A 57,671-nucleotide genomic window follows, 5' to 3' on the forward strand; every position below is an offset into this window, starting at 1 on the left:
GCTGGTGGACGAGGCGGGCGGCTGGGTCGCCGCCGTGGTGCGGGTCAGCGTCGGCGTGCTCGATGCGGTCGAGTCGTTGCCACCGCAGGCGGCGAGCAGGCCGGTCGCCGCGATCGCCACGACAACGCCGAATACCTTGCCACGGGTCCTCTGCATGAATTCTGTCCTCGATCTGTTCGCAAACGGGGGAGGTCGCCACCCAACATAGCGGCAAGACTTAAGAGATCGGAGCCGGACAACAAACAGACCGGTCAGATTTAAAGCCCGTGAACCTCCGGTTTGCCATCGCGCAGCACGATGAAACCGGTTTGGAAGTTCTGCTGCACACCGCCGGGGACGGGGAACTCGTCGCTGATCGGATAGCCGAGCTTGCCGTTCTCATACCCGAGCACCTGCCAGGCCTCCATGAGCGGACCGTTCTTCACCGCCCACGCACCCGAGAGCGGGCTCCAGTAGATATTGCCGCCCTCGAAACGGCTGTACCGGCCGAGGTCCTTCAGCGGCTGCTCCTCGGCGGCGGGGAAGCCGAGCCAGCTGTTCTCGTAACCCATTTGGGCATATTTGCCCAGGATCATGCCCTGCACCCGGTGCACACCGGTCTTGGCGCTGTAGTAGAACGGGCCGTTCTCGAACGACTGCACGGCGCCGTCCCGGCTCGGGGTCGCCACCTCGGGTCCGATCGGGTAGCCCGCCGGGCCGCTCTCGTAACCCTGCTTGCCCCATTCGTCGAGGATTGCGCCGCGCACGGCCTGGGCACCGGTCTGCGGGGTCCAGTAGAGCGAGCCGTGCTGGAAGGTCTGCATGCGGCCCTTGCCGTCCGGCAGTCCGCGTTCGTCACCGGTCGGCAGGCCGAGCGGACCGGCGGCGCCCTGCGTGGCCTGATAACCGCCGCCGATCATGCCGCCGACCGGGTGCGCGCCGCTGCCCGGCGTGAAGTAGACCCGGCCGGATCGGAAGTCTTGGGCCACACCGCCACCCGCCACCGGATACTCGGCGGACAGGCAGTCGCCCAGCCAGTTGTTCGCGGCGGCCACGGTGGCGATCTGGCCGCCGACCGTGCAGCCGGTCTGCCCGGGATCGACGCCGAGCGCGGCCGCGGCCTGCGTCCAGGACTGCCGCATCTCGAAGTCCCAGTAGGGCCACGAGTGCGTGCCGGACGGGCGGTAGTTCACCTGCGCCGGGATCGCCAGCTTGCCGAGCTTGGTGACGAAGTTCTGCGAGGTGAGCCGCGACAGGATCTCCAGCCCCATGCCCGCGTAGTTGGTACTGACGCCGGGAATGCCGGACGCCTGGTCGAACGGGCCGGAGGCGCCGCTGCCGCTGGACACGTACAGCGTGACGCCCTTGAGCTTCTCGGCCAGCGTGTACGGGTCGTGTGCGGCCCATTCCGGGCTGGTCGGCGGGCCCCACATGGCGCCGACGTCGTAGCCGCCCGCGTCGCGCATAGCGAACTGGATGGCCTGCGGCATGCCGATCGTGGTGGTGGTGAGGAAGCCAGAGTACGACGCGGCGTACTTGGCGAAACCGGGGTTGCGCGCGGCCAGGAACATGGCCGCCGTGCCGCCCATCGAAAGCCCCTCCATGCCACGGACATCGGTCGCGCGCCAATCGGCTTCCAGCAGCGGCGGCAGCTCCTTGGTCAGGAAGGTTTCCCACTTGTAGTTCTTGCCGTTGTCCGGCTGGATCCAGTCGGAGTAGAAGCTGGACTGGCCGCCGATCGGCAGCACCACGGTGACGTTCTTGTCGGCGAAGAAATCGACGGCGCCCGCGTCCTTGGTCCAGCCGCTCTCCTCGTCGGTGGCGCGCAGGCCGTCGAGCAGGTAGAGCACCGGGAAGCGCACGTCGGGGCGGGTGTTCCAGTCCTTGGCGAGCAGCAACTGCACCTGGATCGGGGTGGCCATGGACGGCGAGTTGATCCACAGGGCGACCCGGCGGTCGGTCAGCCAGATCACCTTCTGCACGGTCGCAGGCACGCCTGCCTCCGCGGCCGCCGGGCCGGGTGCCGGGGCGGGAGCGGGTTGCGCGGCGGCCGGTGCGACGCCCGCGGCCAACGGGATGACCATGGCGGTGGCGAGCAGCACTAACCGCCCGCGAGCCGGACGCGCGCCACGACGCTCGCGTCTCCCCCATCTGCCGCGCCGAATCCCTGCCACAAGAGCTTTCTACTCCCGTACGCGCCGTCTTCCGGGGAGGACACGCACTATAAGAAAACCACCGTGTTCGTTTTGCGGGCTCGCACAACGCATCCGGCGCCGCCTCTTCCGTGCGAGAAGGTGCGGCGCCGAAGCGGTCTTACCGGGACAAATGATGTGTGAGCACAGAGATACCGCAGCGAACGGCCCGGCAAACCATCTGTGCCGAAACGCAACTCGGGCCGTACCCCCTTGAGGGGGTACGGCCCGAGTGGTTGATCAGGCGATCACCAGGCGCCGGTGGCGTCCAGGATCTGGTTGCGCGAGTTGAAGAGCTGACCCTCCCAGTACTTCCAGGAGTGGGTGCCCTGGGCCGGGAAGTCGAACCGGGCCGGGATACCCAGCGAGGCCAGGCGAGCCTGGAACGCGCGGGTGTTGACCAGCGAGAGGGCCTCGAGCGCCATCGCGTTGCTGGTGTTGAACACACCGACCGCCGAGTTCGGCGCGTCGAACTGACCCGGCAGGCCGCTGGCCGCCGAGATGTACATCGGCAGGCCCTTGAGCTGCGGTGCGAACACGAAGGGGTCCATCCGCAGCCACGCCGGGCTCCACGGCGCCGCCATCGAGTCGACGTTGAAGCGGCCCGCGTCCAGCATCGCGACGCGGATCGCCTCGCGCATGCCCGGCGCGGAGATGTTCAGGTAGCCCGAGTACGAGGCGGCGAACTTGAACTGGTCCCGGTGGTAGGCGGCGAGCGCGAGCGCGCCACTGCCACCCATGGAGAGACCGGCCACCGCGTTGTTGGTGCGGGAGACGCCGTAGCCCTCGAGGAAGGCCGGGAGCTCCTTGGTCAGGAAGGTCTCCCACTTGTAGGTGGTCTTCTGGCCGTTGGTGTTGCTCGGCGCGTACCAGTCCGTGTAGAAGCTGGACTGACCGCCGACCGGCATCACCAGGGTGATGTTGTCGTTCGCGAACTGCTGCAGCGCGTTCGTCTCGAACGACCACGCGTTGCGGTCGTCCCGCGCGCGGAGTCCGTCGAGCAGGTAGAGCGCCGCGTTGCCGCCGCGTGCTGCCCACTGCACCTGAACCTTGATCGGGCCCATGCTGGACGGGACCATCAGATCTTCGAATCCGCCTGCGGGAGCACGCAAGACCGGTGCGTGCACCGGTGCCGCGGTGGCGATCGGGGCCGCCACGCCCGCGGCGATCGGTAGCGCCAATGCAGCGGCACCGACAGCCAGAATTCGATTACGCCAACCACGAGGTGCGCCTCGCCGTCCCGACTCACTTCTCATCGGCGCGGCCGCCCTGCCGAAACGCATGAATCCTGCTCTCTTTCTGCTTTTCTGCCTGTTGTGGTGCCGTCGGCGACCCCGAGAGGGGCGCAACCGCACCAGTGCTGCCAACGAGACGCACGCCGCAGCACACCGGACCCCGACATTCCGGCGCATGCGACTGCGAAACTACGATCTGGTCACACTTGCGCTCGCTGGACGATATTCGACACCGGTGGCCTTAGCAAGGCCGAGGCAACCAGGTGGCCGAAATCCGCCCGTACGCAATCTGTGATGGTGCGGTGACCCTATCGCGTTCGGCCGGTGATTGTCGTGCCGGAGCACCAAATTTTCACCTGATGGCCGGAAGTGTCAGCGCGGGCGTGGGCGCCGAACCCGGCGTGGACAGCGGAGAGTGCCTGGGAATGCGGCGAATTGAGTTCACCCCAAATTCGCGCTGAGATCTGGCAGCATCTGGAAAACCTGGTCCTGCCAGTAGTTCCAGCTGTGCACACCCACCGGGGTGTACACGAACACGGCATTGCTCGGACCGAGACTGTTCATCCGCGCTTCGAACGCACGGGTGTTGGCCAGCGCGATCGTCTCCAACGCCATCGCATTGCCGAGGTGGTAGACGTCGATCGGGGCGTTGATCACATCGCGTGGTCCGTTCACGCCGTTGCCGGTGGCGATCCACAGGCGAGTTCCGTTGTCGCGCAACAGTGGCGCGAACATGAACGGATCGTTGCGCAACCAGCGCGGATCCCATGGCGGACCCCACATGGCGTCGATGTTGTAGCCGCCCGCGTCGAGCATGGCCAGCCGCAGGCCTTCCTTCATGGCCGGCGCGGAGATGTTCAGGTAGCCCGAATATGAACCGGCATAACGGAACTGGTCGGCATGGTATGCGGCCAGCGCGAGCGCGGCGCTGCCACCCATGGACAGGCCGAACACGCCGTTGCCACGCGGGTTGAACCCGAGACGGTCGTGCAGCGCCCAGCGCAGATTGTCGGTGAGAAAGGTCTCCCACGCATAGGCCTGCTGTTGGCCGTTGGTATTACTCGGCGCAATCCAATCCGAATAGAAGCTGGACTGGCCGCCGACCGGCATCACCACATTGATGTTCCACTGCGGCAGCACGCGGGAGATGCCGGTGTCGATCTCCCAGCCGCTCAGGTCGTTGCGAGCGCGCAGTCCGTCCAGCGCGTAGACCACACGGTCGGTGTTGCCGTCCGCGGCGGGGAAGATCCTGGACTTGATCGGGCCCATGCTGGAGTCGACCCAGAAGTCGAAGCCGCCGGGGTCGAACGCGGCCTGCGCGGGAGTGCCGAGGCCGCCGCCGAATGGCAGGGTAATGGCAATGGCGAGACCGGCGACCGAGCGCCGGAACCAGCGGCGACCGATCGATTCGCGCCCACTGGCAACCGTTCCGCGTACTTCATCCGACCGCATCGACTTCACCTTTCGCCCGTGCGGTCGTCGTTGGCCGCAACCGTGGTGCATGGAGATCGACACTCGGCGTCGATGGCTTCCAACGGCGAAGTCCTCGGGCCTATAGCTCTTCTATAGGCAGTTATTCGGGTTTTCCCGTCCGGGAAACGCATGGCGATGCCGGATCGTGACGGAAACCAGCGATTTGCCGTTATCAGCGAGCAGCCCGCATGTCCTGACAATGACAAGATCGAAATTCGGCCGCCAGCGATCAACCAGCCAATGAATGCGTTCCGGTAGAAAGCAGCAGACCGCCCGGCGCTGGACAGCGCCGGGCGGTCTGGTTACGACGAATTCGTCAGCCGATATTGGCGGACATGTCCGGAATCATCCGGTAGGCCTCGTCGGTCCAGTTGTTCCACGCGTGAATACCGAAGGCGGGATAGGAGTAGACGGTGTTGCCGCCGCCCAGCGTCGCCATCCGCACCTGGAACGCACGGGTATTCGCCAAGGCGAGTGCCTCCAGCCCCATGCCGTTCAGGGTGTTGAAGCTCGGTCCGTCGGTCGCCGTCGGTAAACCGCTCGCCGCGGCGATCCACAGGCGGGTGCCGTTGCGCACCAGGTTGGGCGCGAAGACGAACGGATCCATCCGCAGCCACTGCGGGCCCCACGGCGGCGCCATCGAGTCGACGTTGTACCCGCCGGCGTCCAGCATCGCGATCCGGATGGCCTCCCGCATGCCCGGCGCGGAGATGTTCAGGTAGCCGGAGTACGAACCGGCGAAGCTGAACTGGTCCGGGTGGTAGGCGGCCAGGGTGAGCGCCGCGCTGCCGCCCATGGACAGGCCGAACACACCGTTGCGGGTGTCGCTGAAGCCGAGCCGGTCGCGCAGCGCGTTGCGCAGGTCGCGGGTCAGGAAGGTCTCCCACTGGTACCGGTAGCTCTTGCCCGGCCCCGCGGCCAGGATGTTGAGCGCGCCGGAGCCGGAGGACGAGCCGGAGCCCGCCGGGATGCCGAGCAGCTCGCTCGGCGCGTTCCAGTCGGCGTAGAAGCTGGACATGCCGCCGACCGGCATGACGACGTTGATGTTCCAGTCCGCCAGCACCTGGGGAACGTTGGTCTCGATTTCCCAGCCGTTGAGGTTCTCCGGCGCCCGCATGCCGTCGAGCACGTAGGCGACGCGGTTGGTGTTGCCGTCCCTGGCGCGCAGCACGCGCGACTTGATCGGGCCCATGCCGGAGTCGACCCAGAAGTCGAACGCGGCGGGGTCGAAGCCCGCCGATGCGGTGGCTCCGCTGCCTGCTGCCGCGATACCGAAGGGCAGCAGAAGTGCCACGGCGATCCCCAGAGCGGATCGCTTGACCCACGAACCAGTGGCTCCCGAGGTACCGGGTCTACCTTTCCAGCGGGCAATTCGCATCAAACTCGACCTTTCGTTCGGGCGGCCGGGGGGCAAACAGCTGGCGATCTTTACCGGCCCCCTCTTCGGACACCGAGTGCCGCTGTCCACCGAAACGGGACGAATCGACCTCTGTGCATGTTCTTCGTGTATCAATCGGCAGCGGAAGCTTATATGTTGCTGGAAAGTGACTCATGCCACAACTCACCGTCCACTACCTCTCCACATTCGTTACCGAACAGCACTTGGACGACTGGCACACGAAAAGACCGCCCGGTGCACTCGGCACCGGGCGGTCCTGTCGAACAGACTTACCCGAGAATCACCCGATATTGGCGGACATATCCGGGATCATCCGATAGACCTCATCGGCCCAGTAGGTCCAGTTGTGCACACCGACGGCCGGGAAGTCGTAGGTGGCGTTGCTGGCGCCCAGCGTCATCATCCGAACCTGGAACGCGCGGGTGTTGGCCAGGGCCAGCGCCTCGAGCCCCATCGCATTGACGGTGTTGAAGCTCAGCCCGTCGGCAGCGCTCGGCAGGCCGCTGCCCGCCGAGATCCACAGCCGGGTGTTGTTGGCCTTGAGCCGCGGCGCGAAGACGAACGGATCCATCCGCAGCCACTGCGGGCCCCACGGCGGCGCCATCGCGTCGATATTGAAGCCGCCCGCGTCCAGCATGGCCACCCGCAGCGCCTCGCGCATACCCGGCGCCGAGATGTTCAGGTAGCCGGAGTACGAACCGGCGTAACGGAACTGGTCCGGGTGGTAGGCGGCGAGGGTGAGCGCGGCGCTGCCGCCCATGGACAGTCCGAACACGGCGTTGCCGGTCGGGCTGAAGCCGAGGCGGTCACGCAGCGCGTAGCGCAGGTGCTTGGTGAGGAAGGTCTCCCACTTGTAGGTGTTCGACTTGCCCATGCCGGCCGAACCCGACAGCAGGCCCGAGCCGGAGTTGGCCGAACCGGTGGACGAGGATCCGGCGCTGCCGAGACCGAAGAAATCGCTCGGCCCGTTCCAGTCGGCGTAGAAGCTCGACGGTCCGCCCACCGGCATCACGACGTTCATGTTCCATTTGGTCAGCTCGCGGACGACCTCGGTGTCGACTTCCCAGCCGCTCAGATCCGGCCGGGCGCGCATGCCGTCCAGCGCGTAGACCACGCGACTGGTGTTGCCGTCGGCGGCCCGGAACACCCGATTCTTGATCGGGCCCATCTCCGAGTCGACCCAGAAATCGAAGCCATCCGGGTTGAACGCCGCGGACGCCGGACCGGCCGGGCCTGCCACCGACACCCCGAGCGGTAGCAGAATCGCCATCGACAGCAGCGCCGAACGCTTCAGCCACGATCCGGCTCTTCGAGTATTCAGACGCCCGAACACGCCTCGCATCAGTTTCGACCTCTCGTTCGTGCAACAGCATCGGCCGTTGTCTAACGATGACCCGCCGATGCCAACACCTAGTTGACGCCATGACGGGCGTACTTTCGCAGCCTAGCGTGTCATCGTGACTCTGGCGTTATCGAACCGAGACAGAGGGGTGTACACCAGATTTGTGGACTCGACCAATGCGACGCGCCGGACCCTGTGAAAGCACCAACCCACCGGAACCCGGAAAGTCCAGGCCCGGTGGGTCGGTCGCGCACGTTGCTAGCGCGGCGGCTGGGGGGCCCTGGGGAACGGATCGACCAGGCCGCAGCGTTCGATCTCGTACTTGGGCACCCGATCGATCCGGTACTTGGCGAAGGTCAGCGCATTGCGCAGGTTGTGCCGGAACCGCTCGAAGGTGAGCGGGTCGCGGTAGGAGACCAGCAGCGCCTCGGTGGTCGGGCACGCCATCGCGGTGCGCGCCTGGGTCACCCACTTCTCGTCCATGTACCAGGGCATCCACGGCTTCTTGTCCACCATGCCGGTGTCCACCACGACCCAGTCCGGGTACAGGGCCTTGTCGTGCCCGATCCGGCCGTCGGTGAGCCGCTCGGTGTGCGCGGCGAGCGGATAGGCCAGGCCCATCTGGTCGATGACGCGCACGTCCAGCGGGACGTTCATGCTGGTCATGCCGAGGTTGAGGAAGTAGACCGTGTGCCCGGCGCCGCCCGGCGGGATGGGCTGCGGCGGCGGTGCCATGTACCAGAACATGAACGACGGCGAGTTCAGCAGCAGGCCGCCGTTCGGGGTCGCGGCGATGGTGTCGACCATCGGCCGGATGCGCGGGTAGTCCAGGTAGTCCTCGGCCAGGATCGGATGATCGTGGCCGGTGTTGAGGACGTAGTAGACCCGCTCGTCGACGATGCCGGACGCGGAGATCTTGGTGCCGGTCTTGATCGCGGTCGTATTGGCGGCGAACAGCGCCCAGCCCGCGGTGCCGAGCAACGCGAACAACACCACCGCGAACGACCAGTCGGCGGCGGTGGCCGAGCGTAATCCGCCCGCGGGCAACCGGATCGGCACCACGGCGACCGGCAACAGCAGCAAGAACAACTGCGCCAACAGCATTCGGCCGTGCATGAAGTCGCCGCCGACGCGCAGCGCGTAGATCGTGAGCAGGAAACCGCTCACCAGCACCAGAGTGACGACCGCGCCCGGCGAGCGCAGCCACACCCGGATCCGGTGCGCGTTCCACCCGGACTGCTCCTCGGGTGCGGCATGGCGCCCGATCGCCGCCGCGGGTACCGGCGCCGTGCCGCGCGCCGCGACCACACCCGCGACGAGCAGCACCAGCAACGGCACCCACAGGTAGTACGGGCCGACCAGATCCCACAGGTAGGTGAAGCCCTGGCCCCACTTCGCGCCGCCCGCGTCCTTGGCCACCGCGGTGTTCGGGTAAGGCAGGCCGTAGTAGCCCATCCGCCAGATCTGATAGCCCATCGGCACCAGACCCGCGACGACAACGATCAAGCCGCGCAACACGATCGGGCGCAGCCGCGCCTGCGGCATCGGCGCGATGACGATCATCAGCAGCGCGAGCCCGCCGACCAGCGTCATCTCCGGGCGGATCAGCGGGGCCAAGCCCGCGAGGAACACCAGCCCGAACAGGCCGGGCAGTCGCACCCGTTCCGCCTGACTCCAGCGGATCAGCTGCCACCACAGCAGGCCGAGCCAGCAGATCACCAGGCTGCTCTCCAGCCCTGAGGTGACGTAGTCCCGGGCCGGCGGGATGGCGATGTAGACCAGCATCCCGGCGGGCAGCAGCAGCGCCGACTTCGGTCCGCCCCACAGCCTGCTCGCGCCGAGCATCGCGAACACCACCGCGGCCAGCGACAACGTGAACGCGATGCCGAGCACCACGTACTCGAGTCGCGCCTGGGTCAGCCAGCTGAAGAACCAGACGATGTACGTCCACGCGGTACTGGTGTTGGTCTCGACGCGCTCACCCGCGTTGAAGACGGGCCCGTTGCCTGCCAGCAGGTTACGCACGGTGCGCAGCACGATCAGGCCGTCGTCGGCGATCCAGCGGCGCTGCCAGCCGCCGACGGCGAAAAGGACGACGGTGAACGCGATCCCACCGACGAACGTGGCGCGGGATAGGAGGGTGTACCGCGACGCCGAGCGGGCCGGCTGCACAGCCGGCCCCTCGTTCGCGTATTCCGTTTGCTCCACTCCCGCTACCAACATCTCGTCAGGTGAGATAGACAGCGACACCTACCGCTCCGATCCAGGCGATTGCGAGGAACTGGAGGACGCGATCCCCCAGTGCGATCTCTTCGGGTTCACCGGCCTCGCCGCCATCGACGTCGACCGCGTAACGCAGGATTGCGATGGTAAACGGAATCATAGAAATAGAGAACCAGTTGGTGTCTTTCAGACTGTCCTGCTGGAACGCCCACAGACCGTAGAACACCACGACGGCCGTGGCCGCGAGGGTCCAGATGAACCGCAGATAGGTCGGCGTGTAGTACTCCAGCGACTTGCGGATCTTGGCGCCGGTGCCCAGCGCGATCTGCAACTCGGCGTAGCGCTTACCCGCCGCCATGAACAGCGAGCCGAACGCCATGATCAGCAGGAACCACTGCGACAGCACGATATCCGCGGCCGCGCCACCGGCCACGGCACGCAGCAGGAAGCCCGAGGACACAATGCAGATGTCCAGCACCGCCTGGTGCTTGAGGCCGAGGCAGTACGCCAGCTGGATGCCGATGTAAACCGCCATCACCACGGCCAGATGCCAGGAGGCGAGGAACGATCCGGCGATCGAAGCGGCCAGCAGCAGCACCGCGAGCACATACGCCAGCTTGATCGGGACGACGCCCGCGGCGATCGGCCGGTACCGCTTGGTCGGGTGCGCCCGGTCGGCGTCCACGTCGAGCGCGTCGTTGATCAGGTAGATGCCCGAGGCGGCCATGCAGAACACCACGAAGGCGATGGCGATCGGCTGGAGCACGTCGAGTTCGTTGGCCGTGCCCGCGGCCAGCGGGGCCGCGAGCACCAGGACGTTCTTGACCCACTGCCGCGGCCGGACAGCCTTGAACAGCCCACCGGCCAATGTCTTCGGCGGACCCTTGACGACCGCTTCGGCTAGGTCGGTTCCGGTTGGCTCTTCACTCATATCAACTACCAAAGCTCTTTCTGTGGCGGTCATCGAGTCTCTTTTCGGCGGCAAGCACAACGGCGGCGGACGCGGCACCGAGCGCCGAACCAGCGAGCACATCGGAGGGATAGTGCACCCCGAGCACGACCCGGGAGAGCAGCATCGGTGGGACGAGCACCGCAGGCAAGGGTAGCCCGGTCAATCTGCCGAGCAACACCGCCGCCGCGGTGGTCGAGGTGGCGTGCGAGGACGGGAAGCTCAGCTTGCTCGGCGTCGACACGTTGACCTGCACCGAGGGATCGTTCGGGCGCGGCCGCCGGACGACCCGCTTGATGACGATCGAGGCGGCGTGCGCGCCGACCGCACCCACCGCGACGCCGGCCCACTGCCTGCGCCGCGGCTTGTCGACCAGCCATCCCGCCGCGGCGATGCCGACCCAGCCGAGCGCGTGCTCACCGAAGTGCGACATACCGCGAGCGACCTTGACCACGTCGGGCGTACCGATCTTGGCCTGCACCGCGTTGAGGATCCACACCTCGGTTGCTGCCTGCTCGGTGGACGGCAACGCGGATACCGGGCCGCCATGGCCGTTCGTGCTCTGCAGCGGCTTATCCACTGCGGTGTTGTCCGCGAGACTCACGACTCCCCCTTCGTCTCAGCACCGATGCCGAAGGCATTTTCCCAGGCCGCGGTGCTGGTCAGCTGCGGGTGGGCGGCGCGGTAGCGCTGCTGCATCTCCGGGAAGCGCGCGGCCAGTTCCTTGCGCAGGCGCATGGCTTCTTTGAAGAGGCCGAGGGCTTGGCGCGGGTCGCGCTTGCGGTAGACCACGCCGCGGCCGTCGGCGGTGGTGACGGTAACGCCGTCGACCTGCGACAGCAAGAACCACCGGGCGTCCAGCGTGGGGACATTCAGCTGCGGGATCTCGTGATGCTGGGTGTGCGCCGGGCGCAGGTTGTGCACGAGGCCCTTGGCCAGGCGGACCACCTTGGCGATCGGGTTGGCCGGCTCGCCGACCGCGCCGACCTCGATGTGGCTGGCCAGCGGCAGTTCGGTGGACGAGGGCAGGATGACCGCGTCCGGGTACTGCTTGCGCAGCGCGTGCACCGCGCCGAGCGCGCTCGGCAGCAGCTGGAACAGCCGCTCCGGGCCGGCCAGGAAGTCGCGGATGGCCAGGTTCTGGATGGCGACCGTCGAATACTCCAGGCAGAGCAGGTGTTTCAGGGTCGCCTTGACCGTGTTCACCACCATGCCGCGGCCGTTGCCCGGCATGTGCAGCGAGGCCACGACCAGCCGGTTGCGCAGGTGGAAGTACGCCTGCCAGTCGATGGCGTCGTCCTTGTCGCTCCACGCCATGTGCCAGACCGCGGCACCGGGCAGGGTGACGGTGGAGTAGCCGTGCACCCGGGCGCGCAGGCCGTACTCGACGTCGTCCCACTTCAGGAACAGCGGCAGCGGCTGACCGATCTCCTCGGCGACCCGGCGCGGGATCACGCAGGTCCACCAGCCGTTGAAGTCGACGTCGATGCGCCGGTGCAGCAGCTTGGAGTTGTCGCGGTCCTTGAGCGGGTACTTGGCGAAGTCGTGGTCGTACTCGACGTTCGGCGCCGAGGTCCACATGAAGATGCCGCGGTCGACGACCTCACCCATGCTGTGCAGGTGTGAGCGCTCCTGCAGGTTGAGCATCTGCCCGCCGACCAGCATGGGCGACTTGGCGAACCGGGCGAAGGCCAGCGCGCGCAGGATCGAGTCGGGCTCGATCTCGATGTCGTCGTCCATGTAGACGATGTACTGGGCGTCGGTGGTCTTGAGCGCCTCGTACATCACCCGGCTGTAACCGCCGGAGCCGCCGAGGTTGGGCTGGTTGTGAATGGACAGCCGATCGCCGAGGGGCGCGGCGGCCTCGGCGAAACCGGGCTCGTCGACCACCTTGCGGTTGCCCTGGTCGGCCACGATCACCGCGGTGATCTTCGCCAGCACCAGCGGGTCCGAGCCAAGGGCAGCAAGGGTTTTCACCAGATCGGTGGGCCGGTTGAACGTCGGCATGCCGACCGCGATGGTGCCCTCGTCGGGCGCGTCCACCGGCGCGTACCACCCGCCGGACAGCAGCGTGACCGCCGTGTCGGTGGTGATGTCGAACCAGATCCAGCCGCCGTCCTCGAACGGGCCGAGGTCGGTCTCGAACTCGACGTGCACCGACTCGGTACCCGGCGCGACCGCGAACTCCTTGCCCTGCACGTGGATTCGCGAACCGTCCGCCTTCGACCGGTAGACGTCCACCCGGCCGTGACCGGCCAGTTCCAGGCGCAGCACCACCGAGTCGAGGATGCTCCAGCGGCGCCAGTAGCTCGCGGGCAGCGCGTTGAAGTAGGTGCAGAACGACACCTCGGACTCCGCGCCCACCGACAGCGAGGTGCGGGTGGCGGCGTGTGCGCGCTTGGCGTTGGTCTTGGATTCCTCGACGTAGAGGGTGCGTACGTCGAGCGGCTCACCCGGCCGGGGCAGGATGATCCGCTGGAGCAGCGATTTCGCGCGAGTCTGGGTGGTCATGTCTTCCGCAAGGGCTTGGGAGGTCATTCTGCACTTTCGTCAGCGAGCGGCGCACCGGTCTCCAAGTGCGGTCGCAGCACATTGTCGAACATACTGAGCGCACTGCCGATGGCCATATGCATATCGAGGTACTGGTAGGTGCCGAGGCGGCCGCCGAAAAGAACCTTCTCCGTCGCGGTTTCCTTCTTGGCGAGCGCGCGGTACGCGGCCAGCTTGGCCCGGTCCTCCGGCGTGTTGATCGGGTAGTACGGCTCGTCCCCGGTCTGCGCGAAGCGAGAGAACTCGCGCATGATCACCGTCTTGTCCTTCGGGTAGTCGCGCTCCGGGTGGAAGTGACGCGGCTCGATGATGCGGGTGAAGGGCACGTCCGCGTCGTTGTAGTTCATCACCGAGGTGCCCTGGTAGTCGCCGGTCTCGAGCACTTCGGTCTCGAAATCGATGGTGCGCCAGCCGAGTTCGCCCTCTTGGTAGTCGAAGTAGCGGTCCAGCGGGCCGGTGTAGACGACCGGGGCGTCCGGGTTCGCCGCGCGCAGTTCGTCACGCACCTCGAACCAGTCGGTGTTCACCCTGACCTCGATGAGCTCGGAGGCGGCCATGTTCTCCAGCCACTTCGTGTAGCCCTCTTTGGGCAGGCCCTCGTAGGTGTCGTTGAAGTAGCGGTTGTCGAAGGTGTAGCGCACCGGCAGGCGGGTGATATTGCCTGCGGGCAGTTCCTTCGGGTCGGTCTGCCACTGCTTGGCGGTGTAGTCGCGGACGAACGCCTCGTACAGCGGGCGGCCGATCAGCGAGATCGCCTTCTCCTCGAGGTTCTGCGCGTCCTTGGTCTGGACCTCCGCGGCCTGCTCGGCGATGAGCGTGCGCGCCTCTTCCGGCGTGAAGTAGCGGCCGAAGAACTGGGAGATCAGGCCGAGACCCATCGGGAACTGGTAGGCCTGCCCCTTGTGCATCGCGAAGACCCGGTGCTGGTACCCGGTGAACTCGGTGAACTTGGTGACGTAATCCCAGACGCGCTTGTTCGAGGTGTGGAACAGGTGCGCGCCGTACTTGTGGATCTCGATCCCGGTATCCGGATCCGGCTCCGAGTAGGCGTTGCCGCCGAGGTGGTAGCGACGATCGATCACCAGCACGCGTTTGCCGAGCTCGGTAGCGGCGCGTTCGGCGACGGTCAGCCCGAAGAATCCGGAGCCGACGACGATCAGATCGAACTGTGAGGTGGAGTTGGCGGAGTTACCCGGGGACGATGCGACGGTCACGGGAGCCCAGAGTATCGGAAGTCCGCGCGGGGTCTGGGTGGAGTCGTGTGGCGCACAGAACGGCAGGTTGTTCGCGGCGGGTTTCGTGTCCGAGCCATCCGAATTTCGCCGGAAGTTTGCCAAGGGGTGGGGCTAGTGGAAAGGGGGTGCTGTCCACTGGACGGTTCGCCCGGCCGAAGTGCGGATGGACAGCCGGTCAGGGGTGTGGGGGTTGGTAGGGCATCGGCGCGGGCGCGTGTTGGACATAGTGGGCCGGTGCTTGCGAGGTGGCGGATCCGATCGGCGCGGTGGTCACTGTCAGCACCAAGGAGATCAACGCCAAGGCGGCCCCGATGATGATCATGGCGGCCAGGATGAAGGAATCGGACAAGCCGTAGTCCCCGCCGTACGTCACGCTGATCAAGCCGCCGACGACCAGCCAAGCGGCACCGATGATCTCCATCGGCCGGCCGGCCGGCCTGCCGAGCATGGACAGTAGGTTGCCGAGGGCAAGGAGGCCCGCCATCAGCACCGAGACGATCAGCAGAACTTGCAGCACGGAATGAAATTGCGACGCGAGTTTCCAGGCCTCGTATTTGTCGTCGGTGATCTTCGGCTCGGTAATCCGGTCCACCACCTGAAAATGCTGAAAGCCGGCGAGCGAGGCCATACCGACCGCCGCCGCGCCGAGCCAGGCCGACAGGATGGTGATCACTCCGGTCAGCCCTTGGTGCGTAGACGTCGAATTGCCTGGTCGGCCATATGGATCAGCCATCGAACCCCCCTCTAGGTACGGTCGAACCTTACCGCGTGACGAGCGGTCGATCGAGCCGATGAGGGGTATCGGATGACATCGAGTCCGGCGAACTAAATATCGGATGGCTCCAAAGGCGCTTGGCTGTAAGGAGATTCGGCGCGGAAACGTGGTGGGGTGTAGGCGATCCAGCGAGTGGTGTAGCCCGAGGAGGCAGTGAGGAACACTGCGAAGGGCAGCACGGCGGCGGTCAGGGTGGCCGGCCATTCGCGGTGGACCAAGGCGGTGACCGAGCCGACCAGGCCGTTGAAGAGGCCGTTGACGGCTTCGAGCGAATGGCTTTCTGCCGGCAGCCAATCGATGCCGTAGTCGGGCTGGTAGTCGACCAGTGCGCAGGCCAGGGCGACAAGGGCGACTGCGGTCAGCAGGCCCGAGGTGAGGATCAAGAGGTAGCGGCCAGTTTCGTCACGGCGCAGCAGCAGGACGGCGCCGTAGCCGAGGGCGATGGAGGCGAGCAGGGCACCCAGGATCGAGAAGACGGCCAGGGAGGTATCGATGTGGGATTCGCCGCGCAAGGCGTTGAGCACGGTTCCGGCGCCCCACAGGTTGAGCAGCCCGGCGCACAGCGCCAGCACGACTGCGGTGGTCGCGACGGCTCCACTCGGCGCCGCAGGACGCTCACTGGCGTATGTCATCGATGCCCTTTCTCCGCCGACGGCCGGCACGCATCCAGTATGCGTACCGGCCGTCTGTTGGGCGCGATCTACAGGTGTGTCTCGGCGTAGACCCGCATGGCGTCGCGGATCAGCTCCGCGGTGCCTGCGCCGTGTACGTCGTAGTTCGCGGTGAAACGCGGGTCAGCGACGTACATCTCGCCGAGCCCGATGAAGGCCTCCTTGGCTACCGGGCGACCCTGCCAGCCGATGCCGACCCAGCGGAAATGGCGGGCCGTGATGGCCTGCACCTCCGCGCTGTCCGGGGCAAGCCCGGCGGCGTGGGCCCGGCCGAAATCGGCGGCGATGTCGGCCTGGGTCTGCTGGAACTGCTTCTGCTCGGCTTCGCTCATCGAGCGCCACCAGCGATCACCGCTCTCGTAGGCGTCCTTACCCCAGCGTTCGATCACCTCGTCCTTGTACTGAGTGTGGTCGAAGCCGTCGAAAACCTCTGCGGCCATGAGTGGTTCACCTCTCTCCGTCTTGTGCAGCGTGGTTTGCACCGACTCGATCTGGCGCCGGATCCGTTCCTGTTCCTGCCGAAGCAGTTCCAGGTGTGTGCGCAGTGCGGTACCGGAGTCCTGTTCACCGGCGAGGACTTCGGCGATGACCGGCAGGCCGAGGCCGAGTTCCCGCAGCAGCAGGATGCGTTGCAACCGCACCAGGGAGCCCTGGTCGTAGTAGCGATATCCGTTGGTGCCGATCCGGCTCGGCGGCAACAGCCCCAGCTGGCCGTAGTGGCGCAGCGTGCGGCTGGTGGTACCGGCCGCCTTGGCCAGATCCTGGATGGACCATTCGGTGCGCACGACCTCGTTCTCCCTTCTCATCTCGTCGGTGTAACCAGCATGCAAGTTGACGTTACGTCAAGGTCAACCCCTTTATCCGCAGCTCAGCGGACGGTCGTTAGCACCGGCTGGGCAGGCGCCGAAGTGGCGATCGGAGCGGTCGGGACGGCAATGGTGACCGGTGCGGTCGGGACGGCATAGGTGACCGGTGCGGTCGGGGCCGCAGTGTTGGCCAGTCCGGTCGGCGCGGCAAGGGTGACCGGCGCGGTCGGCGCGACAACGTTGACCGGCACCACCTTCGGCCTGCCTGCCATCTGGCCGAGCACGGTGCCACCCAGCGCGATGACCAGACCTGCCATCTGCAGCGGGCTCAGCGCTTGCCCGAGCGCGATCCAGCCGATTACGGCGGCGGACACCGGGCTGAGCAAGCCGAGGAAGGCCACCGAGGTCGCGGGGACCTTGGAGATGCCGCGCAGCCAGAGCCAGTAGGCCGCCGCGGTTCCGATGATGCCGATGTACAGGTAGCCACCGATGGCGCGGCTGTCGAGCGCCGGCGGTGCGCCCTCGATGAGGAAGGCGAGCGGCAGGATGAACAGTCCACCGGCGGTGAGCTGCCAGCCGGTCATCGCGAGCGGGCCGACGCCTTCGGGGCGTCCCCAACGCTGCGTGAGCACGGTGCCCGCCGCCATGGACGCGGCACCGGCCAGTCCGGCGACGACGCCGACGGTATCGAGTTGTGCATTGGCTCGCAGCACCACGAGCGCGACTCCGAAGACGCCGATGAGACCGGCAATCACCTTGCGCCCGTTGGGCTTTTCGGCGAGCACGACGGTGGCCAGGCCGAGCGCGAACATCGGGGCGACCGCACCGAGCACCCCCGCCACGCCGCCCGGCAGCCGGTACGCGGCGAGGAACAGCAGCGGAAAGAACGCGCCGATATTGAGCAGGCCGAGCACGGCGGCGCGCCCGATCCAGTTGCCACGCGGCAGCACCCTGGTGATGGCGAGCAGCGCGAGACCGGCGGGCAGTGCCCGCATCAGCGCCGTGAACAGCGGGCGGTCCGGCGGCAGGAATTCGGTGGTGATGGCGTAGGTGGAGCCCCAGACGATAGGGGTGAGGGCGGTGACCGCCAGGGTGCCCGCGTACGAGTTTCCGGTGCGCGGGGTGATGCTTGTGGTCATGTCGTTCGCTCCTCATTGATATTCTCAACGTTGAAATATTTACCCCGTTGGGTGCCTCAACGTCAAGTAGATCAATGTTAAGATTCTTAAAGTAGAGAGGAGCGGGTATGGACGCGGTGGATCTGTTCACCCAGCACTGGAATCGGGAGCGGCCGGATGTCGACGTCTCGCCGATGGCGGTGATCGGCCGCATCCAACGGTTGTCCCGTCTGTTCGAGCAGGACCTCAAGCGGTTCTTCAGCGACTTCGGCATGGAGTTCTGGGAGTTCGACGTGCTCGCCACGCTGCGCCGCTCCGGCAGCGAAACCGGCCTCACCGCGGGTGCGCTGATCAAGGTGGCCATGGTGACCTCGGGTGCGATCACCAACCGGATCGACCGCCTGGTGGCCAAGGGCTGGATCGAGCGTCAGCCCTGCCCGGAAGACCGCAGGGTGATCCGAGTCAGGCTCACCCCGGAAGGTCGCAAGGTGATCGACGATGTGCTGCCGAAACATATGGAGAACGAGCAGCGGCTACTCGCGTCGCTGGACCTGGACTCGCGCGAGCAGCTCGCCGGGTTGTTGCGAACGCTCGCCGAATCACTCGGTGATGGTGCGCCGGACTGACATCGCTATACCGAAAGCCCGGCCTGGGTGGACACTTTCGACCCCTGCCGGGCTTCTAGCGTTGCGACGCAACGAGAAGTGTCCGCCTAGACCGACACCACCGTGCAGTCGTCATTGCCCACAACCCATCACCGCTCCGTCACAACGGCTTCCGTGGATGCGGCGGCAAGCCGACCGCTGAGCGCACTACCTGTCGGGATACGGATCCCGGGCGTCGGACGTGGCGTCGGAGTAGCCGCAGTGGTCGGCGCGAGCGTGCGCCCCGGTGACGCTGATGCCGCGGGTGGCAAGGTGCCAGCGGACGGCGCCGACACGGGCGGCACACTGGAACTCGAAGGCGCGGACTCGAACGCGGGCGGGACGCTCGCGTTCGACGGCGCCGACTCGTACAAAGGTGCCACGACGACATCGGACGGTGCGGGCTCGTATGCCGATGGCGCACTCACTCCTGACGGCTCAGAATCCTGCACGGGAGCGATATGCGCACCGGACGGCGCGGATTCACGCATCCACAGCGCGCTCGCGTTCGACGGCTCCGATTCGTACCGCCGTGACCCGCCGGTACCGGACGGCGCGGATTCTCGCTGCCGCGGCGTGTTCGCGTTCGACGCCACCGATTCGTACCGCGACGGCACGCTGGTACCGGACAGCACGGGCCCGTTCCCGAGAGGCGCGCTCGCCCCAGATAGCGCAGCTGGCGAATTCGTCCAGGACGGCGCGAATTCCTTTGCAGCCGTTGAACTTATGCCGGATACCCCGGATTTCCCTGCGGGCGGCGCACTTCCGTTGGGCACAACGGGCGCACGCCCCGACGGCGCACTCACATCGGTGGGCACGGATTCATCCACAGGCGGCACACCTGTGGATCCGGGTTCGCGCACGGGGGGTGCGTTCAGATCGACCGGTGCGGACTCACCCACACCGACAGGTGCGGATTCATGCACAGGCGGCACGCTCGATCCCACGGGTGCAGATTCATCCACAGGCGCCACACCCGCAGGCACGGGCTCACCCACAGGAGGCCCGCTCAAATCGCCAGGTGCAGGTGGTACACCCGTGTCGGCGGGTGCGGATTCATGCACAGGCGGCGTGCTCGAACCGGCCGGTGCGGATTTATCCACAGGCGGTGTGCCCACGCCGGACTCGCGGGCGGACGGCACGCCCGGGGCGGGTGTGGCCGGGTCGGGGACCAACTGGAGGAGCGTGGTGAAGTCGACGACCTGGGCACCGAGGGTAGGGGTTGAGATGATGACGCCGTTGGTGAACATGCGGTAGGTTCCGGCGTTTTCCGGCAGTGCCATCTCCGGGCCCAGTGGCTGGCCGACTGCGTTGTTCGCACCGCCGATCCGCCGGTACTCGATGTCGATCGGCGATTCGGCGACCGCCGCTCGGGTGCGTGGGTCCACCGGAATCCGCGGTGCATCGGGGACGAGATCGCTCAGCGCGGGTCCGACTTCGAAGGTGTAGATGTCGGCGGGTTCGCCCCCGTCGGGCGCGGAGGAGTACTCCGATCGCAGGATCCGCCCGTCCCGCAGCAGCACGGTGCCGGCGCTGGCCGCCACGGCGGCGGCTGTGCGCGGATCTTCTTTGACCGTACCGGGATACACCTGACAGTCAGTGCTGTCGCAGCTCTGCGCGTATGAATAACGGTGCTCGGCAAGGACATACGAGCGAGCGGCGATCGCCTGGGCGCGCAAGGCCTCGGCCGCGCCCTGGTCCGCCCAGTTCGCCTGCACCTCGGCCGGCAGGACGCCGAGCAGGTAGTCCTCCACGTCGACGCGGTTGACGGTGCGCGCCGCACCGTTCTCCAGCGCCACCCCGAGCGCACCGCGATACCCGGTGCCCCCACAGAGCGTGAGGTGTTCGGCGGCAGGTCGATTCGGGCCAGGGTCGAGCGGATAGACCCACGGATCGTTGGTCCCCGCCTGCCACAGCACCTCCCCCTCGCACCCGACCGTCACCACCACGTTCGCTCCGCCGTTCGGCAGCGGGGTCAGATGCGCGGCCTGCCCGGCCTGAACCACTCGACCGGCGACGCGCAAACCGGCGGCCGCGTAGGTGTCGAGGGTGGAGTCGTCCTGAGCGGTCAGCCGGATGCCGACGGTGTTTGCCGGAACGGTGCCGAGAGTGGCGCCCGGGTAGTAGTGACCGAGGATGGCTTCGGCGGTCCACCCCTCCTGCGCGTTCGCGAACGCGCCGTGCTGGCTCATGCCGCGCCCGTGGCCCGGTCCCGCCACCGTCCGATAAGGGGTCTCCCCCGGCCAGGCCCACAGCATGAGCACCGTGCCTACCGCCAGCGCCGCAGTGCCCGTGACCAGCACCGGACGCGCGGCTAGCGCAGGTCGATCGGGTCCGCGTCTGCGCTGCCCCCGGCGCACCGCTCGCTTTTCTCTGCGCGCAGATTTCACCCGCATTCGTGCTCCCCCCGTGCTCTTTCGTTCCGGTGCTGTGTTGCGTCGCATCCGTTCACTCCCACGGTATTCCGGGGCCGGGCGGATTGGATACCTGTCGGCATGTCGTTCCGTCCCGGCCGCATTCCGAGAGCTACATTCGAGCAATCACATAATCCTCAACAAGAGGTTTAGATATGTGACAGTTGTGACTATTGTGGTCGTTGATACATCAGGAAGCAACCCTGGTTTTGCAGACGATCACTGGTTCGACCTGAATGGAGACGCTCGTGCCCTACCGCAAACCGAAACGTTCCTACGTCCTCCCGGTTATCACCACGCTTGCGGTAGCGGCCCCGCTCGCGGCGCTCACGATGAGCGACTCGCCCGACTATCGCTCGGCCACCGATACCGAGCTCGCCGCCGTACCGGCGCAGCTGGCCGAGGTCGTGCTGAATTCGGCGCCCGACATCGTGCTTCCGCTGCGCGAACTCACCGGATTGGACCTACCGGATTTACGCCTGTCCGATCTACGAATGCTGCCGCTACCAGCGTCCATTCCCATTCCGGAAGGGCTACCGCTGCCGCCCGGCGTACAACTACCCAAAGAAATTCCGCTACCGAAGCTGAATGGTCCACACCCGGCCACTCCCGGCCAGCAGAGCGCGCCAGGTCAGAACTCCACACCTGGACTGAACGCCACTCCCGGGCAGGGCATCGCACCAGGCCAGACGCCATTCCCGGGACAAGCCGCCACACCAGGGCAGGCACCAATTCCCGGCCAGGCCACCGCGCCGAATCGAAACGCCATTCCAGGCCAGGCCACCGGGCCTGATCAGCACTCCGCTCCAGGTCAGGCGACAGCGCCGAATCAGAACGCCGTCCCCGGGCAGGCAGTCGCACCGAGTCAGAACGCCGTGCCAGGCCAGGCGACCGCACCGGCGCAGAACCCCTTCCCGGGTCAGGCGATAGCGCCGAGCCAGAGCGTCGCACCAGGCCAAGCCACTGCGCCGCCCCAGAACCCCATCCCAGGGCAAGCCACTGCGCCGGCTCAGAATGTCGTGCCGGGCCAGGCTGCCGCGCCTGGTCAGAACCCCATTCCAAGCCAGGCAGTCGCACCAGGCCAGGCCACAGCACCGGGCCAGGCCACAGCACCGGGTCAGGCCATCGCGCCGAGTCAGAACTCCATCCCAGGCCAGGCCGCAGCACCAATTCAGAACCAAGCCCCAGGTCAGACCCCTAATTCCGGGCAACCCGCACAGGAGCCGACATACACTCCCGGCGCCCGTTTCATCGCGGATCCCACCCACCTGGAACCGGGCACCACCCCCGACACGCCCGCGCTCGCACCCGGCGCCGTCCCAGCTGAATGGGCCGACCAGGTCGGCGCTCAGGTCAAGGAACTGTCCCGGGAAACACCTTTCAGCGTGGTCGCACTCACCGCCGCCAACCTGACGAACACCAAGGCGCTGCTGCGCGCGCGCCAGACCGACGGCACCTGGGGCCCCTGGCTCGACACCGAACCGGTGGACACCCGCCGCACCGATCGCACCGCACCGGGCGGCAAGACCGGCACCGAACCGATCTACGTCGGCACCACCAACGCGGTGCAGATGCTGGTCACCCGCAAGCCCGCCGCGGCGGCAGTGGACGACGCCGCCGCACCGGACCCCGCGAACCCACCGGCACCGCGCACAGACGATCCCGCGCAGCTGGCGGGTGTCGACCTGACCGCCGTTCTCATCGATCCGGGTCGCGGCGCCATCGACAGCGCGCTGCACAAGGTCGCGGCACCCGTGCCCGGCGGCGGTGGACCCAAGGTGATCACCCGCGAGGGGTGGGGTGCAGACGAAAGCATCCGTTGTGAAGAACCCACCTACGACGACGGCCCCGGCAAGGACGGTCTCGGTGGCATCACCGTGCACCACACCGCCGGCCGCAACGACTACAGCAAGGAAGAATCCGCGGGCATCGTCCGCGCGATCTACACCTATCACGCGCAGACGCTGGGCTGGTGCGACATCGGCTACAACGCACTGGTCGACAAGTACGGCCAGATCTTCGAGGGTCGCGCCGGTGGGCTCAACCGCGCGGTGCAGGGTGCGCACGCGGGCGGTTTCAACGAGAACACCGCGGGTGTCGCGCTGATGGGCAACTACACCTCCGAAGAGCCCAGCGAAGAGTCCATCGAAGCGATGGGCGACTTCATCGGCTGGCGCGCCAAGATCGCGGGCCTCGACCCGGTCGGCTACACCACGATGTATTCCGAGGGCACCGAATTCACCTCGTACGCCTTCGGTCAGGCGGTGAAGCTGCCGATCGTGTTCGCGCACCGCGACGTCGGCAACACCTCCTGCCCGGGTGACGCCGCTTACGACATGATGGATCGAATTCGCGAAATCGCCGCGAGTGTCGCGGGCGGTGCGAGCCTGGCGAACAGTGGCGCGAACAACAGCACTGGCACCGACGGCACCGCGAACAGCACGACCCCGCAGGCCGCACCGCGCGGCAAGCCCGACCTCGCCACGCTGGCCGCGCTCACCAAGAAGCTGCTCAGCATGGTGAACGACAACGCGATCGCCAAGCACTGGGCCGACAAGGGCGGTCCGAGTGGACCACTCGGCGCCGCGCAGACCGAACCGCTGCCCGCCGCGCAGGGCCAGCAGTACGCCAAGTTCGCCAACGGTTACGTCTACACCGCGCCGGACGGCAAGGTGATCGAGGTGCTCGGCGCGATCCTCGATCGCTTCCTACAGCTCGGCGGAGACGCGGGCGTGCTCGGCCTCCCGCAGAGCGACGCGTACCAGGTGCCGGACGGACTGCGTTCGGATTTCCAGTACGGCTCGCTGATCCTCAACCAGGCGACCGGGATCGTCACCACGGTGTGGAAGACCTACAACGACATGTATCAACAGGAAGCGAGTCGGCCGGCACCGGCGGCACCGGCTCCGGCCGAATCGCCGGCTCCCGCTGCGGTTCCCGCGCCCGCCATTGTCCCGGCCCCGAGCCAGGACTCGGCCCCGGCCGAGGGCCCCGCGCCCGCCGAGTTCGCAACTCCGGAACCCGGCACCCTCCAGTTCCCGGCACCCGAGGACTTCCTGCCGCACCCCGCTCCCGAACCAGCGGGCTGATCCAGGACCACCTCTCGGAGCTCGCTGCCACGGCAGCGGGCTCCGAGTTAGTTCACGACAAGTGATCAAGTGCAACCCGGCGTATCCCCGACTCTCGACCGATGTCATCGGCTCTGGCATCCGAGTTGCTTCGCCCAGTCGCTGGACCCATAGCCGGGCAGCGAGGGGCACGCCGGAATCGCCTGGGCGCGTGCGGCAGTCGCGCGCCAGGGTTACCCGCTCAGATCCACCAGCGTTCGAGCACGCGGGCAACGCCGTCGTCGGAGTTGGATTCGGCGACCTCGTCCGCCGCCTCTTTGGCTTCGGCGTGCGCATTCGCCATCGCGACACCGTGGCCGGCCATGGTGAGCATCGGCACGTCGTTGGGCATGTCGCCGAACGCGACGATGTTCGCGGCCTCGACGCCGAGGCGCTGCGCGACGATCGACAGGCCGGAGGCCTTGGTGACACCGGGTGCGGACAGTTCGATCAGTCCGTGCTCGGTCGAGTAGGTGATGTCGGCGCGCTCGCCGATCAGCGGCGCCAGCACGGTGCGCATGTCGGAGCTGCGGGCGCCGGGTAGTCGGATCAGCATCTTGATCGCGGGTGCGTCGACGACCTCGTTGCGGGCCACCGTGGTGTCGTCCGGATTCAGCCAGGCGTGCTCGTACAGCGGCGAGCTCACGAACTGCGGGGTGACCGCGTCGTGCGCGCTCTCCCCGACCCGCTCGGCCGCGAGCCCGCACCCCGGCAGCGCCTCCTCGGCCAGGTCGGCGATCCAGGACAGGGTGTCCACGTCCAACGTCATGCTGGCCAGCACCCGATCGGTCGCGCTGTCGTAGATGACCGCCCCGTTGCCGCACACGCACAGCGGCGCGTAGCCGAGCCCGTCGACGACCGGGTCTATCCAGCGCGGCGGGCGTCCGGTGGCGAGCACGAACGGCACGCCGTCACCGATCAGCGCGTCGACCGCGGCCTTGGTGCGCGCGGTGACCCGCTCGTCGTGGTCGATGAGGGTGCCGTCGACATCGGTGGCCACCATCTTCGGCTTGGGCAGGTGCAGGAGGGTCACCTATTCCATCCTGCCGGACAACCATCTGGAAGTGGCGGGCGTGTCGTGCTGCGCACAGGAACCTATCGCTCGACGCCCGAGCGGTTACGAAGGTGGCGGACGCCGAACGCCGTCGTCCTCAGCTTTCTGCGGCTCGGAAGATGGTGGCTGCCGGACCGTCTCGTCGTCGGGCGCGGGTTGCGGACGCGCCTCCTGACCGCTGGGCGTCTCGGCGGGCGCGCTCGAAGCAGCTTGTGGCTCTGGCCGTGGCCCCGCAGCCGCACCACTCGGGGTTCGGGTGGGTGCGCCCCGAGCAGCTTGCGGCTCTGGCGGCGACGATTCGGCCTGGCCACGCTGTGGCATGGCACCGGATTGTGCGGGTCCGCTCCCGCTGGCCGGTGGCGCAGCAGGCACCCACCCGCCCTGTCCGCTCGGCGCCGGGGGCTGGGCGGACAGATTCCAGCCAACCTGTGGTGCTGAAGGCTCCTCAGCGACCTTCTCGTCCGGCACCGCGCCACCAGATTGCGCGGGCACACCCCGAACGGGTTGGGGCGAGGGTGTAGTGACCTGATCGGTGGGATCCGCGGACGCGGAGTGCGCAGGAGGTTGGGCGGGCGAGTCCCAGGCGGCTTGTGGTGCGGGTGGCTGGTGCCAGGTCTGATCGGAGATACCCGTTGGTGCCGCCTGCTGCCAGGGCGGGCCGGGGTAGGGGTATCCGTACTGCTGGGGGATGGCGGCGGCGGGACTGTGTGCCAACCAGCGGGAGGTGGGCGGAAGCAGGGCGAGTATCGCGGTGGCGACGGGGAAGATCAACCCGATCAAGCTGCCCGCACTGCCGCTGATCACGCCGAGCCCGTCCGAGGAACCATCGATGGAACTGACGAGCGCGAACCCGACGATCTCCGCGACGACCACCGTGACACAGCCGACGACGACGAGCAGCCGGCCGAACGATTTCCTGCTGAACATCGCGACCGCGCCGACGCCGAGCACGACCGCGATCACCAGCGACAGCACGCCGGACACGATGGCCCAGGTCTGAAACCAGTCCTGTGAAAACAGCCCGGATGTGTCGTAATCCTGCAGTTGCCAGCCGATGAACCCGAACGCCAAACTGATTCCGCCACCGAGCAATTGGCCGATACTGCCGACGCACGCCAGCACCCCGGCAGTCACCGCGGTTGCCCCGCTCGGCGCGGGAACTCCGGCCGAATACGCCGGATATGGGTTGTATCCCCCGGGATATTGCGGATAACTCACGACTCCCCCTTCGACGCGTCGCACCGCCCGCGCACCTATGTGCCGCAAGAATAAAGGACATGCCGAACCCCGCGTGACACGCGCGACCGGGTCATCGTCCTTATGATCAGGGGCTAATACTCGACGCTGGTCCGTCCAGCCGAAAGACCATGAGGACTGATGACCGGCTTCCTGCTACGACGCGCGCTTCACTATGTCGTGCTGTTGCTGCTGGCGTCGTTCCTGACCTTCAGCCTGGCGTCGCTGACGTTTCGCCCGCTGGACAGTCTGGAACAACGCAACCCGCGCCCACCGCAGGCGGTGATCGACGCCAAGGCGGAGGAGTTACACCTCAACGACCCGATCCCGCAGCGCTATATCACCTGGCTCAAGGGGATCCCGCAAGGGGATTTCGGCAAAACCCTGGCCGGTCAGCCGGTGAGCGAGGAGCTGCCGCGCCGGGTCGCGGTGAGTTTGCGGCTGCTGATCCTGGGTTCCCTGGTCGGCACGGTGCTCGGTGTGCTGATCGGTGCGGCGGGCGCCATCAGGCAATACAAATTCAGTGACTACTTCACCACGGTGATCTCGCTACTGGTGTTGAGCACGCCGGTGTTCCTGCTCGCAACATTGTTGAAATACGGTGCGCTGGAAATCAATTCGCTCACCGGCTCGCAGATATTCCTCTACACCGGCGAGACTTCGGCGAACCGTATCGACGGATTCTGGCCGCAACTGCTCGACCGCCTGCAGCATCTGGTGCTGCCGACGGCCGGTCTCGCCCTCGGCGGTATGGCGGGCTACAGCCGCTATCAACGCAACGCGATGCTCGACGTGCTGCAAAGCGATTTCATTCGCACCGCCCGCGCCAAAGGCCTGACTCGGAGCAAAGCGCTCTACAAGCACGGTTTGCGCACGGCGTTGATTCCCATGGCGACCTTGTTCGCCTACAGCCTGCTCGGCTTGATCACCGGCGCGACGTTCACCGAGAAGATCTTCGGCTGGCACGGCGTCGGTGAGTGGCTGGTGGATTCGATCAATGCCCAGGATCTGTACGTGGTGGTCACGGTGACCGCGTTCGCCGGACTGGTGGTGCTGGTGTCGGGCCTGCTCTCCGATGTGGTGCTGGCGATTCTCGATCCCCGGGTGCGTGTGCGATGACTGAAGCCGTCGAAATCATCGTCCAGGGTGCGCCCGAACCGGCGGCGGCAGGCCGGAGCAAGCTGGTGCTGCGCAGGTTTCTGCGCAACAAGCCCGCCGTCATCGGCGCGGCGATACTGATCCTGCTGTTCATCGCCAGCTTCGCGTTGCCGCCACTGCTGAAATACGACTACCAGCAGCTGGATTACACCGCCCTGCTGAAGCCGCCGAGCGCCAAGCATCCGTTCGGCACCACCCAGATCGGGCAGGACGTACTGGCGCAGACCCTGCGCGGCATGCAGAAGTCGCTGCTGATCGGCCTGTGCGTGGCGCTGGTCTCCACCACCATCGCCGCGACGGCGGGCGCGATGGCCGGGCTGCTCGGCGGCTGGACCGACCGCGCGATCATGTGGTTGGTCGATCTGCTGCTGGTGGTGCCGAGCTTCATCATCGTCGCGCTGTTCGCGCCGCGCACTAAGGGCAGCGGATCGATCCTGCTGCTGATTCTGCTGCTCAGCCTGTTCGGCTGGATGATCAGCGCACGCATCGTGCGCGGCTTGACGCTCAGCCTGCGCGACCGCGAATTCGTCAGGGCCGCACGGTATATGGGCGCACCGACGCGCACGGTCATCGTCAGTCATATCCTGCCGAACATCGCGTCGATCCTGATCATCGACACCACGCTGGCGGTCGGCGCGGCGATCATGGCCGAAACGGGGCTCAGCTTCCTCGGTTTCGGTGTGCAGCCGCCGGATGTCTCGCTCGGCTCGCTGATCGCGTCCGGCACCAAGTCGGCGCTCACCTATCCCTGGCTGTTCCTGTTCGCCGGTGGCCTGCTGATCACCATCGTGTTGTGCGCCAACCTGGTCGGTGACGGACTGCGCGACGCATTCGATCCCGGCGCCAAGCGGGCGCGCTCGAAGAAGAAGGCAAAGGTATGACGGGCGCTGACCCCACCGAGAAGGTCGTGGTCGAGAAGAACTTCACCGCACCGCTGCTGGAGGTCACCGACCTTCGCGTCTCCTTCCCCAGCGAGGAGGGCCGCATCGAGGCGGTACGTGGCGTCAACTACACCGTCTCCGACGGTGAGGTGCTCGCCATCGTCGGCGAATCCGGCTCCGGCAAGTCCGTGTCGTCGCTCGCGGTGATGGGCCTGCTGCCGGAGCAGGCGCGGATCGGCGGCTCGATCCGGCTGCGCGGCCGCGAACTGCTCGGCCTCGGCGATCGCGAATTGTCCAGGCTGCGTGGCAGTTCCATCAGCATGGTGTTCCAGGACCCGCTCTCGGCGCTGACCCCGGTGTACCGAGTCGGCGAGCAGATCGCCGAAGCCCTGCTGGCGCACGGCAAGATGAGCAAGACCGAGGCGGCGGACCGGGCGGTCGAGCTGCTCGGCCTGGTCGGTATCGGCGAACCCGAGGTGCGCGCCAAGGCTTTCCCGCACGAGTTCTCCGGCGGCATGCGCCAGCGCGTGGTCATCGCCATGGCCATCGCCAACGATCCCGCGCTGATCATCTGCGACGAGCCGACCACCGCGCTCGATGTCACGGTGCAGAAGCAGATCCTGAACCTGCTGCGCAAGGCGCGCGATATCACCGGCGCGGGCGTCATCATGATCACCCACGACATGGGTATCGCGGCCACACTCGCCGACCGGGTCGCGGTGATGTACGCCGGGAAGATCGTCGAAACCGCCACCACCACTGAGCTTTTCAGTGCACCGAGGATGCCGTACACGGTGGGCCTGCTCGGCTCCATTCCCCGGATGGACCGCCCGGCCCGCCAGCCGCTGATCCCGATCTTCGGCGCACCACCCGCCATGCACGCGCTGCCGCCGGGCTGCTCGTTCGCGCCGCGCTGCCCGATCTCCATCGATGAATGCCGGGTCGCCGAGCCGCCGTTGGAGAAGACCAACCCCGGGCACGCCGCCGCCTGCATCCGCACCGCGGAGGTCGGCACGGACGACCTGTTCGAGGCGTATCGGCAGGAAGTCACCGAGCCGAGGGTCGAGGCCGAGGTCAGTGCGCAAGTGGTGCTGCGGGTTTCGGAGTTGGTGAAGACCTTCCCGATCACCGCGGGCATCCTGTTCAAGCGCCGTAAGGGCGAGATCCGCGCGGTCGACGGCATCAGCTTCGAGGTGCACGCGGGCCGCACGCTGGCGCTGGTCGGCGAGTCCGGTTCCGGGAAATCCACGACGCTCAGCCAGATTCTCGACCTGGTCCGGCCGGAATCGGGCACCATCGAGATCATGGGCAGCGACGTCGCGACCCTGACCAAGGCACGCAAGCGTGAGATCCGCCGGAAGATGCAGATCGTCTTCCAGGATCCGACCGCGTCGCTGGACCCGCGCCTGCCGATCTTCGACGCGCTGGCCGAGCCGATGCGCATCGACGGACGCGGACGCGACGAGATCAGCCGCCGGGTACCGGAACTGCTCGAGCAGGTCGGCCTGCGCCGCGATCATGCTGAGCGCTATCCCGCCGACTTCTCCGGCGGCCAGAAACAGCGCATCAGCATCGCCCGCGCCCTCGCGCTGGACCCGGAGCTCCTGGTGCTCGACGAACCGGTGTCCTCACTGGACGTCTCCATCCAGGCTGGTGTGCTGAACCTGTTGCGCGACTTGCAGATCGAGCGCGGACTGTCGTATCTGTTCGTCTCGCACGACCTGTCCGTGGTGCGCAACCTGGCCCACGATATCGCGGTGATGTACCGCGGCAAGATCGTCGAATCCGGCCCGGCGGAACAGATTTTCGCCGATCCACGGCACGAGTACACCCGCGCGCTCATCGACGCGGTGCCCGTGCCTGCCGTCAGCCGATAGAAGGAGAGCGCGATGCCGATCCGAGCGAGCCGAAGGCCGGCATTGCGCTGGGCGATACCGGTGGTCGCGCTGAGCCTGATCACGGCGGGTTGTGGCGCCGGTGACACGCCCTCGACCGAGGGCGTGTCGGGCGCGATCGGCTCCACCAGCGACATCAACCCCAAGGGTGTCGACGAGTTGCGCGACGGCGGGAACCTGCGGCTGGCCACCACCTCGTTTCCCGCCAACTGGAACACCCTGTCCACCGACGGCAACGACGGCGAGATCGCCGACATCGAACGACCGTTGATGCCCCGCGCGTTCGACACCAACGCTGCGGGTGAGCTGACGGTCAACCACGACTACTTCACCGATGTCCAGCTCACCAACACCAGCCCCCAGCAGGTCACCTACACGATCAACCCGAAAGCCGTTTGGTCCGACGGCAATCCGATCACCTGGGAAGACATCGCCTCGCAGGCCAAGGCACTCAACGGCACCGACAAACGCTTCCTGATCGCCATCACCGTCGGCTTCGACCGAGTGGAGAAGGTCGAGCGTGGCGTCGACGACCGGCAGGCCGTCATCACGTTCCGTCAGCCCTTCACCGAATGGCGCGGCCAGTTCGCGGGCAACATGTCGCTGTTCCCCAAGTCGGTGACCGCCGACCCGGAAAGCTTCAACAAGGGTCTCGTCGACAACATGGGGCCGACGGCGGGCCCGTTCCTCGTCCAGTCCACCGATCGCGGCCAGGGCCGAATCGTGCTGGGCCGCAACCCGAACTGGTGGGGCGCCAAGCCGAAGCTCGACACCATCACCTACACCGTGCTCGACCGCAACGCCTGGGTCGGCGGCCTGCAGAACAACGAGCTCGACGCGGTACTGCTCAGCAACCTCGACGACGCGACGACCGTGCGCAGGTCCTCGGGCGTCGTCGTCCGCCGCGCACCAGGTAACCGCTGGCGGCACATCACCTTCAACGGCGCACCCGGCTCCATTCTCGCCGATCCCGCTCTGCGCGTTGCAATCTCGAAGGCGATCGACCGCCAAGGCATCGCCACCGCGGTGCAGAACGGTCTGGTCGAGCAGCCGAAACCGCTGAACAACCACGTCTTCCTGGAGGGCCAAACCGGCTATCAGGACAACAGCCTCGGCTTCGATCCGGACGCCGCCGCAAGGGAACTCGACGCACTCGGCTGGAAGCTCAACGGCGACACCCGCGAGAAGGACGGCCGCAAACTGGTCATCCGGGACGTCATGTACAACGACGACACCTGGGTCCAGATCGCCCGCATCATCCAGCAGAACCTCGCCCGGATCGGCGTCGAACTCACCATCGACACCAAGCCCGGCGCGGGCTTCTTCACCGACGTCATCATCCCCGGCGACTTCGACACCGCCCAATTCTCCTACATCGGTGACGCCTTCCCGCTGAGCAGCATTCCGCAGACCTACGGCTACAACCCCGGCGACTGGCAGAACAACTTCGGCCACATCGGCTCCCCCGAACTCAACGCCCTGATCGATCGCACCCTCTCCGAACTGGACCCGAAGAAGGCGATCGAGTTGGCCAACGAGGTCGACCGCAAGGTGTTCGAGGAGGGGCATTCGTTGCCGCTGACCCAGTCGGAAGGGAACTGGGGCGTGCGCGCGGACATCGCCAACTTCGGGTCACCGGGGTTGGCGTCGTATGACTACACCAAGATCGGATTTATGAAGTGACGAAACCGAGCACCCGGATCTCCACGCTGGGTACACGTTTGGCAGTACCGGCACTAGCGTTGGGCCTGGTGCTGTCCGGGTGCTCGAGCTCGGACGAGAGCGCCGACGACGGGGCGGCCGCCGCGCTGGGCACGACCAGCGACATCAACCCGCACCCCGTCGCCGACCTGCGCGACGGCGGCAATCTCCGCTTGGCACTGACCACACTGCCGGAGAACTGGAACGCCCTGCACACGGATGCGACGGGCGAGGTCGGCAGCATCGCGCGGCCGATGATGCCGCGCGCTTTCAAGACCAGCGCCTCCGGCGAATTCTCGGTCAACACCGACTATTTCACCGACGTCGTGCTGTCGAGCACGGACCCGCAGCAGGTCACCTACACGATCAACCCGAAAGCCGTCTGGTCCGACGGCAGCCCGATCACCTGGGAAGACATCCGATCCCAGGCCAATGCCCTCAGCGGCGCCGACAAGGCGTACCTGATCAAGCTGACCAACGGTTTCGACCGGGTGGCGAAGGTCGATCGCGGCGTCGACGACCGGCAAGCCGTCATCACCTTCAAGCAGCATTACGCCGATTGGCGTGGTCAGTTCTCAGGCAACGCCTTCCTGTACCCGAAGTCGGTGACCGAGTCCGCGGAAGCTTTCAACAAGAGCCTGCTCAACGGCATCACGCTGACCGCAGGGCCGTTCCTCGTGCAGTCGGTGGACCGCGCCCAGGGCCGGGTCGTGCTCGGCCACAACCCGAAGTGGTGGGGTGACAAACCCAAGCTGGATACCCTCACCTTCTCGGTGCTCGCCTCCGAAGCCATCATTCCGGCCTTGCAGAACAACGAGATCGACGCGGTCGGCATCGCGTCCATCGATGACATGAAGACCGCACGCGACACCGCCGGGGTCGTCATCCGCCGCGCACCGGGCAACAGTTGGTCGCACCTGACCTTCAATGGCGCGCCGGGTTCCATCCTCGCCGATCCCGCGCTGCGCGTCGCACTGTCGAAGGCCATCGACCGGCAGGGCATCGCGACCGCCGTGCAGAACGGTCTGGTGGCGGAACCCAAGCCGCTGAACAATCATGTGTTCGTCGAAGGCCAGGTCGGCTACCGGGACAACAGCCTGCCCTTCGATCCGGCCGCCGCGGCCAAGGAACTCGACGCGCTCGGCTGGAAGCTCAACGGTGACGTCCGGGAGAAGGACGGGCGGAAACTGGAAATCCGCGACATCATGTATAACGCCCAGAGCTGGGTGCAGATTGCGCAGATCATCCAGCAGAATCTCGCGCAGGTCGGCGTCAAGCTGGTCATCGAAACGAAGCCGGGCCGCGGCTATTTCTCCGATGTCATCAAGCCGGGCAATTTCGACGTGGCGCAATGGATCTGGTCGAGCGACGCCTTTCCGTACAACGGACTCCCGCAGATCTACGCCTACAACCCGGACGATCTGCAGGGCAACTACGGCCGCATCGGTTCTCCCGAGATCAATGAGCTCATCGAGCGAACCCTCCTCGAACTCGACCCTGAAAAGGCCATCGACCTGGCCAATCAGGTGGACCGGAAGGTGTTCGAGATCGGGTTCTCGCTGCCACTGGTGCAATCCACCGGCAACGTGGCTGTCCGCGCGAACCTCGCCAACTATGGCGCACCCGGCTTGGCCTCCTACGACTACACCAAGATCGGCTTCCTGAAGTAACTACGCAGCATTTCTGCGGAAAGGAGCGGACCATGCGGGTTCGTTCATTGACCATTCGACTGGCGATTCCGTTGCTCGCCATCGGTTTGATCGCGGGCGGATGCGCCGCCGACGACACCGACGCACCGGCGGGTTCCACTGCCGCGCTCGGCACCACGAACGACATCAATCCGAAGGATGTCAGCGAATTGCGCGACGGCGGCAATCTGCGCCTCGCGCTCAGTGCCCTGCCGCAGAACTGGAACGGTCTGCACAACGATGGAAACGACGGCGACACCGCCTCGCTGCTGCGGCCGATGCTGCCGCGTGCCTTCAAAACTGATGCAGCGGCAGCGCTTTCGGTCAACACCGACTACTTCACCGATGTCCAGCTGACCAACACCGAACCCCAGCAGGTCACCTACACGATCAATCCCAAAGCCGTCTGGTCCGACGGCAGCCCCATCACCTGGGAAGACATCCAGTCTCAGGCCAATGCCCTCAGCGGTACCGATAAATCTTTCCTGATCGCCATCAGCAATGGGTTCGATCGGGTGGAGAAGGTTGAACGCGGCGTCGACGAGCGACAGGCCGTCATCACCTTCAAACGGCACTATGCCGACTGGCGTGGGCAGTTCGCGGGGAACTCGTTCCTCTATCCCAAGTCGGTCACGGCGACACCTGAGGCGTTCAACAAGAGCCAGCTGCAAGACATCACCTTGACGGCGGGCCCGTTCCTCGTCCAGTCGGTCGACCGGGCGCAGGGCCGAGTTGTCCTCGGCCATAACCCCAAGTGGTGGGGCGACAAGCCGAAGCTCGATACCCTCACCTTCAGCGTCCTCGACAATGCCGCACGCTTGCCCGCGCTGCAGAACAACGAGATCGACGCGGTCGGCCTGGCCAGCAGGGACGAGCTCAAGTCCGCGCGCAGTACACCCGGCATCGCTATCCGGCGTGCGCCCGGAAACAACTGGTCGCACTTCACCTTCAACGGTGCGCCGGGTTCGGTGCTCGCCGACGCCGGTGTGCGCGTTGCCATCTCGAAGGCCATCGACCGGCAGGCCATCGCCACCGCGATCCAGAACGGTCTGGTAGAGGACCCGAAGCCGCTGAACAACCATGTCTACCTGCAGGGGCAGGAGGGTTATCGGGACAACAGTCTCGGCTTCGACCCGGCCGCCGCGGCCAGGGAACTCGACGCACTCGGCTGGAAACTCAACGGTGACGTCCGGGAGAAGGACGGGCGGAAACTGGAAATCCGCGACGTCATGTACAACCAGGACGTCTGGGTGCAGATGGCCCAGATCATTCAGCAGAATCTGGCCCAGATCGGCGTCAAGTTGAACATCGAAACCAAGCCGGGCACCGGGTTTTTCACCGATGTGATCCAGCCGGGCAACTTCGATGTCGGCCAGTGGGCCTGGTTGGGTGATCCGTTCCCGCTGAGCAGCCTCAACCAGATCTACGGCTACAACCCGGACGACCTGCAGGGCAACTACGGCCGCGTCGGATCCCCCGAGCTCAATGCGCTGATCGAGCAGACGATTTCGGAACTCGACCCGAAGAAGGCCGTCGAGCTGGCCAATCAGGTCGACCGTAAGGTCTTCGAGTTGGGGCATTCGCTGCCGCTCATGCAATCGCCGGGCAATGTCGCGGTTCGCGACAATCTGGCGAATTTCGGAGCGGCGGGGCTGGCGTCCTACGACTACACGAAGATCGGGTTCCTGAAGTAACTACGCAGCATGTCTGCTGAAAGGAGCGACCTGTGCGGCTCGGTTCATCGGTGACCCTTCTCGCGGTTCCCCTGCTGGCCATCGGTTTGGTGGCCACGGGGTGCGGCTCGAACGACGAGGATGCGCCCAAGGGGGCGGTCGCCGCCGTCGGCACGACCAACGACATCAACCCCCACGATGTCGCTGATCTGCGCGACGGAGGCAATCTGCGGCTGTCGATCTCGGCGTTTCCCGCGAATTGGAACACGCTGTCCAACGACGGGAACGACTACGAGATCGGCAGCCTCGAACGCCCGATGATGCCGCGGGCGTTCCGCACCAATGCCGCGGGCGAGCTTTCGGTCAACACCGACTACTTCACCGATGTCCAGCTCACCAATACCAACCCGCAACAGGTCACCTACACGATCAACCCGAAAGCCGTCTGGTCCGACGGCAGCCCGATCACCTGGGAAGACATCCGATCCCAGGCCAATGCGCTCAGCGGCGCCGACAAGTCCTTCCTGATCGCCATCAACAATGGGTTCGATCGAGTGGAGAAGGTCGAACGCGGCGTCGACGACCGGCAAGCCGTCATCACCTTCAAGCAGCATTACGCCGAATGGCGCGGGCAGTTCGCGGGGAACTCGTTCCTGGTTCCGAAAACGGTCACCGCGACGCCGGAATTGTTCAACACGAGCGAGGTCGACGGGATCGGGTTGACCGCAGGGCCGTTCATGGTGCAGTCGACCGACCGCGCACAGGGCCGAATCGTGCTGGGCCGCAATCCGAAATGGTGGGGTGACACACCGAAGCTCGACACCATCACCTACAGCGTCCTCGACAGTTCCGCCGACCTGCCCGCTCTGCAGAACAACGAGATCGATGTGGTCGGCCTCGCCACCCGCGACGAACTGAAGACCGCGAAGAATACTGCCGGAGTCGCCATCAGGCGGGCACCGGGCAATGGTTGGAGCCATCTGACGTTCAACGGCGCGCCCGGGTCGGTGCTGTCGGATCCGAAACTCCGGGTGGCGATCTCGAAGGCCATCGACCGGCAAGGCATCGTGACCGCGATCCAGAACGGACTGGTCGAGGACCCGAAGCCGCTGAACAATCACGTGTATATCCAAGGACAGGCCGGTTACCAGGACAACAGTCTCGGCTTCGACCCGGCTGCGGCCGCCAAGGAGCTCGACGACCTCGGCTGGAAACTCAACGGCGATGTTCGGGAGAAGGACGGTCGCAAGCTCGAGATCCGCGACATCATGTACAACGAAGACACCTGGGTACAGATCGCGCAGATCATTCAGCAGAACCTGGCGCAAGTCGGCGTGCGGCTGAACATCGAGACCAAGTCCGGTAAGGGCTTTTTCACCGAGGTGATCCAGCCGGGTGATTTCGATGTCGCGCAGTGGTCGTGGGTGGGTGACCCGTTCCCGCTCGGCAGCCTCAACCAGATCTACGGCTACAACCCGGACGACCTGCAGGGTAACTACGGTCGCATCGGCTCACCCGAGCTCAATGCTTTGATCGAACAAGCGGTTTCCGAGCTCGATCCGGCGAAGGCGATGAAACTGGCCAACCAGATCGACCGCAAGGTGTTCGAGGATGGCCACTCCCTGCCGCTGATGCAGTCCACCGGCAACGTGGCGGTGCGGGCCGACCTCGCCAACTACGGCGCGGCGGGCCTCGCGTCGCTGGACTACACGAAAATCGGTTTCCTGAAGTGAGTTTCGGATCAGGCCACCCGCTGGCCTATCCGAGCAGCGTGACGATCGGCGCCCTGGCGATTTGCCTCGCCTGGGCGCCATTCGGCGATCTGGACCAGGTGGCGGCGCTGGCGACGGTGGCGCTGGGGATCATCGGGTATTCCAGTTACCGGATCGCTGTTGCGCTCGGGTTTCTGGCGTTCTGGCCGTCTGGATCGGCTCGCACCGTCGGGGTTTCGCGTATCCGCCAGCAGCACCGGCTGCTCAGCCGATCCTGGCTGGAGATCAGCGGCACTGGTCGACCACGATGGCTCCCGGTCTATTTCGACCCCGCACTGATGACCATGACCGAAAGCCGCGCCGATCTCACCGATCGAATCATCCACGTCGCGGGCCGCCGTCTCTACCCCTCCGGCCGCATCCGCACCACGGAACCGCCAGGGCGACTGATCGATAACCCGTCCCGCCCCGACCCGAACGCCCCCACCCTCACCGCGTCCCGCCTACGCCGGCGCCTGCTCCTCGACGCCCAATCCACCGTCGCCGCCCCCTTCGCAGCCCTGTTGTGGATCTACGTCGACGGCGGCTCCTTCACCACCTTCCTCGCCGCCACCTGCGTCGCCGCCATCACCGCCCTCTGGCTCTCCGCTATCCGCGGCTCCGACCCGAGCTGAACCGCGAGCCGGGTCCGAGTCCTGGCGATAGGTCTCCGCAGCGCGGGACATGGCGGCGGCAAATCGAGGGTGGACTCTCCGTCGTGGCCCTATCGCTACGGCGAAACAAATTGGTCTGACCACTTGACCTCCTGACCTATAGGGCGCACAGTAGCGGTATGGCTTTGCAACCTGTGGTCAAGCGGTCGGTGTCGGGGGATGTTTTCGAGCAGATCGCGGCGGATGTGCTGAGTGGGGAGTTGGTGCCGGGGGCGACGTTGCCGAGTGAGCGGCAGTTGGCGGAGGCGTTGGGGGTGTCGCGGCCTGCGGTGCGGGAGGCGTTGCAGCGGCTGGCGGCGGCGGGGTTGGTTGCGGTGCGGCAGGGGGATGCGACGACGGTGCTGGATTATCGGCGGGGGGCGGGGCTGGAGGTTTTGCCGCGACTGCTGGTGCAGGCCGGGGAGTTGGATCCGAAGGTGGCGCGCAGCATCTTGGAGGCGCGGCTGCACAACGGGCCGAAGGTGGCCGAGCTCGCGGCCGGGCGGCTGGGTGTGACGGATGCCGAGACAGTGGGCGCCCTGCTGGCGGGCTCGGTGGAAGCGCTTGCCGCGGAGGAGGATCCGGTCGCGCAGCAGCGGCATGCGATGGAGTTCTGGGATCACGTGGTGGACGCGGCCGACTCGATCGTGTTCCGGCTGATGTTCAACATGTTGCGCGCCGCTTATGAACCAGCGCTCGCGGCGCTGGCCCCGATCATGTCCGCCGAGGTGGGCAATGTCGCGGCCTACCGCGAACTGGCCGCCGCCATTGTGGCGGGCCGAGCACAAGAGGCCGCCGATATCGCCCGAGCCCTGCTCGAGCCGGCGACCACGGCACTGATCGACGTCCTCGACGGACGCTTCACCTAGGAAACAACATGACGAAACCCCATGCTTCCCAGCAGAATTCAGCCGAGACGAACGCACGGGCCCGAGTACGCAACGATGAGCGATCCTTGCGTCGCCGACTCACGCTCGACGCCGCGTTCCGCGAGTTTCTACGCCATCCCTCGCCATGGCTCATAGGGGTCACGCTGATCGCGGCCGTCGTCGGCCGAATCCTGGTGAGCGACTGGCAATCCACCGATCTCCTGGTGCCGGTGGTGATGCTCGCGGTGTTCCCGATCTTCGAATGGATCGTGCACGTCACCGTATTGCACTGGCGGCCGAGACAACTCGGACCGATTCCGATCGACAGCGAACTGGCTCGCAAACACCGGGAGCACCATGTCGATCCGCGCAATATTCCGCTGATCTTCATTCCGACCAAGACACTGTCGGTGCTGGTGGTGGTACTGCTCGCACTGGCCGCGTTCGCTTTCCCGCGCCTCGGTCTCGGCCTGACCTTCCTGATCACCATCACGGTCCTCGGCCTCGGCTACGAGTGGACGCACTACCTGATCCACACCGACTACAAGCCGAAAGGCGCGCTGTACCGGGCGGTCTGGCGGAATCACCGGCACCATCACTACAAGAACGAGCACTACTGGTTCACCGTGACGACCTCCGGCACCGCCGACCGCCTCTTCGGCACCCACCCCGACCCCGCCACCACCGAAGCCTCCCCCACCGCCCGCAATCTGCACGCAGGTTGATCGCGCAATCCACCGGAAAAGCCATCGCCCGAGGGCGGTGGCTTTTTCGTGCCCAGGCCTTCAGTGACCAGGCGCACTTCTCCCGCCGCGAAACAAGCTCTTGACTCAGTACCCTAGGGGGGTATGGTAACTAGCAGGAGCACGGCAGAGGCCGTCGCCGGAGTAGGAGAAACACCATGAGCACCGCGATCACCGTGACCGTCACCGGAATGACCTGCGGCGGCTGCGCCACGTCGGTGCGCGACGGGATCGGCCGCGTCTCCGGCGTCGACACCGTCACGATCGACCTGCCCACCGGCCAGGTCACCGTCGAGAGCGCGGCCCCGATCGAGCGCGACACCATCGTCGCGGCCATCGATCAGGCCGGCTACACCGTCGCCGACTGACACCGGAAACGGAGCATCCGATGAACGCAACCACCAAGTTCGCCGGCTTCGCCCTCGGCCTGGCCGCCGTCTTCGGGATCGCCATCGCCACCGGCGCGGCGATCGGCCCCGAGCCCGCAGCCCCCGAATCACACGCGCACGAGGCCGGGCCTGCGACCCCCGCCGCCGGAGAACCCAACGGCACGATGGCTACCAACGGCGGATATACGCTGCGCCTCGACACCGCACTCACCGCCGCGGCGCCGAATGTCGCGCTGCGTTTCCGCATCCTGAACCAGGACGGCGCACCGCTCACCCGCTACCAGCGCACCCACGACAAAGACTTGCACCTGATCGTGGTGCGGCGCGACATGACCGCCTTCCAGCACGTGCACCCCGTCCTCGGCGGTGACGGAACCTGGAGCGTCCCACTGGATCTCACCCGTGCGGGTGACTATCGAGTGTTCGCCGACTTCACCCCCGAGGGCGGCGACAACCTGACCCTCGGCACCGACCTGCGGGTGGCGGGCAACTACGATCCGCGGCCGCTGCCGGTCGCGGCGACCACCAGCACGGTCGACGGCTACACCGTCACCCTCGACGGCACCGTCACCCCCGGCCAATCCTCGAAGGTCACGTTGTCCGTCAGCCGCAACGGCACGCCGGTCACCGACCTGCAGCCCTACCTGGCGGCCTATGGTCACCTCGTCGCACTGCGCGCCGCCGATCTCGCGTACCTGCACGTGCACCCCGACGGTCACCCCGGCGACGGTGTCACACCGGCGGGACCGGGCATCACCTTCTATGTCACCGCACCGAGTGCGGGCGACTACCGGCTGTTCCTCGACTTCCAGCACGAAGGGGTGGTCCGTACCGCCGAGTTCACGCTGACCGTCGGCCAGAGCACCGGGGCGGCGGAGTCCGCGACCCACGACGGGCACGGCAGCACGCCACCGCCCGCTCCGGCACCCGGCGCCCCGGAACCGGCACACGGCCACTGATGTCCGGTCGGTGCTTCGCAGGCCGCGAGGCACCGGCTCGACAGATATCGACCCAGCACGGCGCGCACCACGGTCGCGACGACCGAATCTCCACTACCGTGCCGCACAGAACGGAGCACACGATGACCACCGCGACGCAACCACCCGGCACCGGGCAGGTCGAACTGGTAATCGGCGGCATGACCTGCGCGTCCTGCGCCAATCGCATCGAGAAGAAGCTGAACAAGCTCGACGGCGTCACCGCGACGGTGAACTACGCGACCGAGAAGGCGCGGGTCGACGTCACCGGTGACGTCTCCCCGGCGGAGCTGATCGCCACCGTCGAGCAGGCCGGATACAGTGCCACGCTGCCGCCGCCGAAGTCCGCACCGACGGAAGTAGCTGTCGCCGAGCAAGACCCGACGGCCGCACTGCGCACGCGACTGCTGGTCTCGCTCGTACTGACGGTGCCGGTGATCGCGATGGCGATGATTCCCGCACTGCAGTTCACCAACTGGCAGTGGCTCTCGCTGACGCTGGCCGCGCCGGTGGTGGTGTGGGGTGCGCTGCCGTTCCACCGCGCGGCGCTGACCAACCTGCGTCACGGCACGGCCACCATGGACACGCTGGTGTCGATGGGCACCCTGGCCGCGTTGGGCTGGTCGCTGTACGCGCTGTTCTGGGGTACCGCGGGCACGCCGGGCATGAAGCACCCGTTCGAGTTCACCATCTCCCGGATGGACGGCACCGGCAGCATCTACCTGGAGGCCGCTGCAGGAGTCACCACGTTCATCCTGGCCGGACGCTTCTTCGAGGCGCGGTCCAAGCGGCGCGCCGGTGCGGCGCTGCGTGCCCTGCTGGAACTCGGCGCGAAGGAGGTCTCGGTGCTGCGCGACGGCACCGAACAGCGGATCCCGGTGGAGCAGTTGGCCGTCGGCGACCGGTTCGTCGTGCGGCCCGGTGAGAAGATCGCCACCGACGGCGTGGTGACCGAGGGCTCCTCCGCGGTCGACGCCTCGATGCTGACCGGCGAGTCCGTGCCGGTCGAGGTCGGACCGGACGACACCGTGGTCGGTGCCACCGTGAACGTCGGTGGCCGGATCATGGTGCGCGCCAGCCGGATCGGCTCGGATACCCAACTGGCCCAGATGGCGCAGCTGGTCGAGGACGCGCAGACCGGCAAGGCCCAGGCGCAGCGGCTGGCCGACAAGATCTCCGGCATCTTCGTGCCGATCGTGATCGCGCTGGCGGTCGCGACGCTCGGATTCTGGCTCGGCACCGGCGGTTCCGTCGCCGCGGCCTTCACCGCCGCGGTCGCGGTGCTGATCATCGCCTGCCCCTGCGCCCTCGGGCTGGCCACGCCGACCGCGCTGATGGTCGGGACCGGTCGCGGTGCGCAGCTGGGCATCCTGATCAAAGGCCCGGAGGTGCTGGAATCGACCAGGCGGGTGGACACCGTGGTGCTGGACAAGACCGGTACCGTCACCACCGGCAAGATGACGCTGCTCGATGTTGTCGCGGCCAACGGCGAAGACACCGTCGAGGTGCTCGCATTGGCTGGGGCACTGGAGGATTCGTCCGAACACCCGATCGCCCAGGCGATCGCCAAGGGCGCCAGGGAGCAGACCGGTGCGTTGCGTGCGGTCGAGGGCTTCGCGAATATCGAGGGCCTCGGGGTGCAGGGCGTAGTGGATGGGCACGCGGTGATCGTCGGACGGGCCCGCCTGCTCGCCGACTGGGCACAACACCTGGACGCGGAACTGGAGCGGACCATGCAGGCCGCCGAAGCCGAGGGCAAAACCGCGGTGGCGATCGGCTGGGACGGTAAGGCTCGCGGCGTGCTCGTCGTCGCCGATGCCGTGAAACCGACTTCCGCCGAGGCGATTTCGCAGCTGCGTGCGCTCGGGCTCACGCCGATCATGTTGACCGGTGACAACACGGCCGCCGCCGAGGCGATCGCCGCGCAGGTGGGCATCGATCAGGTGATCGCGGAGGTGCTGCCGCAGGACAAGGTTGCCACCGTCAAGCGGTTGCAAGCCGAAGGCAAGGTCGTCGCGATGGTGGGTGACGGGGTCAACGATGCCGCCGCGCTCGCTCAGGCCGACCTCGGTTTGGCCATGGGCACCGGCACCGACGTCGCCATCGAGGCCAGTGACCTGACCCTCGTCCGTGGTGACCTGCGTGCCGCGGCCGATGCGATTCGCCTGTCCCGCAAGACCTTGGGGACCATCAAGGGCAACCTGTTCTGGGCGTTCGCCTACAACGTGGCTGCGATCCCGCTGGCCATGGCCGGGCTGCTGAACCCGATGCTCGCGGGCGCCGCCATGGCGTTCTCCTCTGTCTTCGTCGTCAGCAACAGCCTGCGACTGCGCACCTTCCGCTCCACCGCGCAGTAATCGCTGCTGAACCGAAGGGGACGGCACCACACGGTGCCGTCCCTTTCGGTGTGCGCAGTGCACGATGGCGCTGTATCCTACTGCTATACCCGTGACCCGCTGCCGCGTCGGCGCTGCTGGTCGCCTACTCGAGTGGTCACCCGCTCGAGCCGCTACGCCAGCGTCATGCGCCCAGGGGTGGCCACATCCGGCGCTTCGAGGAATGCTGCGGCATGATCGGTGACCCAGTCGGCGTAGGTGCGTGGCGTCCGGCCCAGGACCCGGCTGAGGTCGTCGGTGAGCACAGCGTTGCCGCCTGCACGGACAAAGGCCTGCCCGGCGAGGGCACCCTCGATGAACTCCGCCGACATGCCCAGGGCGCGCATGTGTTCGCGGGCCGCCTCGTTCGGCACGTCGAGTACCGGCACCGGGCGACCGAGCACCTCGGCGAGAGTGGCGGCCTGGTCCGTGCTGGTCAGGAGTTCCGGGCCGGTGAGGGTGTAGATGTTGCCCGAGTGGTCGGCGGAGAGCAGGGCCTCGACCGCGGCTGCCGAGACGTCGCGTGGGTCGACCACCCCTTGCTGTCCGGTGCCGGTCATGCTGGGCACGGGCTGACCGTTGCGGATCGCGTCGGCCCAGCTCAGCGTGTTCGACGCGAATGAGCTCGGGCGCAGGATGGTCCATTCGGCGCCACTCTCGCGGGCCGCCTGTTCACCGGGCAGGTGCCAGGTGCCGACGCGGCCGAGAGCGGTGTCGCCGGTGCCGATGGCGGAGAGTTTCACGATGCGGCGGACGCCGGCGTCGCGGGCGGAGGCGATCAAAGCACGGTCGGCGTCAACGTATTCCGGGCCGAGCACGCCGACGATGAACGCCGCATCGGCGCCTTGCGCGGCCGCCGCCATCGAGCCGGTGTCGCGATAGTCGCCGCGGACCACCTCGACACCGGACGGTAGTTGCGCCCGCGCCGGTTCCCGCGTGACGGCGCGGACCCGTTCGCCGCGCGCCGCCAATTGCCGGACGAGGTCGCTGCCGATGGTGCCCGTGGCACCGGTGATCAGAATCATGAGCTCAACGCTGCCGTCCGAGCCACCGCGTTCTCTAGGAAATTTCGGCACAGTTACCCGACCTGATCAGCGCTTACAGTGGGTCGGGTGACCACCATGCTGCGCACGGCGCCCGTCGTGACCACGGACCTCGTCGAAGCGACGGTCCCCGTGCCGGAGTCGTTGCGGCCCTGGTTCACCGAGCTCGGTCGCATTCCGATGGTGCATGACCTGCCCGAGCTGTTCACCCATCTGCCGCAGACCGCGACCACGCTCGTGCTGCGCACGGAGGAGTTCGGTCCGCGCGAGATGCTGGTCATCGGCCCGCAGACCAAAGCGTTCTACACCGAGCCCATCAAGCCCGCGGGGTGCGTCCGGCTCCGCCTGGCGCCTGGTGCGGCGCGCCCACTGCTCGGTGTTCCAGCGGTTGCTCTCACCAACCGGGTGGTTCGCCTCGCCGATCTGCCGGGTGCCGCAGCGGATCTCGCCGATCAGCTGGCCGAATTGACGCCGGACGAGATCGTTTCGTTCCTGGAAGAGGCACTGCCGCACCGCATCTCCGAGAACGCGTCGCTGCGCACCCAACGCGACGTGCTCCGTGCGGCCGTGGTGGCGCTGTCGACGGACCCCACCGGGCGCTCGGTGCAAGCATTGGCCGACGAGCTCGCGGTCAGTGAACGCCAACTCCGCAACCTGTTCACCGCCGGAATCGGCCTGTCCCCCAAGCACTTCGCGCGCATTGATCGAGTGCGTCGCGTGCTGGCCCAAGCGGGGAACGCGCGGTGGCGCAGTACCAGCACGCAACCGGCCGGGACTCCCCTCGCGCAGTTGGCCGCCGACAACGGCTACTTCGACCAATCCCACATGACCGCCGACTTCCGCACCCTCATGGGCGTCCCGCCGACCTCGTTCCTCCGCGGCGCCCTCCCCACCCCGACCCCCTGCCGACCGCTCGACCGCATCTAGCACGGCGAGCCGCCACCACGGCTGGTCGGTTGGCGACCGTGCGGTGAGTGGCACACCACGGAGTAAGCAACTCGGCCGATGCCGCAGCCATGTGCCACGCACGCCTGCGCCCGTTGGCGCGGCGGTGAGCTAGTGGCGTGGGGGTTGCGATTTGGCTCGGCGGCGGGCTAGTTCTTCCTGTTCCAGGACGGCGGCCTCGGCGAGCGTGGGTGCGGTGCCGCCCAGGCGGGCGGGGACCCAGCGAGCGCCGGGTTCCATGGGGTAGTCCTGTTGAGCCTGGTCGAGGAGGTCCCTCATGCGGGTGCGCAGAGTGGCGGTGAGGGTTTCCGGTGGCGGCGCGGGCGGGATGGGTTCACCGATCCGGATGTTGATCGGAAACCGGTGCCGGCCGAGCTGTTTCGGGATGTCCTTGGTCCAGACGCGGTGGGCACCCCAGATAACCAAGGGGACGATCGGGACGTCGGCCTCGAGCGCCATCCGGGCCGCACCGGACTTGAATTCCTTCAGTTCGAAACTGCGGCTGATGGTTGCTTCCGGATAGACCACGACGAGTTCGCCGTCGCGCAGTGCCTGTACCGCGCGGCTATAGGATTCGGCGCCCGCCGTGCGGTCCACCCCGATCGCCTTGCAGTGCTTCATCAGAAAGCCCACGATGCCGTGCTCGAGTTCGGCCTTCATCATGTATCTGACGTTGCGGCCCGACTTGCGGCCGACCAGCCCGACCTCCATGAAGTCCAGGTACGCGGTGTGGTTCACGGCGAGCACCGCGCCGCCGGTGCGCGGGATCTGGTCCTGGCCCGCGATGTCGAACCGCAGCCCTTGCACCAGGAAAATGGTGCGGACCAAGCCGGTGAGAATGTCGTAAACCGGTTCCCGCGCCATCCGAATTCTCCGCTGCTACGTGGCCGTCTTCCGCGCGGCCTTCTCCGCGGCCTCGGCGGCATCGAGCGCGTCGGCCTCTTCCAGGGTAGGAGCGCTGCCGCCGAGCCGGGCCGGTACCCAGTAAGCGCCTGGCTCGTGGGTGTAGTCCTTTTGCAGATCGAGCAGCATCTCCTGCATGGTCGAGCGCAGCTTCGCGGTCAGCTCGGCGGCCGGCTCGGACGGCGGGATCGGCTCGCCGACCGCGATGGAGATCGGAGTGTTGGTGCGGCCGAGCCGCTTCGGGAAACCCTTGGTCCACACCCGCTGTGCGCCCCAGATGACGATCGGGATGATCGGCACGTCGGCCTCGATCGCCATGCGCGCGGCGCCGGACTTGAATTCCTTGATCTCGAAGCTGCGGCTGATGGTGGCTTCGGGATACACGCCGACGAGCTCACCGCGCCGCAGGTATTCGACCGCGGCCTTGTACGAGTCCGCGCCTGCGCCACGGTCGACCGGAATGTGCTTGAGCGCACGCATGATCGGGCCGGAGATCTTGTCGTCGAAGACCTCTTTCTTGGCCATGAACCGGATGTAGCGCTTGGGGGTGCGCACCGGTAGACCGGCGTAGGTGAAGTCCATATACCCGGTGTGGTTCACCGCGAGCACGGCACCACCCCGCGCGGGGATATGTTCATCGCCCTTGACGGTGAACTTCAGGCCTTCGACGAAGAAGACGGTACGGGCTAGGCCGATGATCGTCCGGTAGACGGGTTCCACAATTCCGCTAGCGTAGTCGCTGACTGTCTCATCCGGCAGTGGGCCGCTGCTTTCTCGGTCACACCGGGCCTGGGACGGCTCGCTCGACCGACGCACGCTGTAGAGAAGAGGATCGTCGAAGTGGAAACCGCCCGTCCGAATTCATCTGGACGCGACCGGAAAACGACGCGCCGAACCGGACAGCAGCTCGGCAGGATCGCCCTGGATCCCTCTCGACTGCTCGGCGCGCGGCACTGGTCGGCGTCCCGTGCTCGGCGAGTAGTCGTCGGCGGCGTGGCGATCGCTGGGGCCCTCGTGCTCGCGGGCTGCGACTCGGTCTCGGGCATCCCAGGCGACGAGCCTGCGCCCGCCGCGGTCACCACCCCGCCCGCCGCGGTGCCGACCATCCACGCCACCTCGGCGGCGCCCGCACCGTCGGCCGCTGCCCCCTCGACCGGCGTCGTCGCTGAACTGCCTGCCGCCGTGCAGCGTTGGGCGAACGACCTGAAAACCAGCACGATCGCCCAACTCCAGGCGAAATGCTGGACCATCGCCCCGAAGAACGTGTCCGACATGTACAGCGACGAGCAGCCCATCCTGGCCGCGCTCGCCCAGCCGGGCACCGCCACCGAGGACGCGGTCACCTGGAAGACCCGCACCACCACGGTCGCCGTCGAACGTGCCGCGCTCGACACCGGTTACGCCTGCCCCCGGGTCGCCTCGGCGGGCGCGGACATCGAGTACAACGACGCCGATGCCAGGCATACCGTGCGCCGCTACCTGGCCAGAGTCGTCGGCACTCCGCTCGACACGGCGGACAAGGACGGCACCTACCCGTTGGTCTGCAAGGCTGCCCCGGCGACCTGGGACCCCACCGGCACCGGCAAGGCCATCGCCGCGCCACTGGCCAACAACCCGGGCAAGTTGACCGGCGTCACCAAATTCGCCGATCAGGAGATCAGCTCGGAGACGCTGCGCGGGGACTACCTCGCGGTAGAGGTCCCGGTCACCAACTCCGTCGGCGTGACCAAGAGCCGCACCTTCACCCTGGTCGCCGGCGAACAGGGCTACTGCATCGGCGACGTTTCCCCCTAGCCCGGGGTGCTCGTACCGCACCGCGAGCGTCGGCATTCCCTACAGCCACTACCCTGGATGGCTGGTAACGGTAGGAGGAGCAGCTCGTGCAGATCACCAGCGTCGGACACGCCGGATTCCACATCCGCACCGCGGCGGGGTCGATTCTTTGCGACCCGTGGGTCAACCCCGCGTACTTCGCTTCGTGGTTCCCGTTCCCCGACAACACCCAGCTGGACTGGGACGAGCTGGGCAACTGCGATTTTCTCTACGTATCGCATCTGCACCGCGACCACTTCGACGCGAAGAACCTGACCGAGCACGTCAACAAGGACGCGACGGTGCTGCTGCCGGACTATCCGGTGCCGGATCTGCGGCGCGAGCTCGAGCAGCTCGGCTTCCACAAGTTCTTCGAGACCGAGGACTCGGTCAAGCACACCATCACCGGCCGGGACGGCGCCGCGCTGGACATCATGATCATCGCGTTGCGCGCGCCCGCCGACGGGCCGATCGGCGACTCCGGACTGGTCGTCTCCGACGGCGAGACCACCTGTTTCAACATGAACGACGCCCGCCCGGTCGACATGGACGTGCTGCACGACTCGTTCGGCCACATCGACATCCACCTGCTGCAGTATTCGGGCGCCATCTGGTATCCGATGGTCTACGACATCCCGAGCCGGACCAAGTCGAACTTCGGTAAGCAGAAGCGTCAGCGCGGCATGGACCGGTGCCGCAGCTACATCGAGCAGGTCGGGGCCACCTGGGTGGTGCCATCGGCCGGGCCGCCGGTGTTCCTGGACGACGAGCTGCGCTACCTCAACGACGATCGCGGCGACGAGGGCAACATCTTCCCGGACCAGATGGTGTTCCTGGAGCAGATGAAGATCCACGGCAACGAGGGCGGGATCCTGATGATCCCCGGCTCGGTCGCCGACGTGCGCGGCGCCGAACTGGAGTTGACGCACCCGTTCGAGCCCGGGCTGATCTACGACAACAAGGCCGAGTACATCGAGCTGATGGCGCAGCGGCTCGCGCCGGTGCTCGCGGCCGAAAAGGCCGCGTGGGCAACGGGTGACGGGCCGCTGCTGGAACCGTTGCAGGCGCTGTTCGAGCCGATCATGGCGCAGAGCGACCTGATCTGCGACGGCATCGGCTACCCGGTCGGCCTGGTGCTGGGCGACGAGACCGTGGTGCTGGACTTCCCCAAGCGCGTGGTACGCGGCCCGATCGAGGGCGAAGGCAAATACCGCTACGGGTTCCGCATCGCGCCCGACCTGGTGCGCACCGTGCTGCGGGACAACGAACCCGACTGGGTGAACACGATTTTCCTGTCCACCCGCTTCCAGGCGTGGCGGATCGGCGGTTACAACGAATTCCTCTACACCTTCTTCAAATGCCTCACCGACGAGCGAATCGCTTACGCGGACGGTTGGTTCGCCGAGGCGCACGACGATTCCGCCTCGACCGAATTGGACGGGTGGGAAGTGCAGCGGCGCTGCCCGCATCTGAAGGCGGATCTGTCGAAATTCGGTGTGGTGGAGGGCAATACCCTTACTTGTAATCTGCACGGCTGGCAGTGGGATCTGGAATCGGGGCGTTGCAAGACGTCCAAGGGTCACGAACTGCGGTCACGCAAGCTGAGCTGACGCAGCGGGCCGGGCAGGCACCTTTCGGTACCTGCCCGATGTTCGCTCCCCTTGTCGGTGGTCAGGCGGTCAACTCCCTGGTGAGCCGGGATGACCATGGGCACCAGAAGCATCCGGGCAGGAACGGCCCGCACGCCTCGTCGAGGTGGTCCTCCAAATAGGTGATGCTGGCGTCACAGACCTCGATGGCCATGGTGAAGAAGGTGACGGTGTCCGGGTCCAAATGGAAGCTCCAGCCCGGGTTGTACTCGGCCTGCTGCTTACGAATTCGTCCCATCACGTGGATCGACATCTGTTCCTCGCCGGATAGGATCCGTCGCGCTTCCGCGATGCGCGCCTCGTTGGTCAATCTGACAACGAATTCTTTGCCGGAGTAATCCGTGAATGCGAAGTCCGCCATGATATTTCACCTCGAAGGATCGGTCGATGGAGCCTTGCCATTCGATGGTAGCCAGCGCTGTTGTACTATTTCCGGCGAAATCGATTGTGCGGCAACATAATTAAAGGACCGTTCCGTATGCGCTCGGCGAAACGGACGAATTTGCTGTAACGGTCGGCGCGGTGCGTACCAGAATCCTGATTCGGCGTGTTCTCAGCGCCGGACAACCGTTTTCGCCTGCATTATCAGCTCACGCGCGGCGATCGCACCCCTGGCAACGGGGGCGGCGACCCGACCTTCGGCGTCGATGAGTACCGCCGACGGAGTGCCGCGCACGCGGTAGCGCAGCGCCGCCTCGTTTCCCTGCTGTACCAGCACCGGGATGTCTTCCAGTCCCTGTTCACGCCCCCATTCGGCATGTTCGGCGGCGTCACCGTTGCCGACGACGACGATGGTCAGCGCCGACGCGGTGCGCTGCTGCCAGCGCGGCAGTTCCCGCGCCAACGCCGCGCACAGTTCGCACCCTGGATGAACGAAGACCAACAGCACCTGCCGCCCCCGCTCCAGCAGCGACGCCAAATTCGTTCGGCCACCGGCGACATCGAGCAACTCGAACTCCGGCGCGACCGCGCCGACCGGCAAACCCTCCGCGCCGAGTGTCGACAAAGCTTGCTCATCGACCCGCTTGCGCAGCGCATGCACCTCACCCCACACCCACGTCAGCATCGCCACCAACACTGCGGCCACGGCGACCCAGATCGCATCGTCGGTAGGCAGCACGCCCGGCACCTGCGGGTATGCCACCGCACCCCACGCGACCAGCGCCGCGAGTACCAGCAAGACACCGTTACGCACCAGTGTTCGCGTCCCGATGGGCGCCGCACTCATCGCGCCGAAGCACGAGCAGGCCGGACGCTCCCCCCGCCGCAACAGCCGCACCACCGCGGCCGTGAACACGAGCAACAACAGCAGCGCCAGCAACGCCCCAGGCAGGACCGTCCACGGCACCAGCACGGCGACGACAACCACCGCCTCCAGCGCCGGTAGCCCCCACGCCACCACGGCCACCCATCGAATCGGAACACCGAACTCCCCCACCGCTTTCCGCGTACCGACCGGCTCAGCCACCTTCCCGAAGGCCGACAATCCGAACAGCACACCGACCACCAGCCGCGAAATCCACACCCCGTATTCGATCAGCATGAGCGCACCATCCCACACCCGCAAACCCTCGAAAGACGAATCAGCGGAACTACTTCCAGCGCTCGATCGCCGGTGCGTGGCACACCATGGAACTGCGACGCAAGCCAGGGCGGTGGCCCGACTCAGGGGTGGGAACGGGTGGCTATGCCCACGGCCACCAAGGTCAACACGCTGCCGACGACTGCGGTGGCGGACAGGCCCGCGCTGGTAGGGGTGGCTAGGTCGAGGGCGATCGACATCAGCAGTTGGCCTGCGATGGAGGTCAAACCGAGCAGGAGGACGCCGATCCAGCGGACGGTGAGCGCGGCCAGTGCGATGAAGGCGATACCGATCAGTCCGCCGAGGTAGAGCCAGGGCTGCGTGGGGAATTCGGCGGGCAGGCCGGAACCGATGAGGACGGCGGCCTCGAGCACCACCAGCGCGATCAGGCCGACGCAGAAGTTGACCAGGGTGGCTGGCAGCGGCCCACCGGCCTGGCCCACCCGGCCGTTCACCGCTTGCTGCCAAGCCAAGCCGATGCCGGCCAGCGCGGGCAGGATGATCAGCAGCGCGGTCGGTGCGCCGCGTAGCGAGTCGGGGACCGAGAGGGCGCCGGTCGGTGCGCCCGAGCGGCCCGACCCGGCGAGCACCACTGCGATCACTCCCAGTGCGGCACCGCCGAAACGCAACGCGGTGACCGGAGTTCGCCCGTTCGGAGCCATACCGAGGCGATCGACCACGAGACTGCTCAGCAGCTGACCTGCGACGACGGCGACGGTGAAAGCCGTGACCCCGATCGCCGCGACCGTAAGGCCCTGGCAGGCGACGAAGAACGCGCCACACAGACCACCGAGCAGCTGCCACGGACGCAACGTGCCCGCCGCCAGCGCCCGCCGAACCTGCACCACCCCGCCGCGGAGTCGAGCGCTCAACGCGAACACGATCACCAGGATCAGCAGACCGGTCCCGAAACTGACGGTGGCCGCGGCAATCCCGTCGTGCAATCGCGCCCCGAGCGCCCCGTTGATCCGGCCCTGCACGGCCACACCCGCACCGATGCCGAACCCGAACACCAGTCCCAACCTCGCCCGCGCGGTCACCACCGGCACGCTACCGCCGCATCGCCCCACCCCGCCGCGCGCACGCCGCACGAAGGCTGCGGGAGGCGGGATCAGCCTGCGCGGAGGGTGGCGCGGTTCGCGTAGGTGTCGTGCCGGGCGTAGGTGCGGTCGCCGCCGTTGCGGGCGATGGAGCCGCGGACCAGGCGGGTGCGGATGCGGGCGCCGAGGTTTTCGTGGAAGCGGGTGGCGCCGGGGAGGATTCGGCGGGGCACCTCCAGCGCGCCGTTGACTACGGCGGTGGCCAAGACGGCGGTCTTGAAGAATCTGCTGTCGGGCAGGTCGAGGAAGTCGGCGTTGCTGGGGCCGAGAATGATTCGGCTGTAGGCGACCATATAGCTGGTGACTACCCGGCGCACCGCGCGCTGTGCCGCGGTGGTGTCGCCGACGAACAGGCCACCCGCCGCGGGGATCAGAGCTTGGGCCAGGCGCTGGGAATCGGCGTCGGGGATGAATTCGGTGTCGGCGAGGATCCAGAAGGCGCGCCAGGTGTCGGTCTCACAGGTCGGCAGGATCTCGGCGTCCACGCCGAGCAGGAATCCGACGTAGCGCCACAGCTGGAATACCGCGTCCTTCTCCTTGGCCGAGAATTGCAGCCCGAGCGCTTGGGCGCCAACCAGATTCGCCATGGAGAACAGGCCGAGGGTGCCGACGGTGAGCACTTGGTTGACCGGGTGGTCCCAGGCCGCGTAATCCCAGTCGGGGCGGCGGTTCATGCCCGCCCGCACCAAAGCGTGCATCAACCGCACGCGCAGCACGCTCTTGTAGCCGACCGCGTTGCGTTCCAGCCCACCGGGCGTCGTCACGTCCAGCCACCACTGGGTGGTTTCGGCCAGCCTGCGCGGCGCCATCGCGTCCAGGTCGCCGGTACCGACGAGGGTCTTGTCCGCGCGCGACGCCAGGTATCCGCCCATCAGAGCGAACATGCCCATGGCGATGCCACCCCAGACGCCGGTGCGACCGACCACGCGGGCCCCGCGATCGATCTTGTCGCGGTCCAGCCAGTACGGCGCCGCTTCCACCTGTTCGAAGAGCGCCACCAGCTCCGGCGGGGCGTCCGGCACAGCGTCGATGCCGTGTTCGACGGCGAGCTCGAACATCCGGCGGCCCTCGCCGACGGGCAGCCGCTTGAACATGGCGACCACGGCGTCCGCCAGCGGATCACCGACCTGGGTGAAGCGGCGGAACGAGTCGCGCTGGGCGGCGGTGCAGCTCAGGTCGCCCGGTGCCATGACGGGCACTGCGTACTTGAACGGGAACTCCGTGAACAGCTGCGGAGTGGGCAGTTTCTGGTTGTCATGCGCCATTGCACTTCACCCGTCGGATCGAGGTTCGTGGTCGAGCATTCTGACAAGACCGTCCCACAGAATCGGATATCTGGCAAGGAGGTGTGCCAGAATGACTCGGATGGCTACCACCTCGCGGTCCTACGGCGGCGTCCCGATCGAGCAGCGCAAGGCGCGCCGACGCGGCGCACTGCTCGATGCCGCGCAGGAAATCATCGGGACCTCGGGTTTCGCGAAACTGACCGTCTCCGGTCTGTGCACGCAGGCGCGGCTCTCCGAGCGGTACTACTACGAGAGCTTCACCGACCTCGACGCGGTGTTCAGCGAAGTGTTCGACCGGATCGTCGACGAGATCGGCCAGGCGGTGGTCACCGCATTCGTCACCACGCCCACCGACATCCGCGCCAAGACCAGGGCGGCCATCGCCGCGGCCATCGACCTGATCGCCGACGACCCGCGCAAGGCGCGCATCGCCACCGTCGAGGCGCAGCTGAACCCCGCACTGCTGATGCGCAGGGCCGAGGTGATGCGCTCCTTCGCAGGCATCATGCTGGCCGTGTGCGCGGGCGAGGTCGGCGCCGACGTCGTCGAAAATGCCGGGGACCACGCCGAATTCGCCGCCACCCACCTCCTCGGCGGCCTCTGGGAAACCACCAACAGCTGGCTGGCGGGCACCCTTCCGGTCACCCGCACCGCGCTGATCGACCGCTCCACCGACCAATTCCTGCTCACCGCAAGCCATCTCATCGGCGTCACGCTCGACTAACCACCGGCCGGCACACGCATGACGCGCCCGGCGATGGCTCACCCAGCTGACGACGGGTCGACCGGTTTCGGCGGCAGCCATGAGGTGGTCACCAGAGCGATCGGGAGCAGCGTGGCGCCGAGGGTCGCGAGGATGGTCGGCATGGACCACCACGTGGTGGCGATGGCGGCGAAGGCGAACACGACCAGGGCGACGACCTCACCGAGCAGCCCGGATACCGAAGTCACCGTGGCTCGAGCGGGGCCCTCGATCGCGTCCTGGAGGCGCGCACCCGCGACGACACCGGCGTTGTAGACGATGCCGTAGGAGACGCCGATCGCGGTGAACCCCAGGCCGGTAAGGACATACACGGCGCTCGGCCGACCCTCGGCGAGCCCGGCGATGAGCGAGCCGCCGAGGAACAGCACACCGCCGAAACCGACCGCGATCGCCATGGTGCGGCCCGACATGCCCTCGGTGCGCCCGGCGAGAACCGAGCCGATGAGCGAGCCGAGCACCGTCACGCCGACGAGCAGCGGCACCACCGCCGTCGCCACCCCGGCCGACTCGGCGAGCAGCGCGAAGTACTCGTCGAAGGCGGTGATCCCGAACAGCAGCGCCCCGAGCAGCACACCGTTGCGCACCGCCCGCACCCGAATCGCCTCGGCGACACCGGTCTTCAGCATGCCGATATAGCGAGCGAATGCACCTGCCACCGCTGGGTCCGCGCTGTGCGGTCGATCGAGGCCCCGCGCTACCCAGTTGCTGTCACTCGGGCCGTCGCCGACTGTGTCCGCACTCGATGCCATGACCGCGGCAGGACTCGTTGCGTGGGCTCCTGAGTCATCGATCGAATGCCCCTCGCCGACTTCGTCTTCCAGCTCTTCGACCGCGGCAGCGGAAACCACCTTCGGCGCACTGGGCAACGTCATCGCGATCACCGTGTGCAACGCGGCGAATCCGACGCTGGACCAACCGATCAGCGCGTAGCCACCCCACAGATACAGCGGGGTGGCGGCCACGATGCCGATGACAATGGCGGTCTCCGCGGCCGCGCGGGTGTAACCGAGGATGCGCGCGTAGGAGGACTGTTCGCCACGGGCGGCGAGGTCGTCGTACAGCAGGGCCTCGAAGGTGCCGGACACCAAAGCGCCTGCGGTACCCCACAGTACGAATCCCAGCGCGAAGCCGAGGAAGGTGGGCACCAGGGTCCACAGGGCGAACCCCGCGGTCAGCAGGACACCGCTGAGGATGAGCAGGGCACGCCGCGACACCGTGTCCGCCCAGGCACCGGACGGCACCTCGAGCAGGAACGCGGTGGTCGACCAGATCGCGAACAGCGAGGAGATCTGCCCGGTGCTCAGCCCATGATCGGCGAACAGCAGGGAGTACAGCGCATAGAGCGGGATCAGGTCGCCGATGCCCTTGAACAGCACGGCGCGAATAGTCAGCGCGCGCAGCGACGGCGAATCGGTGCTACCCGTCAGCCGGGCAAGCAGCTCACTGACAGGTCAATAGGCATAAACGAGCAAACGCATACGGTCAGCATGCGCAGCCGCGCCGGGTCGCGTCAAGCGGTTATCGCAGGGGCAGCCAACCGTTGGCGGCGTGCATCGAATCGCCGTCGTCGAGCCGCCGGTCCGCCGCACCGGGGCCGACCCGTCCGTGGTTCTCGTTGAGGTCGCTGATCAGCTCGGCCACCGGATGCGAGTCGCTGTAGTGGTAGCCCTGGGCGAGCGCGAAGCCGAGTTCGGTGAGTACGGCGGCCTGATATTCGGTCTCCACCCCCTCGGCGATCACCTGGAGGTCGAGCGCGCTGCTCAACGCGGCGATCACGCCGAGCAGCGGCGGCGCCGGGGAGTCGGAGCGGATCGCGGCGACGAAGGACTGGTCGACCTTGAGGATGTCACTGGGCAGCGTGGCCAGCCTGCTGAGCGAGGAGTATCCGGTGCCGAAGTCATCGATGGCGATGCGCACGCCACGCTCGCGCAGCGTGTGCAGATTCGCGATGGCGGTGTGGGATTCGGCGGCCAGCTCGCTCTCGGTCACCTCGAGCACCAGTTGCTCGGCGGGCCAGCCGGTGCCGGCGAGGATGCCCGCCACCCGGTCGGCGTAGCCGGCTTCGGCCAGTTCCAGGCCGCTGACGTTCACGTTCAGCGTCAGGTCGAGCTGGGCGAAGGTGTCCTGCAACCGCGCGGCGTCGGCGCAGGCCCGGCGCAACACCAGCTCGTCCAGATCGGCGATGAGGTCGTATTCCTCGGCGACCCGGATCAGGCCCTCGGTGGTGACGTCCGGCTGTGCGCTCGACGACCAGCGCAGCAGCGCCTCGACGCCGACCGCCTTGCCGCCGCCTTCGGTGAGGCTGACGATCGGCTGGTAGTGCACGTCGAGCAGGCCGCGGTCGATGGCCTCGCGCAACTCCACCGCAAGCGGCAGCTGGCGCGACGACTCGAGCACCGTCCGGTTGCGGCCCGCCTGCTTGGCCCGGTACAGGCCGACGTCCGCGCGACTCACCAGCAGCGAGCCGGATTCGCCCGGCTGCCACGAGGTCACGCCGGCCGAGCAGCCGGTGGTGACCGCCGCGCGTAGCTGCTCGGTGAGTAGGATGGCGGCCTGTTCGGTGGTGTTCGGCAACAGCATCGCGAACGCGTCGCCGCCGTAGCGGGCCAGACGCTGGTCCGGCGCAAGCAGTTTCGACCAGGTGTCGGCCACCCGCTGCAGCACGGCGTCGCCCGCGCGGTGGCCGAGGTGGTCGTTGATCTTCTGGAAGCGGTCGAGGTCGACCAGCACCAGCGCCAGGCCCTGGCCGGTGCGGGTGGCCTGGTCGATCGCGGAGTTCAGCGCGCGGTCGAAGCCGCGCCGGTTCAACAGCCCCGTCAGCACGTCGATATCGGCTTCCGAGGCCATCCTGGTGAGGATGCCGACCACCACGCCGACGCCGACGGTGACACCGGCCGGGATCAGCCCGGACCACCACGGCAGCCCCGGGTCCACCGGCCGTGCGGGCAGCACCCACAGGCACAACGCCAGCGCGAAGGCGATATGCGCGGCGGCTTGCGACCACGCGAAGAACAGAGCCGCGTCGCAGGCGATGAAGACGTAGAACGCAGCGAGGCTGATCGCACCGACCGTGTTGGGGAACGCGTACACCGCGATGGTCACCAGCACCGTCGCGATCGCGACGTAACCGTGGTGCACCGAGTGCGGCAACCGCGGTCCCCACGCCAGCAGGGTGAGCCCGAGCGTCAGCGCGATCGCCGCTGCCGTGCCGACCAGTGCCCGATTACCCTCGTCGCCCGGGGCGACGGCAGTGATAAGCAGACCCAGCACACCACCCATGACGTAGAACGCCCCGGTGGTCCGAGCCATGACCATAGCTGTCGCCAGCGCCGATGCCGCCCGCACCCGGGTTCGGGTATCGCCGCGCGCCCCGATTCCTCGCACGGTGAATAGCCTAGACACAACGAATCCCAGCGGTTGCCACATCCCGTGA

At 66.9% G+C, this 57,671-nt stretch carries 45 protein-coding genes; 19 read left to right on the forward strand and 26 right to left on the reverse strand.

What is annotated here, in order from left to right:
* Positions 1-257: 257 nt before the first annotated feature.
* The 14 genes from NN4_RS28050 to NN4_RS28115 form a co-directional block, all read right to left on the reverse strand.
* On the reverse strand, positions 258-2,063 hold the full coding sequence (locus NN4_RS28050) for an alpha/beta hydrolase-fold protein (protein ID WP_147137810.1): 1,806 nt from the start codon (positions 2,061-2,063) through the stop codon (positions 258-260).
* Positions 2,064-2,419: 356 nt separating this feature from the next.
* Positions 2,420-3,454, reverse strand: a complete 1,035-nt coding sequence (locus NN4_RS28055; protein ID WP_371865722.1) for an alpha/beta hydrolase — start codon at positions 3,452-3,454, stop codon at positions 2,420-2,422.
* Positions 3,455-3,847: 393 nt separating this feature from the next.
* Positions 3,848-4,858, reverse strand: a complete 1,011-nt coding sequence (locus NN4_RS28060; protein ID WP_147137700.1) for an alpha/beta hydrolase — start codon at positions 4,856-4,858, stop codon at positions 3,848-3,850.
* A 337-nt stretch (positions 4,859-5,195) separates the two neighbouring features.
* Positions 5,196-6,257 (reverse strand): alpha/beta hydrolase, encoded by a 1,062-nt coding sequence (locus tag NN4_RS28065; protein WP_147137702.1) that lies wholly within the window; start codon positions 6,255-6,257, stop codon positions 5,196-5,198.
* Positions 6,258-6,558: 301 nt separating this feature from the next.
* Positions 6,559-7,620 carry an alpha/beta hydrolase gene (locus NN4_RS28070; protein WP_147137705.1) on the reverse strand — a complete coding sequence of 354 codons (1,062 nt, stop codon included), beginning with the start codon at positions 7,618-7,620 and terminating at the stop codon, positions 6,559-6,561.
* A gap of 258 nt (positions 7,621-7,878) precedes the next feature.
* Positions 7,879-9,843 carry an arabinofuranosyltransferase AftB family protein gene (locus NN4_RS28075; RefSeq protein WP_147137709.1) on the reverse strand — a complete coding sequence of 655 codons (1,965 nt, stop codon included), beginning with the start codon at positions 9,841-9,843 and terminating at the stop codon, positions 7,879-7,881.
* Between the two features lie 4 nt (positions 9,844-9,847).
* Positions 9,848-10,774: a decaprenyl-phosphate phosphoribosyltransferase gene (locus NN4_RS28080; RefSeq protein ID WP_135234264.1), complete on the reverse strand. Its 927-nt coding sequence runs from the start codon at positions 10,772-10,774 to the stop codon at positions 9,848-9,850.
* Position 10,775: 1 nt separating this feature from the next.
* Complete coding sequence (locus tag NN4_RS28085; protein WP_147137814.1) at positions 10,776-11,321, reverse strand: phosphatase PAP2 family protein; 546 nt, start codon at positions 11,319-11,321, stop codon at positions 10,776-10,778.
* Between the two features lie 71 nt (positions 11,322-11,392).
* Positions 11,393-13,330 carry a glycosyltransferase gene (locus tag NN4_RS28090; RefSeq protein ID WP_147137712.1) on the reverse strand — a complete coding sequence of 646 codons (1,938 nt, stop codon included), beginning with the start codon at positions 13,328-13,330 and terminating at the stop codon, positions 11,393-11,395.
* Entirely contained in the window at positions 13,327-14,556 is a 1,230-nt protein-coding gene (gene glf, locus NN4_RS28095; protein ID WP_147137715.1) for a UDP-galactopyranose mutase, read from the reverse strand. The genes NN4_RS28090 and glf overlap by 4 nt, the downstream gene beginning before the upstream one ends.
* 196 nt (positions 14,557-14,752) lie before the next feature.
* Positions 14,753-15,310, reverse strand: coding sequence for a hypothetical protein (locus NN4_RS28100; protein ID WP_147137718.1), 558 nt, complete (start codon positions 15,308-15,310; stop codon positions 14,753-14,755).
* Between the two features lie 92 nt (positions 15,311-15,402).
* The gene (locus tag NN4_RS28105) at positions 15,403-15,984 is read right to left on the reverse strand and encodes a hypothetical protein (RefSeq protein ID WP_147137721.1); all 582 of its coding nucleotides are present in this window, start codon (positions 15,982-15,984) and stop codon (positions 15,403-15,405) included.
* 68 nt (positions 15,985-16,052) lie between these two features.
* Positions 16,053-16,829 carry a MerR family transcriptional regulator gene (locus NN4_RS28110; RefSeq protein ID WP_147137724.1) on the reverse strand — a complete coding sequence of 259 codons (777 nt, stop codon included), beginning with the start codon at positions 16,827-16,829 and terminating at the stop codon, positions 16,053-16,055.
* A gap of 62 nt (positions 16,830-16,891) precedes the next feature.
* The gene (locus NN4_RS28115; protein WP_147137727.1) at positions 16,892-17,968 is read right to left on the reverse strand and encodes an EamA family transporter; all 1,077 of its coding nucleotides are present in this window, start codon (positions 17,966-17,968) and stop codon (positions 16,892-16,894) included.
* A gap of 107 nt (positions 17,969-18,075) precedes the next feature.
* Here NN4_RS28115 and NN4_RS28120 point away from each other — a divergent pair, with 107 nt between their 5' ends.
* Entirely contained in the window at positions 18,076-18,573 is a 498-nt protein-coding gene (locus NN4_RS28120; protein ID WP_147137730.1) for a MarR family winged helix-turn-helix transcriptional regulator, read from the forward strand.
* A 128-nt stretch (positions 18,574-18,701) separates the two neighbouring features.
* Here NN4_RS28120 and NN4_RS46300 read toward each other — a convergent pair whose 3' ends face one another.
* A complete protein-coding gene (locus tag NN4_RS46300; protein WP_246181128.1) occupies positions 18,702-20,987 on the reverse strand; it encodes a SpoIID/LytB domain-containing protein in 2,286 nt (761 codons plus the stop codon).
* A gap of 266 nt (positions 20,988-21,253) precedes the next feature.
* Between NN4_RS46300 and NN4_RS28130 the strand changes: the two genes are divergently transcribed.
* Positions 21,254-24,094 carry an N-acetylmuramoyl-L-alanine amidase gene (locus tag NN4_RS28130; RefSeq protein WP_246181129.1) on the forward strand — a complete coding sequence of 947 codons (2,841 nt, stop codon included), beginning with the start codon at positions 21,254-21,256 and terminating at the stop codon, positions 24,092-24,094.
* Between the two features lie 220 nt (positions 24,095-24,314).
* Here the strand turns inward: NN4_RS28130 and NN4_RS28135 are convergent, their stop codons facing one another.
* Positions 24,315-25,115 (reverse strand): HAD family hydrolase, encoded by an 801-nt coding sequence (locus tag NN4_RS28135; RefSeq protein ID WP_147137820.1) that lies wholly within the window; start codon positions 25,113-25,115, stop codon positions 24,315-24,317.
* A 114-nt stretch (positions 25,116-25,229) separates the two neighbouring features.
* Entirely contained in the window at positions 25,230-26,384 is a 1,155-nt protein-coding gene (locus tag NN4_RS28140) for a hypothetical protein (RefSeq protein WP_147137733.1), read from the reverse strand.
* A gap of 159 nt (positions 26,385-26,543) precedes the next feature.
* On the opposite strand from NN4_RS28140, the gene NN4_RS28145 reads away from it, so the two are divergent.
* The 13 genes from NN4_RS28145 (at position 26,544) to NN4_RS28205 (ending at position 43,137) form a co-directional block, all read left to right on the forward strand.
* The gene (locus NN4_RS28145) at positions 26,544-27,521 is read left to right on the forward strand and encodes an ABC transporter permease (protein ID WP_107653598.1); all 978 of its coding nucleotides are present in this window, start codon (positions 26,544-26,546) and stop codon (positions 27,519-27,521) included.
* Positions 27,518-28,441: an ABC transporter permease gene (locus NN4_RS28150; protein WP_147137737.1), complete on the forward strand. Its 924-nt coding sequence runs from the start codon at positions 27,518-27,520 to the stop codon at positions 28,439-28,441. The genes NN4_RS28145 and NN4_RS28150 overlap by 4 nt, the downstream gene beginning before the upstream one ends.
* Positions 28,438-30,318, forward strand: a complete 1,881-nt coding sequence (locus NN4_RS28155) for an ABC transporter ATP-binding protein (protein ID WP_147137740.1) — start codon at positions 28,438-28,440, stop codon at positions 30,316-30,318. Before NN4_RS28150 ends, NN4_RS28155 begins: the two co-directional genes overlap by 4 nt.
* 12 nt (positions 30,319-30,330) lie before the next feature.
* A complete protein-coding gene (locus NN4_RS28160; protein WP_147137743.1) occupies positions 30,331-32,019 on the forward strand; it encodes an ABC transporter family substrate-binding protein in 1,689 nt (562 codons plus the stop codon).
* Positions 32,016-33,707: an ABC transporter family substrate-binding protein gene (locus NN4_RS28165; RefSeq protein WP_246181130.1), complete on the forward strand. Its 1,692-nt coding sequence runs from the start codon at positions 32,016-32,018 to the stop codon at positions 33,705-33,707. The genes NN4_RS28160 and NN4_RS28165 overlap by 4 nt, the downstream gene beginning before the upstream one ends.
* Before the next feature lie 32 nt (positions 33,708-33,739).
* The gene (locus NN4_RS28170) at positions 33,740-35,419 is read left to right on the forward strand and encodes an ABC transporter family substrate-binding protein (protein ID WP_147137746.1); all 1,680 of its coding nucleotides are present in this window, start codon (positions 33,740-33,742) and stop codon (positions 35,417-35,419) included.
* Between the two features lie 32 nt (positions 35,420-35,451).
* Positions 35,452-37,131: an ABC transporter family substrate-binding protein gene (locus tag NN4_RS28175; RefSeq protein ID WP_147137749.1), complete on the forward strand. Its 1,680-nt coding sequence runs from the start codon at positions 35,452-35,454 to the stop codon at positions 37,129-37,131.
* On the forward strand, positions 37,128-37,784 hold the full coding sequence (locus NN4_RS28180) for a hypothetical protein (RefSeq protein WP_246181131.1): 657 nt from the start codon (positions 37,128-37,130) through the stop codon (positions 37,782-37,784). Before NN4_RS28175 ends, NN4_RS28180 begins: the two co-directional genes overlap by 4 nt.
* Before the next feature lie 158 nt (positions 37,785-37,942).
* The gene (locus NN4_RS28185) at positions 37,943-38,671 is read left to right on the forward strand and encodes a FadR/GntR family transcriptional regulator (RefSeq protein ID WP_147137751.1); all 729 of its coding nucleotides are present in this window, start codon (positions 37,943-37,945) and stop codon (positions 38,669-38,671) included.
* Between the two features lie 8 nt (positions 38,672-38,679).
* The gene (locus NN4_RS28190) at positions 38,680-39,396 is read left to right on the forward strand and encodes a sterol desaturase family protein (RefSeq protein ID WP_147137754.1); all 717 of its coding nucleotides are present in this window, start codon (positions 38,680-38,682) and stop codon (positions 39,394-39,396) included.
* A gap of 176 nt (positions 39,397-39,572) precedes the next feature.
* Positions 39,573-39,782: a heavy-metal-associated domain-containing protein gene (locus tag NN4_RS28195; RefSeq protein ID WP_107653590.1), complete on the forward strand. Its 210-nt coding sequence runs from the start codon at positions 39,573-39,575 to the stop codon at positions 39,780-39,782.
* A gap of 20 nt (positions 39,783-39,802) precedes the next feature.
* Positions 39,803-40,762, forward strand: coding sequence for a DUF8832 domain-containing protein (locus tag NN4_RS28200; RefSeq protein WP_147137758.1), 960 nt, complete (start codon positions 39,803-39,805; stop codon positions 40,760-40,762).
* A 122-nt stretch (positions 40,763-40,884) separates the two neighbouring features.
* Positions 40,885-43,137: a heavy metal translocating P-type ATPase gene (locus NN4_RS28205; RefSeq protein WP_147137761.1), complete on the forward strand. Its 2,253-nt coding sequence runs from the start codon at positions 40,885-40,887 to the stop codon at positions 43,135-43,137.
* A gap of 152 nt (positions 43,138-43,289) precedes the next feature.
* Here NN4_RS28205 and NN4_RS28210 read toward each other — a convergent pair whose 3' ends face one another.
* Entirely contained in the window at positions 43,290-44,180 is an 891-nt protein-coding gene (locus tag NN4_RS28210; protein ID WP_147137764.1) for an NAD(P)H-binding protein, read from the reverse strand.
* Positions 44,181-44,276: 96 nt separating this feature from the next.
* Here NN4_RS28210 and NN4_RS28215 point away from each other — a divergent pair, with 96 nt between their 5' ends.
* Complete coding sequence (locus NN4_RS28215) at positions 44,277-45,125, forward strand: AraC family transcriptional regulator (RefSeq protein WP_147137830.1); 849 nt, start codon at positions 44,277-44,279, stop codon at positions 45,123-45,125.
* Between the two features lie 129 nt (positions 45,126-45,254).
* Here NN4_RS28215 and NN4_RS28220 read toward each other — a convergent pair whose 3' ends face one another.
* Both NN4_RS28220 and NN4_RS28225 read right to left on the reverse strand, forming a co-directional pair.
* Positions 45,255-46,007, reverse strand: a complete 753-nt coding sequence (locus tag NN4_RS28220; protein ID WP_147137767.1) for a lysophospholipid acyltransferase family protein — start codon at positions 46,005-46,007, stop codon at positions 45,255-45,257.
* Between the two features lie 15 nt (positions 46,008-46,022).
* Positions 46,023-46,766: a lysophospholipid acyltransferase family protein gene (locus NN4_RS28225; RefSeq protein WP_107659893.1), complete on the reverse strand. Its 744-nt coding sequence runs from the start codon at positions 46,764-46,766 to the stop codon at positions 46,023-46,025.
* A gap of 120 nt (positions 46,767-46,886) precedes the next feature.
* Between NN4_RS28225 and NN4_RS28230 the strand changes: the two genes are divergently transcribed.
* Together NN4_RS28230 and NN4_RS28235 are read left to right on the forward strand one after the other, a co-directional pair.
* On the forward strand, positions 46,887-47,840 hold the full coding sequence (locus NN4_RS28230) for a hypothetical protein (RefSeq protein WP_246181132.1): 954 nt from the start codon (positions 46,887-46,889) through the stop codon (positions 47,838-47,840).
* Positions 47,841-47,926: 86 nt separating this feature from the next.
* Entirely contained in the window at positions 47,927-49,468 is a 1,542-nt protein-coding gene (locus tag NN4_RS28235) for a Rieske 2Fe-2S domain-containing protein (protein ID WP_147137773.1), read from the forward strand.
* Between the two features lie 61 nt (positions 49,469-49,529).
* On the opposite strand, the gene NN4_RS28240 is transcribed toward NN4_RS28235, so the two are convergent.
* The 4 genes from NN4_RS28240 to NN4_RS28255 all read right to left on the reverse strand — a co-directional run bounded on the left by NN4_RS28240 (position 49,530) and on the right by NN4_RS28255 (position 53,454).
* Positions 49,530-49,868: a BP74-related protein gene (locus NN4_RS28240; protein ID WP_147137775.1), complete on the reverse strand. Its 339-nt coding sequence runs from the start codon at positions 49,866-49,868 to the stop codon at positions 49,530-49,532.
* A gap of 192 nt (positions 49,869-50,060) precedes the next feature.
* Positions 50,061-51,050, reverse strand: a complete 990-nt coding sequence (locus tag NN4_RS28245; protein WP_147137778.1) for a peroxiredoxin family protein — start codon at positions 51,048-51,050, stop codon at positions 50,061-50,063.
* Positions 51,051-51,172: 122 nt separating this feature from the next.
* Positions 51,173-52,129 (reverse strand): DMT family transporter, encoded by a 957-nt coding sequence (locus NN4_RS28250; protein WP_222595190.1) that lies wholly within the window; start codon positions 52,127-52,129, stop codon positions 51,173-51,175.
* Positions 52,130-52,200: 71 nt separating this feature from the next.
* Positions 52,201-53,454: an oxygenase MpaB family protein gene (locus NN4_RS28255; protein WP_147137781.1), complete on the reverse strand. Its 1,254-nt coding sequence runs from the start codon at positions 53,452-53,454 to the stop codon at positions 52,201-52,203.
* A gap of 100 nt (positions 53,455-53,554) precedes the next feature.
* Between NN4_RS28255 and NN4_RS28260 the strand changes: the two genes are divergently transcribed.
* Positions 53,555-54,199 carry a TetR/AcrR family transcriptional regulator gene (locus NN4_RS28260; protein ID WP_135234238.1) on the forward strand — a complete coding sequence of 215 codons (645 nt, stop codon included), beginning with the start codon at positions 53,555-53,557 and terminating at the stop codon, positions 54,197-54,199.
* 38 nt (positions 54,200-54,237) lie between these two features.
* Here the strand turns inward: NN4_RS28260 and NN4_RS28265 are convergent, their stop codons facing one another.
* Together NN4_RS28265 and NN4_RS28270 are read right to left on the reverse strand one after the other, a co-directional pair.
* Positions 54,238-55,614, reverse strand: coding sequence for an MFS transporter (locus NN4_RS28265; protein WP_246181133.1), 1,377 nt, complete (start codon positions 55,612-55,614; stop codon positions 54,238-54,240).
* A 142-nt stretch (positions 55,615-55,756) separates the two neighbouring features.
* A complete protein-coding gene (locus NN4_RS28270) occupies positions 55,757-57,622 on the reverse strand; it encodes a putative bifunctional diguanylate cyclase/phosphodiesterase (RefSeq protein WP_246181134.1) in 1,866 nt (621 codons plus the stop codon).
* Between the last annotated feature and the right edge of the window lie 49 nt (positions 57,623-57,671).

Source organism: Nocardia ninae NBRC 108245 (genome assembly GCF_007990755.1).
GTDB classification, from domain to species: Bacteria; Actinomycetota; Actinomycetes; order Mycobacteriales; family Mycobacteriaceae; genus Nocardia; species Nocardia ninae.

What these genes read in the sequence shown, in the direction of transcription:
- NN4_RS28050 (WP_147137810.1), bottom strand. Translation starts at nt 2,063, where the DNA reads ATGGTCATCCCGTTGGCCGCGGGCGTCGCACCGGCCGCCGCGCAACCC.
- NN4_RS28055 (WP_371865722.1), bottom strand. Translation starts at nt 3,454, where the DNA reads ATGCGTTTCGGCAGGGCGGCCGCGCCGATGAGAAGTGAGTCGGGACGG.
- NN4_RS28060 (WP_147137700.1), bottom strand. Translation starts at nt 4,858, where the DNA reads ATGCGGTCGGATGAAGTACGCGGAACGGTTGCCAGTGGGCGCGAATCG.
- NN4_RS28065 (WP_147137702.1), bottom strand. Translation starts at nt 6,257, where the DNA reads ATGCGAATTGCCCGCTGGAAAGGTAGACCCGGTACCTCGGGAGCCACT.
- NN4_RS28070 (WP_147137705.1), bottom strand. Translation starts at nt 7,620, where the DNA reads ATGCGAGGCGTGTTCGGGCGTCTGAATACTCGAAGAGCCGGATCGTGG.
- NN4_RS28075 (WP_147137709.1), bottom strand. Translation starts at nt 9,843, where the DNA reads ATGTTGGTAGCGGGAGTGGAGCAAACGGAATACGCGAACGAGGGGCCG.
- NN4_RS28080 (WP_135234264.1), bottom strand. Translation starts at nt 10,774, where the DNA reads ATGAGTGAAGAGCCAACCGGAACCGACCTAGCCGAAGCGGTCGTCAAG.
- NN4_RS28090 (WP_147137712.1), bottom strand. Translation starts at nt 13,330, where the DNA reads ATGACCTCCCAAGCCCTTGCGGAAGACATGACCACCCAGACTCGCGCG.
- NN4_RS28100 (WP_147137718.1), bottom strand. Translation starts at nt 15,310, where the DNA reads ATGGCTGATCCATATGGCCGACCAGGCAATTCGACGTCTACGCACCAA.
- NN4_RS28105 (WP_147137721.1), bottom strand. Translation starts at nt 15,984, where the DNA reads ATGACATACGCCAGTGAGCGTCCTGCGGCGCCGAGTGGAGCCGTCGCG.
- NN4_RS28110 (WP_147137724.1), bottom strand. Translation starts at nt 16,829, where the DNA reads ATGAGAAGGGAGAACGAGGTCGTGCGCACCGAATGGTCCATCCAGGAT.
- NN4_RS28115 (WP_147137727.1), bottom strand. Translation starts at nt 17,968, where the DNA reads ATGACCACAAGCATCACCCCGCGCACCGGAAACTCGTACGCGGGCACC.
- NN4_RS28120 (WP_147137730.1), top strand. Translation starts at nt 18,076, where the DNA reads ATGGACGCGGTGGATCTGTTCACCCAGCACTGGAATCGGGAGCGGCCG.
- NN4_RS46300 (WP_246181128.1), bottom strand. Translation starts at nt 20,987, where the DNA reads ATGCGGGTGAAATCTGCGCGCAGAGAAAAGCGAGCGGTGCGCCGGGGG.
- NN4_RS28135 (WP_147137820.1), bottom strand. Translation starts at nt 25,115, where the DNA reads ATGGTGGCCACCGATGTCGACGGCACCCTCATCGACCACGACGAGCGG.
- NN4_RS28145 (WP_107653598.1), top strand. Translation starts at nt 26,544, where the DNA reads ATGACCGGCTTCCTGCTACGACGCGCGCTTCACTATGTCGTGCTGTTG.
- NN4_RS28150 (WP_147137737.1), top strand. Translation starts at nt 27,518, where the DNA reads ATGACTGAAGCCGTCGAAATCATCGTCCAGGGTGCGCCCGAACCGGCG.
- NN4_RS28155 (WP_147137740.1), top strand. Translation starts at nt 28,438, where the DNA reads ATGACGGGCGCTGACCCCACCGAGAAGGTCGTGGTCGAGAAGAACTTC.
- NN4_RS28160 (WP_147137743.1), top strand. Translation starts at nt 30,331, where the DNA reads ATGCCGATCCGAGCGAGCCGAAGGCCGGCATTGCGCTGGGCGATACCG.
- NN4_RS28170 (WP_147137746.1), top strand. Translation starts at nt 33,740, where the DNA reads ATGCGGGTTCGTTCATTGACCATTCGACTGGCGATTCCGTTGCTCGCC.
- NN4_RS28185 (WP_147137751.1), top strand. Translation starts at nt 37,943, where the DNA reads ATGGCTTTGCAACCTGTGGTCAAGCGGTCGGTGTCGGGGGATGTTTTC.
- NN4_RS28190 (WP_147137754.1), top strand. Translation starts at nt 38,680, where the DNA reads ATGACGAAACCCCATGCTTCCCAGCAGAATTCAGCCGAGACGAACGCA.
- NN4_RS28195 (WP_107653590.1), top strand. Translation starts at nt 39,573, where the DNA reads ATGAGCACCGCGATCACCGTGACCGTCACCGGAATGACCTGCGGCGGC.
- NN4_RS28200 (WP_147137758.1), top strand. Translation starts at nt 39,803, where the DNA reads ATGAACGCAACCACCAAGTTCGCCGGCTTCGCCCTCGGCCTGGCCGCC.
- NN4_RS28205 (WP_147137761.1), top strand. Translation starts at nt 40,885, where the DNA reads ATGACCACCGCGACGCAACCACCCGGCACCGGGCAGGTCGAACTGGTA.
- NN4_RS28210 (WP_147137764.1), bottom strand. Translation starts at nt 44,180, where the DNA reads ATGATTCTGATCACCGGTGCCACGGGCACCATCGGCAGCGACCTCGTC.
- NN4_RS28215 (WP_147137830.1), top strand. Translation starts at nt 44,277, where the DNA reads ATGCTGCGCACGGCGCCCGTCGTGACCACGGACCTCGTCGAAGCGACG.
- NN4_RS28220 (WP_147137767.1), bottom strand. Translation starts at nt 46,007, where the DNA reads ATGGCGCGGGAACCGGTTTACGACATTCTCACCGGCTTGGTCCGCACC.
- NN4_RS28240 (WP_147137775.1), bottom strand. Translation starts at nt 49,868, where the DNA reads ATGGCGGACTTCGCATTCACGGATTACTCCGGCAAAGAATTCGTTGTC.
- NN4_RS28245 (WP_147137778.1), bottom strand. Translation starts at nt 51,050, where the DNA reads ATGCTGATCGAATACGGGGTGTGGATTTCGCGGCTGGTGGTCGGTGTG.
- NN4_RS28255 (WP_147137781.1), bottom strand. Translation starts at nt 53,454, where the DNA reads ATGGCGCATGACAACCAGAAACTGCCCACTCCGCAGCTGTTCACGGAG.
- NN4_RS28260 (WP_135234238.1), top strand. Translation starts at nt 53,555, where the DNA reads ATGGCTACCACCTCGCGGTCCTACGGCGGCGTCCCGATCGAGCAGCGC.